The sequence below is a fragment of the Nannocystis sp. genome (assembly GCF_016714285.1).
Lineage (GTDB): Bacteria > Myxococcota_A > Polyangia > Nannocystales > Nannocystaceae > Nannocystis.
In genome coordinates this window covers 658,906-715,844 of sequence record NZ_JADJNN010000002.1, presented here as the reverse complement: position 1 = coordinate 715,844, position 56,939 = coordinate 658,906, and the positions used below count along the sequence as shown (strand labels likewise).

The following is a 56,939-nucleotide window of genomic DNA, read 5'->3' as shown; positions in this document are numbered from 1 at the left end:
GCCCTACATTTGCGAGGCCAACGACGACGGGTGGGTCCCCGAGCGCTGCCGGCCGTGGCCCCTGCCGGCGACCCAGCCCGAGCCCGCGAGCACCGGCTGCAGCGTCGGCGAACCGGGCGCCGGCCTCGGACTCCTCGCGCTCCTGCTCGTCGTGCGCCGCCGTCGCGGTTCGTCCAGATCGATCACCAGGTGAACACTGCAAGTCGAGCCCGCTTCACTCGAGGATCATCCCGACGACCGCGGAGGTCCACTCGCCGCTGTTGTACAAGTAGGTGCCGCGCATCCACACCAGCGCGGTCCGATCGTCGTCCCAGCGGGGGACTAGCGGCCGCAGGTTGTCGTCCCGCGAGTCGCGGGTGATCGGCTCCCACTCCCACGTCTCGCCGTCGTCCCCGGTGACGCCGCGGAACAGCTCGTGGTGCTGCTTGCCGTCGGTGGCGCTGATCAGTGGGTCGCCCGCGACCGGGTCGGCGTTGGTCGAGATGTAGACGACGCGGGTGTCGCGCGGGTCGAGCGTGGCCAGGCCAGTGTAGTCGTCCTCGCCCGCGTACAGGCGCTCGCCGGCGTAGGCGATCACGTGCCACTGCCAGGCTTTGCCGTCCCAGCGGGCGTGTTGGTAACGGATGTCGTGGCCGCCCTGATGCGATCCCGAATAGCGGCCGTCCTTCTGCACGCTGAACGCGACGACCGGGCGCTCCTCCTCGTCGAGCTCGATGTCGGTCATCCACGCGACGTTGTCGGGGTCGCCCTGGAAGATCCGCGTCAGCTGGGTGATATCGGCCGACGGCGCCGTGTTCGTGCTCAGCATGGCGATCATCGTGCCGTCGGACCCGAGGATGCGGTCGCCGTCGACGATGCCGTGATACAGGCTGTTGTCGTACTGGCGCGGGTGGTCCTCGGTCGCCACGAAGTGGATCGCCCCCTTGCTGTCCTGGCAGTACTTCACATAGGGGCTGTAGCCGTTTCGGCCGTGGACGAGCCGCCCGCCGTAGGTCCACGTGACCCCGTCGTCGTCCGAGTACATGTAATTGGGGTCCTGCTCGAACCCGCGGTAAAAATTCACGATCCGCCCAGACGGCAAACGAAAGGTGTTGCTGTAGGTCGCCTGGTGCGACCCGGTCGTCGCGCGTGGGCTCTCGAACACCGTCGGCGGGGTCCACTGAAGCGGGTCGCCGGGCATCGAGTATTGCAGGTAGACGTCCTGGTCCACGCGATGCTTGGTGTAGATCGCCAGGAGCCCGCCGTCCTCCCGCGGGAGGAAGCTCGGGTTGCTGTGGTCGTCCTGCTGCAGCTTCTCAAACAAGACGACCGTGTCAACCTCGTCCGTCTCGAGGTCCCACACCGCGACCTCGACGTTTCCCGCGGACCCGTAGATCGGTTCGTCCTCGCGGCCGCCGACCGCCCGCACGGAGCCGACGATCAGCTTGCCCTCGTGCACGATCACCCGCTCGTCCATGAACCACGACCACGCCCCGTTGTCGTTGAGCACCTTCAGCGAGCCCGCGACCCACGGCTTGGCGTCCGACTCAACCACCGGCTCGCCGCACGCTGCCCCGAGGACGGCGACCCCGGTGATCATCACCCATCCAAAGCGGCTCAATGAGCGTGCGCGGGACATGGTTCCTCAGCGGACGAGTGTATCCTCGCGCCGCCACTCGACATGCGTGATAAATATCACACAAATTGGCAGGCCGACACCCTCCGAAGGCCGCGTCACCCCCGACCTTGATGCCCACGCGCCCGCCGCCTACCATCTCGTCGTGCGGCACCTGCCCGTCGTATCGTGTGTCTGCGTCGCGCTCGCGGGATGCACCCCCCCGGAGGACTGGTCGGTCGAGGTCGTCGAGTCGACGATGGCCCGTTACGACGCCCGCGATCTGCCCGGTTGGCAGTACACGCTCGGCCTCTACCTCTACGCGCAATACCTCGTGTACCAGCGGACCCAGGACCCGCGCTACCTGAAGTACATCCGGACTTGGACCGATCGGTTCGTCGCAGAGGACGGCACGATCCACGACACCTTCGACTCCCTCGACTACATGATGCCCGGCCGCGTGCTGAACGTGCTGCACCGCGAGACGGGCGACGACCGCTACCGCATCGCCGCGAAGAAGATCCGCGACCGCCTCGACGACTACCCGCGGACCAGCGATGGCGGCCTGTGGCACGCGGTCAGGTTGGACCACCAATTGTGGGCCGACGGCGCCTTCATGGTCGCCCCGTTCGTCGCCGAGTACGGGCGCGAGTTCGACGACGCGGAGTACGCCAACGAGGAGGCCGCCAAGCAGCTCGTCGTCTACGCGAGCCATCTGCAGCAGCCGAACGGGCTGCTCAAGCACGCGTACGACGAGGCGCGCGTGCAGGTCTGGGCCGACCCGGACACCGGCCTCGCGCCGGAGCACTGGTGCCGCGCGGTCGGCTGGTTCGGCATGGCCATGATCCACGTGCTCGAGGTCCTCCCCGAGGACCACCCGCGTCGACCCGAGCTACTGCGGATCCTCGCGGACCTGGTCGCCGGCTACGCGGACTTCCAGGACCCGGAGTCCGGCCTGTGGTTCGAGGTCGTCGACAAGGGCGACATGCCCAATAACTGGACCGAGACGTCGTGCTCGTCGATGTACACGTTCACGATCTCCCGCGGCATCGAGCAGGGCTGGGTCGACGCCGACTACCAGGACGTCGCCGACCGCGGCTACGAGGGCGTCCTGAGCCGGATATCGCGCGACGAGGACGGCCTGACCCGCCTGACGGAGATCGTCGTCGGCACCAACATCGGCGACTATCGCTACTACATCGACCGCCCGCGTTCGGTCAACGACTTCCACGGCCTCGGCGCATTCCTCATCATGAATGAGCAGCTTCGCCGGACCCACGGCGGGTGAGCCTTCGCGCGCCGGCGACGAGCCGTCCCGCGGACAGAACGACGACGCCATTGTGGCGCGCCGGCGGCGAGCCGTCCCGCGGACAGAACGACGACGCCATTGTGAACGGCCCCGCCAGCGTGTAGACGCCGATCAGGATCCGCGACCCGCCGGGTACCTGACCTGGCAGCGACCCGCGGCAAGCTGTGCCTGCCGCCGCCCCCGGACTAACCACACTTGCCAGCGATGCACTTGCTGAGCACGCACTCGGCGGCGCTCATGCACGAAGTGTAGCATTGATCCCCGTTGCAAGCGTACAGGCCGCAGTCCGTGGTCCCCAGAGCCGTGCATTTACCCTTGCTGTTGCAGCTCTTGTGCTTGACCTGGGCGCCCAGCCCGTTGTTGACGCACTCGACGCCGCAATCTGCCGTCTCCTCATTGAGGTGACAGAACTCCGCGACGGTGAAGCCACCCAGGTCCGCGCCGGCCTGGCACGCGTGCTTGTCGAGCACGCATTGCGGGCAGCTGAACACCAGCGCGCCCTGGGCCTCGCACTGCTGGGGGACGCAGTCGCCCTGCGGGCCGCAGCTGCCCTGCGCCGCCGCGAATGCGAAGCACTCGCCATTCACAGCACCCCACGCGCGCCCGGAGCAGGGATCGACGGCGGGGCTGCAGGTGGCACCCTCCCGCTCCGGGGCGCAGCCCCCCTGGCCGTCGCACGCCTGGCACGGGCCGCAGGCGCTCGGGTCCGCCGCGCAGGTGCCGTTGACGCAGGCCAGACAGCCACCGCAGCAGCTCGCGCCCGGCCCCGTGCAATCGCCGCCACCGGCGACGCAGGCAGCCCCGGTCGTCGCGTCGGTGCCGACGGGGTCGGAGGCCCCGCTGGACGACGCCGACGACGTGAACGCCGGCCCACCGCTGGTGGTCACCGCGGTGCTCGTGACCTCGACGGCCGTCGTGCTGCCGGTGCCAGTCATGCCGCTCGCGCCCGTGACAGTGCCGGGATCGACGAAGCACGCAGACAACGCCAGCAGCACGGCGAAGGCCGGAGCAGCGGGCTGCACTTCGATGCCCATGGCCCGCGACCCTATCACGAAAGGGCAGACCGGTCGGTGGGCTCATCATGGGGGCGTTCGCCCCCCGCGGCCGATCATGCATAGGGCACGGTCTGGCCTCGGACGGCCTCAATGCGTGCCCTGCCTGGGTCCTTCGCGGGCCTGACACCCATACCCTCGCTGGGCGCACTCGCGCCGAAATTGCGGGTACCCTCCACCAATGTCAATCCGCGCCAAGATCCCCATGTTCGCCGCGCTCGGCCTGAGCTTCACGGGGTGCCACCGGCCCGACGACCCGATCGTCGGCCACTGGAGCTCGTTCGACGTGCAGGAAGAGGAACCAGGCTATTCCTATTCGGTCGCTGTCGATATGGTGATCCACGATGACTTTACGGGCCTGGTCGAGGTCACGTTGAGCTATGACTACCCGGGGACGGAATATGACTATTCGGAAGGGTATTCGCTCGAGATCGAGGCCGAGCGGGTCGACTCGGGGAAGTACAAGATGAAGGCCACCAACCCCAAGGACCCGGAGTTCGCCGCCACGGTGAACTGCGTCCTGACCGACGCCCTGCTGTGCACCGACGGCGATATCGTGTGGGCGGTGAAGAAGGAGGACTGAGCGCCCGGCAGCCATGGGCGCCGGGGCGGCTCATAACATCACACCTGAGGTCACCTCTGGCGTCACACCTGGCTTCACATGTGGCATCACATCCGGGCCACGCGCGCCGGCGCCTCGGGCCCGAGCAGCTCGTCGATCGTCACCGCCGGGGTGTAGCGATGGCGGCGGACGTGGGCCCCGGCGCAGCCGAGCACCGCCTCCCAGCGCTGGCCCCACGCGCTCGCGTCGATGCCGTCGCTGATCGTCTGCACGAGCACGATGTCGAGGCCGCCGAGCCCCTGCGGCAGCCAGACCGCCTCGGGGCAGGCGCCGCGGCGCTGGTGGTCCTTGTAGAATTGCTCGATCTTCCTGCGCTCCGGCGTGCGCGCCTCCTCGAGGTCGGAGAACACCACCACGGTGGTGCGCTCGGGCGTGCGGCGGACCACCGGCATATCGGCGACCTTGGCCCAGAAGCCGAGCAGCGAGGTCCCGGGCCGCGGCGTCCAGCTGCGCACCTCCTCGCGCCAGCGGCCGATCCGCTCGGCGCGGCCCTCCTGCAGGTCCGTGCGGCGCTGCTCGTCAGCCGCCGTCAACGCGGCGATCCGCCGCCCCTGCGCCGCCTCGATCTGCTCGAGGCACTTCTGCTTATATAAGCTGTCCGCGGCCTTGCATTCGTCTCCGCAGGGCAGCTCACCAGGCACGAAGCTGCGCCGCTGCGCCGCCGCCTCGAAGGGCATGTCCGGCGTCGACGAGCGCTCGCTGCGGTCGGAGATCAGCAGCACGCCGACCCCCGTCTCGGCCGGCAAGCTCGCCGCGTGGGCGACCACGGCGTCCATCTGCTGGTCGGCGATGGCGAGGTTCGAGGGGCTGCGGTCGACCCCGAAGATCAGCGTGCGCGGCGGGTCCTCGGCCACGTGTGCGACCGGCTCGAGCGCGGCGTAGTCGGCGCCCAGGCGCGCCGCGCAGGGCGGGCGCCACTCGCCGCGGGCCAAGGCGGCGCCGCGAGCCGCCGCGTCGGCGCCCGATTGCCACGACATCAGACCAGCGAGCGCCCCGGCGACCACGATGAGGCCGGCGAGGGCGGACAATGCGTGTACCTGGCTCATGGGACACCTCCGATCATCGTGCGCGGCAGGGCCAGCGGCGGGTCGCGGGGCGCATCGTCCCCGCGGGAGATCTGGCCCAGCGACACCGGCAGCGCCGGGGTGGCGTCATCCTCGTCGTGACCGAGGATCGTGGCGACCACGTCGTCGAGCGAACCCCAGACCAGCGCGAGCAGCCCGAGGCCCACGATCGCCGCGCCGATCGGCAGGCAGATCGCAACGATCGCCAGCCACAGCCCGAGCAGCAGCAACATGCGCGGCAGCGCGGCCAGCCAGCGCAGCAGGCCGAGGCGGGCGAGGAAGCCGTCCATCGCGGCCACCAGCAGGCCGCCGGTGTGCGCCGCGACCCACGGCACCGCCACACCGAAGCCAACGAACACGATGTTGGACACCGTCACCGCCGAGCCGCCCATGCCCTGCTCGGCGAGCAGCAGGCCGCGGGCGGCCGCCAGCGCGGCGTCGAAGGCCGAGGCGCCGCCGAGCACGAACCACCGCATCGCGCTCGGTCCGGCCGCGGCGCTGCGGATCTTGTCGAACACGCCGAACCACAGCTCGAGCAAGGTCTTGAACAGCGCGACGACCACGTAGAACGACCATTCGGCGGCCTCGGGCGAGAGCCAGCCCATCAGCTCGAAGCGGTAGGGCGGCTCGGGGAACACGTCGCGCAGCAGCAGGGTCGTCAGGGCGACGTCCAGCCCGCACAGCACCAGCCCGGCGATCAGCGCGATGCGATCGCCGGTGCCCATCGCCGGCCGCGCCTCGGCCTCGACCTCGCGCCGCGGCCAGACCCGGCCCGTCCAGGCCCACAGCGCCGCGCCCACCCGCGCCAGCAGCTCGCGCAGGTGCAGGTACCACAGCACCCGCACCCGCTGCAGCAGGCTGCCGAGCAGCAGCAGACCGAAGGCCGCGAGCACGAAGGTCGCGGCGTGCTCGGCGAAGCCGGGCGAGCCGCCGACCAGCAGCGAGCGCGCCAGCACGGCGAGCGCCGCGAGGCCGGTGGACAGGACGAGCAAGCGAACTCGCCGCGGCGAACGCGGCGGCCGTGCAGGCAAGGCAGGGGGTATCGACGACATGGCAGACCTCCGGGTGTGAAGGACGCCGCCGACGGGCCCCCGCGCGAGAGGGGCGTGCGCACGCACCGAGCCGGCGCAGCTGTCCCCGAGGACCTGTCCCCGGGGCCATACGCCAGCCCGCGCCGCGGGTCCGTTGCTGGCACGCACGACGCGACCTCGGCTATTCCGGGCCCGCCCGTGCGAGCGCCCACGCGAGCCGGGGCCGCCGCCCCCCGGTGCGCAGCCGTGATCCAGATGTCTCTCGGGACAGGTCCATCACGGCCGCCGGGGCCGCCGCACCCGGCGCGCACCCGCGAACCAGATGTCCCTCAGGACAGGTCCATCGCGGCCGCCGGAGCCCGCGCACCCGCTGCACGGCGGCCGCAGAAAGTGCACCCAGGCGCTCGCTGGACCGCCTTGCCCGCACCGCGGCCGACGCTGGCCCGTGGCATGAGCCTTGCTGACGGGCGGGGTTTACGGCGTACGAGCGCCGCCACGAGCCGGCGCGATCGATACAATGGGCGAGAGGAAAGTATGCGCAAGCCAAAGGTCATTGTCATCGGGGGCGGTCCTTCAGGCGGCGCCTGCGCCCTGGCGCTTAGCCAGTACGGCGGGTTCGAGGTCCACCTGCTCGACAAGTCGGTGTATCCGCGGGTCAAGGTGTGCGGCAGCGGACTGTCGCCGCACTCGCTGCGGATGCTCGAGCGCCTCGGCATCCGCGACCGCTTCGCGCTGCGCCACGGCATCATCGAGGTCCTGCGGGTGCGCGGCCCCGACGGCGGCGAGCTCGACTTCAAGGCGGGGATCGAGGCCTGGGTGGTGCCGCGGGCGACGCTCGACCACGGCGTCATCCAGGCCGGCGTGGAGCGCGGGGTGATCTTCCGCGAGGACACCAAGGTGCTGTCGCTGCTGCGCGACAGCGCCGGCGTGACCGTCGGCGTCAAGACCGAGAGCGAGGAGCTCGAGGCCGATCTGGTCGTCTGCGCCGACGGCTCGCCGTCCCGCTTCTCGATCGACACCCGACCGAAGACCACGATCCGCACCCTGATCGGCTGGTGGCGCGGGACCCCGTGGCAGGGCCGCACCGCGCACATGGTGTGGGACCGCCGCCTCGCCGGCTACTACGCGTGGATGTTCCCCGAGCCCGAGGGCGTCGTGAACATCGGCCTCACGATCCCCGAGCACGCCCCCGACGCCGAGCGGCTGAAGCCGCTGTTCCAGGACCTGCTCGACGAGCACTGGGGCGACGGCCTGCGCGACGCGGAGCTGGTCGGCAAGTGGATGGGACACCCCGCGGTCATCTCGACCTCCGTCGGCCCGGTCGCCGAGCAGCGCACCGTGTGGGTCGGCGAGGCCGCCCGCCTGGTCTCGCCCGGCACCGTCGAGGGCATCAGCTTCGCGCTCGAGAGCGGCATCAGGGCCGCCGGCTTCATCCACGGCCACTTCTCCGCGAACGCCGGCCTGTCGCGGCTCGCCTGCGCCGGCTACCGCGCGCGCACGGCCGCGAGCGTGCTGCCCAAGTTCTGGGCCGGCGAGGGCGTGGCGCGCGGGGCCCAGTCGGCCCTGACCCGCAACCTCGCCGGGCACGTGGTCCACGGCCGGGCCGGTCACTGGCTGAACCGCACCGTCTCGGCGATGCTCGGCGACCTGCGCCTGCACGACAAGCAGGGCGACCCGGGGGCCGACGCGGACGTCGAAGATCGCAGGCTCTAAAGTCGCAGGCTCGCCGCCCGACGCGGCGTCGACGGACCCGAAGCCCTCACTTGCGCGCCGGTACGCTGCGCGCGGTGGTCAGGGTCCAGTGGGTCTTCTCGAACGGGAAGCGGGTGCGAAACACCACCGTCTTGCTGTCGGCCGAGAACATCGGCGTGTGATCCTCGAGCCCGTTGCGGGTCAGCAGGCGCAGCGGGCTCTGGCCGTCGAGCGCGACCAGCCCGATCTCCCGCCGACTGTCGGCCTCCGCGACGCCGTTGTCGATGTCCCGGATCTGGAAGGTCGCCGCGCTGCCGTCGGGCGCCGCGACCATGTCCGAGACCCAGCCCTCGCTCGTCAGCCCGACCACCGTGAAGACCACGCTGTCGAGCGCGAGCACCCGCGGCTCGGTGCCGTCGACCACGCTCGCCGGCAGCGGCGTCTTGTCGGCCGCCAGCGCGTCGGTGAACAGCTCGGCCCACGGCTTGGGCGCGTCGACGCGGAACAGCCGCTGACCGCGGTCGCTCGAGGCGGTGATCAGCAGGCGCGGGCCGTTCGGGCCGTCTGGCGCCGGCGCGATCTGGTGGATCGCCGTCGAGGCGTCGAGCGCCATCGCGTCGAGGCGCAGCGCGTGGTCGGGGTGGCTCGGGCTCAGCAAGTAGAGGCCGCCGCTCGCGTCGGAGTCGGCGATGTAGCCCGGCGCCGCGATCCAGTCGTCGGCCACCCAGGCCGCCGGGTCGAAGCGGATCGACGGGCTGCGCGCGAGCTCGGTCGGCACCTCCTCGCCCGGCTTGACCACGTACACCACCGAGTCGGCGCCGTCGAAGCGACCGCGCACGACCCGGCCGCTGCGCTGCGGCTCGCCCGGGTCCTCGCCGCGGGCCAGCGGCAGGCCGATCTTGCCGAGCGCGACGAAGTTACACGCCGGCTTGCCCGCGCCATGGTCGAGCTGCCACACCTGCGAGACCCCGTCGCTGTGCACGAGCACCACGTCGCCCCGCGGCGAGAAGCGGAAGTTCGGGCGGCTCCCGGTCTCCTCGAGGCTGCCGCCGAGCAGGCTCGGACAGGCCGTGCGCTCGCCGCCCGGAGCAGCGCCCAGACCAGCGCCCGCGGGCAGGTACGAGAACTCCCAGTTGCGGTCGAGCTCGAGCTCAGCCTTGTAGCCCGTGCTCGAGAAGTGGACCTGACGCGCGAGCACCAGGGTGCTGCCGTCGGCCAGGGCGATCGCGTTGAGGCTCTCGTGGATGCCGCCCAGCATCGCCGGCTTCGGGTCGGCCTGCTCCTTGTCGACCAGCAGCGCGCGCGCCTGGTCGGCGATCTTCGCCACCGTGCTCTCCGCGTCCTTCACCGCCGTCAGGCGGTGCAGGCCCTCCTCGAGGGTGCCGCGCAGCAGCATCACCTCGGGCGGGTTCTTCGGGTCCTCGCGCAGCGTGCCCGCCAGCGGCTCCTGGGCGAACAGCGCGCTCAGCAGATCGAGGTCCGCCCCGCGCATCACCTCCGAGGGCTTGGCGTTCACCGTCAGCTTGTGCGGGAAGGCGTAGTCACCGGCGCTGATCACGGCGAAGCGGTGATAGGGCTCGAAGCTGGGGATCCCGCCCTCGACCTCGAGCCCGGCGAAGTCGACGTTCTTCGGGTTCTCGAACGCGACGTACGCGTAGCCGGCCCAGTCCGCCAGCTGCAAGATCGCCGGCACCCCCGCGATCGCGTCCTCGGGGAACTTCTCCTTCGCCTCCTCCTCCATCGTCTGCTGGCGGCCCTCCTGGGCCACGAAGCCCCACTGCTCGAGGTAGGGCTTGTAGCGGATGTGGCTCTGGGTCACGACCAGCACGTGACTCGGGTCCTCGCTGTTGCCGATCGGTCCGGTCCGGTTGAAAAACCACCACACGCCGCCCGCTGCGGCGAGCAACACGCCGAGGGTGACGAACTTGCCGCGATGGCTGCTGCGGAGCACCTCAAGGTCGGTCTGGGAGCGTTCGGGCCGGGACATGGCGCCTAGCTTGGCACAATCTGCGCGCGCCGGGACAGCCGCGGCGATGAAGGTTGCGAATGCCGCGGCGAGATGGGGGCGGCGAAACCCGGGCGGCCCTCGGGCTGGGCTACGGCGCACACACGTGGCACCATCCGGGCCGCCATGAAACACGCACGCAAAGATCTGAAGGTCGATGGCGCGGTCGAGCTGCCGCACGTCGTCGCCTACCTCGAACAGCTGGTCCAGGCCCTCAAGGCCGGCACCGTGCGCGTCCGCCAGGACGACGAGGAGATCGTGCTCGGCCCGCGCGGCGTCGTCGGCTTCAGCCTGTCCGCCCGCGACCGCGGCCGCCGGCAGACCCTCAACCTCGAGCTGACGTGGCGCAAGTTCAACGCCCCCGACCCCGCCCTCGACCTCCACATCGACGCCGCTCCCGCTGAACCAGCCGCACCGACCGAGCCCGCCACAGCGTCCGAGCCCGCCGCCGACGCCGAGGCCCACGAGCTGCCCGCCAGCCACGCCACGCCCGACGCCGTCGACGCCAGCGAGGCCAAGGGTGAGGCCCACGAGGGCGAGCTGCACACCGCCGACGTGTCCATGCATAACCCGCGCGGCAGCAACAACCGCGACAACCCGTGAGCAGCCCCGGCTTGCCGCAGGGCGACGGCGCCGCGGAGCCGTCGCACCACGAGCCATCGACCAGCGAGAGCGTCGCGGCGGTCGACCTCGGGTCGAACAGCTTTCACATGGTCGTCGCGCGCGTCGTCGACGACACCCACTTTCACATCCTCGACCGCCTGCGCGAGCGGGTCGCCCTGGCCGCGGGCCTCGACGACCAGCAGCGCCTCGGTGAGAAGGCCCAGGCGCGGGCGGTGGCCTGCCTCGAGCGCTTCGGTCAGCGCCTGCGCGAGCTCCCGCTCGAGCGCGTGCGCGCGGTCGGCACCAGCGCCCTGCGCCAGGCCGTGAACGCGCGCGACTTCCTGCCCGCCGCCCAGGCCGCGCTCGGCCACCCGATCGAGATCATCGCCGGCAGCGAGGAGGCGCGGCTGATCTACCTCGGCGTCTCGCACAGCCTCGCCGACGACAGCGGTCGCCGCCTGGTCGTCGACATCGGCGGCGGCAGCACCGAGTGCGTGCTCGGCGAGCACTTCTCACCGATCCGCACGGACAGCCTCAACATGGGCTGCGTCGTCTACAGCCTGCGCTTCTTCGCCGACGGCAAGGTCCGCGGCGAGGACTTCAAGCGGGCCGAGATCGCCGCTCGCCTCAAGCTCGAGCCGATCGAGCGCCGCTACCTCGAGGGCGGCTGGGACAGCTGCGTCGGCTCCTCCGGCACGATCCTCGCGATCGACGCCCTCCTGCGCCAGCACGGCTGGAGCGACCGCGGCATCACCCTCGCCGGCCTGCGCCAGCTCAAGAAGGCGCTGATCGCCGCCGGCAGCACCGCCAAGATCGCCGCGATCCCCGGCGTGCAGGCCGACCGCGCCGGCGTGCTGCCCGGCGGCGTGGCGATCCTCCTCGCCCTGTTCGAGAGCTTCGGCGTCGAGCAGATGGCGACCACCGGCGGCTCGATGCGCGAGGGTCTGCTCTACGACCTGCTCGGCCGCATCCGCCACGAGGACGCCCGCGACCAGACGATCCGCCAGTTCTGCTCGCGCTACCACGTCGACATGGGCCAGGCCTCCCGCGTCGAGCGCATCGCCCTGCACTGCCTGAACCAGGTCGCGGCCGCGTGGGGCATCGACCCCGGGGTCGGCCGCCAGCTGCTCACCTGGGCCGCCCGCCTGCACGAGATCGGCCTGTCGATCGCCTACTCCGGCTACCACCGCCACGGCGCCTATCTCGTCGCCAACTCCGAGATGCCCGGCTTCTCGCGCGCCGACCAGGACCTGCTCGCGACCCTCGTGCTCGGCCAGCGCAAGAAGCTCACCCGCGAGCTGTTCGCCGCCCTGCCCCCGCACGAGGCCGAGCTCGCCCTGCGCCTGTGCCTGCTGCTGCGCCTCGCCGTCCGCCTGGCCCGCAGCCGCAGCCCGCGGCCGCTCCCGCCCTTCACCGTCAGCCCGCGCAAGACCGGCCTCGAGCTGGCCTTCCCCGCCGACTGGATCGAGGGCCACCCGCTGACCCTCGCCGACCTCATCGAGGAGGCCAGCAAGATCCAGGGCGTCGGCTTCGAGCTGCGCGTGCGCTGATCGGGGCCTCGTGCCAGCGAGGCGCCTCGCTTCGAGCCGCGCGTGCCCCCTCGTGCCCGCGCCCCCGCTGGCCTACGATGCGGCGCCATGATGAAGTCCAGCGAAGTACACGCCCCGCGCCTGGTCCTCCGCAGCGATGGCCCCGCCTCGCTGGTCCTCCGCCCCGACCACATCCGCGTCGAGATCAGCGTGCAGGTGACCGAGCTCGAGGTCAGCCGCGCCGTCGCCCTCATCGAGTCCTCCGTCGACGCCGCCGCCCGCGAGCTCGCCGGCGTCCTGCCCGGCGCGCGCGTGCTGCTCGCCGGCCTCGACCTGCGCCGCAACATCGACAAGAGCAGCCGCGCCGGCCACGAGATCGCGGCCGTGGTCTGCAGCGGCCACGTCCACGTCCCGCTCGCCGTCGAGGCCAGCTACTGGCCGCGCGCCCGCAGCGTCGCCGCCCTCCACGCGGTCCTCGCCGCGACGGCCACCGCCGGCGGCAAGCTCAAGCACCCCGTGCAGCTCGGCTTCGGCCCCGCCGTCGCGCTGGTCGACGACCCCGAGCAGCACCGCCTCGCCCTCATCGAGCGCTGGCTGGCCCGCGCCCGCGAGCTCGCCACCAGGGCCCAGGCCCAGGGCCTGTGCGGCGCGCTCCACCTCCGCGAGTGCGCCGTACCCGGGGCCGTCAGCCAGCACCCGCGCAACCTCGACGAGGTCGAGCTCCGCCTCGCCCTCGACGGCCCGCTGATCGCCACGCCCGCCGGCGAGTGAGCGGCCGATCGATCCCACGTCGTCCTTCGCCAGGAACTTCTCAGGTCGCGCTACTCGAGCAGATCCTGGCGCACCAAAATATCGTCGAGCAGCAGCTGCGCGTGCGCGGCCACGCTGCTGGCCGAGAGCTGGCGCAGCAGCAGCTCCTGGGCCGTGCGCGGCTCCTCGGCGCCGGGCTGGCAGCGCACGTAGCTGCCGTCGGTCTGCATCTCCCACGCCTGCATGTTGTCGGCGAGGTAGCTGAGCAGGCCCTCATGGATCACGCGGGCGCGCAGCAGCGGGTCCTCGATCGGAAAAGCCGTCTCGACCCGGCGCATCAAGTTGCGCGACATCAGGTCGGCCGAGCCGCAGTAGACCTGCTCCTGGCCGTCGTTGAGGAAGTAGTAGACGCGGTGGTGCTCGAGGAAGCGGCCGACGATCGACCGCACGCGGATCTTGTCGGAGACCCCCGGCACGCCCGGCCGCAGGCAGCAGATCCCGCGGATGATCAGGTCGACGCTCACCCCCGCCTGCGAGGCCCGGTACAGCGCCTCGATCACCCTCGGCTCGGTGACCGCGTTGGCCTTCATGACGATGCGCGCCACCCGGCCCGCCCGGGCGTGCTCCGTCTCGCGGTCGATCATCGCCAGCAGGCGGTCCATCAGCGTGAACGGCGACATCAACAGCTTCGCCAGCGTCGCGCACTGCCCGAGCCCCGTCAGCTGCATGAACACGTTGTGCACGTCCACGCCGATCTGCGGGTCGCTGGTGAGGAAGCTGAAGTCGCAGTAGAACTGCGTCGTGATCGAGTGGTAGTTGCCGGTGCCGAGGTGCACGTAGCGGCGCAGGCCGCCGATGTCCTCGCGGCGGACGATGAGCAGCACCTTCGCGTGGGTCTTGTAGCCGACGATCCCGTAGACCACCGTCACCCCCGCCTGCTGCAGCCGCGTCGCCAGGCCGATGTTCGCCGCCTCGTCGAAGCGCGCGCGCAGCTCGACCACCGCCGTCACTTCCTTGCCGGCGCGCGCCGCCTCGAGCAGCGCCTCGGCCATCGGCGAGTCCACCCCCGTGCGGTACAGCGTCTGCTTGATCGCCAGCACCCGCGGGTCGGCCGCGGCCTGGCGGACCATCTCCAGCACCTGCGAGAAGCTCTCGTACGGGTGGTGCAGCAAGATGTCGCCGCGACGCAGCTCGGCGAAGATGTCGCTGCTCTCGGTCAGGCGCGCCCGCTTCGGCCCGGGGATGAAGGTCGGGAACTTGAGCTCGGGCCGCTTGATCACCTCATAGAGCGTGGCGAGCCGGTGCAGATTGACGGGGCCGTCGACCCGGTAGAGGTCGTCCTGGCCGAGCCCGAACTTCTGCAGCAGGAAGTCCGACATCTCCGGCGGGCAGTTCTCGGCCACCTCGAGGCGCACCGCGTCGCCGAAGTTGCGGGTCCGCAGCTCGCCCTTGAGCGCGTTCAGCAGGTCCTCGACGTCCTCCTCTTGCACCCACAGCTCGCTGTCACGGGTGACGCGGAACTGGAACGCGCCGGTCACGTTCATGCCCGGGAACAGCTTGCGCACGAAGGTCGTGACGATCGAGCCGAGCAACGCGAAGCCGTGCGGCCCCTCGGCGACCTCGGGCGGCAGGAACACCAGGCGCGGCAGGCTGCGGGGGATCTGCACGATCGCAATGCCGCTGTCGCGGCCGAACGCGTCGTCGCCCGCGAGCGCCACGATCAGGTTCAGGTTCTTGTTCTGGATGTTCGGGAACGGGTGCGAGGGGTCGAGGCCGATCGGCGTCAGCACCGGCAGCACCTCGCGGTCGAAGTAGGCCTCCAGCCAGTCCGACTGGTCCTTCGTCCAGGTGTAGATCTTGAGCAGGCGGATGCCCTCGAGCGCCAGCGCCGGCAGGATCTGCTCCTGAAGGATCTGGTACTGCTCCCGGACCAGCCGCTGGGCGACGCCCTTGATCTCCTGCAGCGTGTCCTGCGGGCCGCGCCCGTCGACGCTCAGCTGCGGCAGGCCGAAGCCGACCTGCTCCTTGATGCTCGCGACCCGGATCTCGTAGAACTCGTCGAGGTTGGTGCTGAAGATCGTCAGGAAGCGCAGCCGCTCGAGCAGCGGCAAGCCGCGGTCCTTGGCCTGCTCGAGCACGCGTCGGTTGAACTCGAGCTGGCTCAACTCCCGGTTGAGATAGAGGCTCGGGTGGCTCAGCTGGCTGGGATCGATCGGGGCGACGGGCGGCATCGCGGGTCTCACGGGGCGCCCATCCTACCGGGCCTCGAGCTTGCGAAGCACCTTTGGCGCATAAAACCCGACGAGGGTCATCGCGCCCGGCCGTGGCTCTCCTGTCACCTGCGCCACGCCGCCTTTTTTGAAGCAATAGCGCTCGCCGCGGCTCGCGTCGCCCGTCACCAGCCACGCCAGCAGCGCCCCGAGGTGCGGCTCGTGCCCCACCAGCGCCACCCGCGTGCCCTCGATGTGGGCCAGCATCTCCTCGTCGGGCGCCCGCGCGAGGTCGGGCAGCGCGACGCACGGACCCCTCAGCAGCGGCTGCAGCAGCTCCGCGGTCTCCACCGCTCGAACCAGCGGCGAGTGGTACAGCCGGTCGAAGCGCCAGCCGAGCGCCTTGCCCCCGCGAACCGCCCGGGCGAAGCGCTCACGGCCCTCCGCGGTGAGGGGACGGGCCGCATCGGGCCGCTCCGGGGCCGACGGGACGGCGATGGCGTGGCGGACGAGAAAGAGCTGCATACGCGGCCGTGAGTGTGCACCAGCTCGCGGCCTCCACCGCACGAGGGCGCATGAACTCCGTGTGCGCCAGCGGCTGTCGCCGGCCGCGAACACCGGCACCGGCGTGACCCATAAATTTGCGCAGCTCCGTGTGTGCCAGCGGCTGTCGGCAGGCCACGAACACCGGCGCAGGCGTGACGCACACGCTGCCGATCGCGGGCCGCCGGACCCCTGATGTCCGCCCGCCGGGCCGCAGCGGGCCGTCTCCTTGACGCCCCGGGGCGTGGACCTTAGCTTTGCCCGTCGCGGATCGCGTCCAGTTCAGGCGCCGTCCGCGGGTGCACCTCCATGAGCCAAAACAACATCATCTCCCGTCGCTCCCTCTCCTTCGTCGCCGCGCGTGGCCTCGCCCTCGCCCTCGCCGTCAGCGTCAGCGCCGCCGGCACCACCGCCTGCGGGGGCCCCCGGGGCAACGAGCGCTGGGTCGCCACCGAGAACACCAACGTCGAGATCGACTGGGACGCGATCAACCAGGCCTACAAGGACGCCGAGGGCCCCGAGGACTTCGAGCGCCGCGTCAACGAGATCTACGAGGGCGACGAGATCGTCAGCGTCTCGGTCCGCGACCTCGACGACAAGACCCAGGTCGTCACCGGCTTCTTCGACAAGGACGAGAACGGCGAGGTCGCCGACGGCGAGAAGATCTTCACGATCCAGCGCGACATCGTCGACCCAAGCAAGGCCCAGTACGCGATCAACGGCTACGGCGCCTACGGCCACTACCACTCGCCGATGTGGGACATCGCCTCCGGCATGATGATGGGCGCCATGCTCTCGAGCATGTTCATGCCCGGCTACCGCCCGATGTACACCACCCCGTACGCCACCAGCCCGGCCTCCCGCTCCGCCCTCGCCTCCCAGCGCGCCAACTACCGCGCCGCCAACCCCGGCAAGTTCGCCAAGTCCGGCTCCGGCCGCAGCTACGGCGGCCGCGGCGGCGCCTGGGGCTCCGGCGGCAGCCGCTCCAACAGTGGTGGTGGTGGCGGCGGCGGTCGCATGGGCGGCGGCCGCTTCGGCGTGCGGCGCCCCGCCGGCCGCAAGGTCGTGCACCTGTCTTAGGGGACATGTCGCCGGTCACCTCGCTCACGGCGCTCCCCTTCGTCGAGCGCGACCCCTGGGAGCTGCTCGGCCTCGACCCCGGCCGCCGCGAGCCTGACCACGACCACGACGCCGCCGGCTACACGCGGCTCCCCGAGCTCACCCTCGAGGACGCCGCCGGCCACCGCGAGGTCCTCCACGACGTCCTGGTGCTCGGCCTACACAGCCGCGACGACGCCGAGCCGCTGGCCGACGACATCGAGCTTGAGTTCGTGCTGCGCGACGACGGCGAGATCTACTCGGCGATCACCCGCCTGTCCGAGTTCCTGCGCACGCGCCTGGCCGGGCTCGTCGGCGACGCCGGGGTCGTGGTGCTCGCGCTGTGCAACCCGCAGGCCGCCGCCGTGGCCCGCCCCCCGGGCCTCGGCGAGCGCCCGCTCTACCGCGCCGACGGCGACGTGACGGCGTGGATGCAGCGCCGCCCCGGCGCGCCCGGCTGGACCCCCGGCGAGGTGGAGATCATCCTCGCCGCCGACCGCTGGCACCGCTGCTAACCAGCAACTACGAGCCACCGGAGGCCCGCATGTCCGTGACCCACGACCAGATCCTCAACTACGCCGGCATCCACGTGCTCAAGAAGATGGACCTCAAGCCGGCCGACGGCGGGATCCAGATGCCCGTCATCCTCGACGCAGCCCTCGCCCCCCTGGAAGATGTGCTCGAGCGCCTGGTCCTCCAGGGCCGCCTCGAGATCGACCGCAAGCGCCAGCGCTACGCCCTCACCAAGGCGGGCCTGCAGTACATCGGCGCCCTCATCGACGAGGCCGAGGCCGTCATCGACGAGTTCGATGAATGGGAGACCGCCGACATGGTCGCCGAGCTCCGCGCCCGCAACCTCGACCCGCTGCGCGCCCGCTTCCTGTGGGGCTGGTACCAGGGCGAGTTCGACGACCTCGTCCAGTTCCAGGAGCGCCGCGGCATCGAGCCCGTCGAGTACGCATGGGCCCACTTCATCACCAGCCCCGCGTTCTACGCCAACCTCGCGCTCGACCTCGAGGACCCGAACTGAACGCGACTGGCCTCAGGGCGTGACGCGTGACGAGCCCACGACTGGCCTCACGGCGGGGCCGGCGACTCGCACACGTAGGGCCCCGCCTTCGCGCAATCCTCGTCGTTCCAGTCGCCCGCGTCGTAGAGCACCGTGCAGTCCTCGTCGCCTGTGTTGCTCGGCTCGCCCGGGGCCCAGTTGGTGTAACCGGCGGGCAGCCCGTCGAGCCACACGAAGCTGCCCTCGACCGCGATGTCATTGAAGCCGCAGTACCACTTTCCGATCGTGCCCGCGACCGCCGCGCCGTGGTTAGCGAGCGCCTTGTCCTCGCCCACGTCGTCGATCACCAGCAGGTCACCGCCCCGCTTGCCGCACTCGAGGCGCGCGTCCTTGAAGACGCGGGGCAAGGTGCAGAACGCGTAGCTGCTGGCCCCATACGCAAACAGGTTGCAGTCCGCGCAGTTGCTGTTCATCTCCGAGTACTCGTCGACCAGCAGGTCACAGTCGTTGTCCCGACCATCACACTGCTCGATCAGATCGGGCGCACGCTTGCCGTCCTGGTCGTCGCAGTCGTCGCCCAGCGCCACATACCCGCCCGGCTGCTCGCACGCATCCAGGGTGTCGCCCGGGTCGCCGTGACCGTCCATGTCGTCGTCGCGGTACCACGTCACCGCCACGCAGCCGCTCGAGCTGCCGCCGCTGCTCTCGCTGCCACTGCCACTGCTCTCACCACCGCTCGACCCGCCAGTCGCACCCACCGCCGTCGTGCTGCCCGCGCCGCTGCTGGTCGGCGCCGTCGTCTCGCCGACTCCGCTGCTGCTCGTGCCGCCCGCGACCAGCCCATCGTCGTGGAAGCACGCCGACAGCAACCACAACGGCGCGAGACGGAGCAAGCGAACGATCGGCATCTTGGCGACCGCTCAGGGTATCGTGAAGCCCGGGGGCTTGACCACCGCCCGCGAGCCCCAGCGGCCGCTGGCGAGCGCCGGCGAGCCACAAGCACCCCTGCGGCTTGACCGTGCGCCCCCGCGGGTGTCTCTTGGGCGCCATGCAGCTTACGCGTCTCTCCTTGCACCCCCTCCGTCACACCCTGCTCGCCGCCCTCGGCCTGGTCGCCTGCGGACCGATCGACAAGACCACCGCTGGCGACGACAGCGGCACCAGCAGCGCTGGCACCACCGCCGCTACCGCCACCGACCCGGGCACCAGCAACCCGACCACCGCCGGTCCCGGCACCGACAGCGCCGGCACCGACAGCGCCGGCACCCACCCGACCACCGCCGCCACCGACAGCGACCCGACCGGCGAGCTCACCACCGCCAACCCCGAGACCGGCAGCGAGGGCACCACCGGCGGCGACGACACCGGCGCGCCCGCCTGCGACACCGTCGCCACGCCAGCCGACCAGGCCTTCACCGACCCGCCCGTGCCCTCGGGCTTCGAGCGCTGCAACGACGGCATCCTCCACCGCCTCGAGAAGCGCGCGTGCGAGACCCCGGCGACCCCCGACTCGTGCACCGACAACATGCTCGGCGGCTGCATGAGCGCCGCCGACTGCACCGACAAGCCGAACGGCTCCTGCCAGCAGGACATGATCTTCGGCGGCTTCACCGAGAGCACCTGCTCCTGCGTGTACGGCTGCGCCACCGACGAAGACTGCGGCCAGGGCCAGATCTGCCGCTGCGCCGGCGACGGCCTCGGCCTCTACACCGAGTGCATCGAGGCCGGCTGCACGCAGGACAGCGACTGCCCCGACGGCGAGCTCTGCGGCCTCTCCCCCGACATCTGCGCCCCCGGCGGCTTCCTCACCGCCTGCACCACCCCCGCCGATCTCTGCGACGGCGACGGCGCCTGCATGAACCCGCCCTGCATGTTCCAGAAGGACCACTGGGAGTGCGCCAACGCGGCCTGCGGCCGGCCCTTCGTCGTCGACTGCGAGGCCCTCGTCGCCCCGGTCACCGCCCGCGACGACTGGCGCGCCGTGCTGCTCACGCCCTCGCCGGTCGCCCCCGAGCTGGCCGCCGAGCTGGCCGCCCACTGGACCCACATCGGCCAGCTCGAGCACGCCTCGGTCGCCGCCTTCGCCCGCTTCGTGCTGCAGCTGCTCGGCGTCGGCGCCCCGCCCAGCCTGGTGCTCGCGGCCCAGCAGGCGCTCGCCGACGAGGTCGAGCACGCGCGCCTCGCCTTCGGCCTCGCCAGCCTCTACGCCGGCGTCGGCGTCGGCCCTGGCCCGCTGGCGATCCCCGCCGCCTCGACGACGACCACCACCGAGCTCGCCGCGCTCGTCGACGCCGTGATCCGCGAGGCCTGCGTCGGCGAGACGCTCGCCGCCTTCGAGGCCCGCGAGGCCGCGGCCCAGAGCGAGGTCCCGGCCGTCCGCGCCGCGCTCACCAAGATCGCCGACGACGAGATGCGCCACGCCGAGCTCGGCTGGCGCTTCGTCCAGTGGGCCCTCACCCGCGCCGATGTGGGCGCACAAGCGCGGGCCACCTTCGCCGCAGCCATCGCCGAGGCGCGCAGCGGCGTCGCCCGCGACGCCCTCGCTGGGGCCGCGCCGCAGCTGCGCGCCCACGGGGTCGTCGACGCCCCGCTGCGCGCGGAAATCTGGGCCCAGGGCCTGCGCGAGGTGATCGAGCCCTGCGCGGCCGCGCTGCTCACCGTGCCCCGCGCCGCCTGATCGCGGGCCGACAGCGACGCCTCGCCGAGGTTCCGAAAATCCACCGAAGCGGTCGCAGCTCGCACGCCACGCGAGCTGCGGCCGCTTCGCCAATTGTTCCCGCGAATTTCACCACGCGCGAACCCTCGCCGACAGCGTCCCAGCGCCGTAGTTCCGCGGTTCCTGGCGATCTCGAGAATTAACAATTCCTCGCGTCACGAGGAACCTCGCGGGTCAGTGCCTGTCTGTACCGCCGTAACAAAGCAACGTTGAGGAGCCCGCCGCCATGTCCCTCGTCACCACTCGCACCGCAGCCCAGACCAGCAACACCAACCCCGCGAGCGCCCAGCTCGACGCCCGCGAGTTCGAGGTCCAGAGCGGCGCCCGCGTCGCCCAGGTCACCGCGATGTTCAACAACACCGTGATCGACGTGCAGCACCTCGGCCAGACCAAGGACCGCCGCAAGACGGCCCCCGCGTGGCTGGCTCTCGGCGGCTGCGTCGCCCTCGCCGGCGCCGCGCTGTTCGGCATGGAGGCCGCGCAGGACTGGGACGGCCACAGCGAGCGCAAGCTCGCCGCGGCCGAGGCAGGCAAGCCCGCACCCGCCAAGCCCGGCAACGGCCTCGGCGGCCTCGGCTTCGGCCTGGCGATGCTCGGCCTGGTCCCGATCGGCGTCGGCTTCACCCGCATGAACGACCGCGCTCGCACGGCCTACACCCTCGGTGAGGGCCACGACGCCGCCATGCACGTGCCGGCCGCGACCCTCCCCAGCGGCGAGCTGTTCCCGCTGGTCCACGGCGACGGTAACTACGCGCTGCAGTTCACCGCCGAGATGCAGGGCGAGCTCACCGTCGACGACACCAGCGTCAGCCTCGCCGCGCTGATTGCCAGCGGCCGCGCCACCCAGGTCGGCGCCGCCTACAGCGTCCCGCTCGCCCCCGGGGCCCAGGCCCGCGTGCGTCACGGCGCCCTGACCTTCTTCATCCACTCCGTCGCCCCCGGCGTCGTGACCGCCCGCCAGAGCGAGATCGACAAGCCCTTCTGGGTCACCAACGGCGGCGCCTTCGCGGTGCTCGGCAGCCTGCTCACGCTCACTCACCTCATGCCGAACGACGCGGGCGCCCTCAGCGTCCAGGAGGACAGCGAGTCCAACCGCTTCGTCGGCTACCTCGCCCAGCCGAACCAGACCCCCGAGGAGGAGGTCGTGAACGACGAGGAGAAGCAGGAGGTCGGCGGCGTCGCCGGTGCGCGCCACGCTGGCGCCGAGGGCAAGGCCGGCAACCCGACCAGCCGCAAGCCCGCCGGTCGCTACGCCATGAAGGGCCCGGCCTCCGCGATCCCGACGATGGCCCGCGACTTCGACCCGGAGATGAAGGCCCGCAACGCCGGCATCCTCGGGCTGATGAAGGCCGACTCCAGCTCCTTCATGGCCTCGCCCGGCGGCACCTTCGCGCAGGGCAACGACGACGCCGACTTCTGGGGGCAGGTCGTGGGCAGCGAGGTGGGCGAGTCCTTCGGCAACGGCGGCCTCGGCCTGGTCGGCTCGGGTCGCGGCGGCGGCGGTGATGCGATCGGCACCATCGGCCTCGGCTCGGTCGGAACGATCGGCCACAACCGGCCCGGCGACGGCAGCGGCATCCTGCGCAGCACCGGGTTCGGCGACCGCACCAAGCGGGTGCCCCAGCCGCGCATCGGCGTGGCCCAGGTGGTCGGCGGCCTCGACAAGGACCTCATCCGTCGGGTGGTCCGCGCGCACATCAACGAGATCCGGTACTGCTACAACCAGGGCCTCGCCCGCGATCCGAACCTCAAGGGCCGCGTCGCCGTGCAGTTCCAGATCGGCGCCACCGGCAAGGTCCCGACCGCGATCGTCTCCGAGACCGACATGAAGGACAACAACGTCGGCAGCTGCATCGCCTCGGCCGTCCGTCGCTGGCAGTTCCCCAAGCCTCCCGGCGGCGGCAACGTGATCGTCACCTACCCCTTCGTCCTCGCGGCGGAGTAACCCACCGGGCCTGACAGCCCACCAGGCCGGACTGAGAACCCCCTCGGTCCGGCCCTTCGCATTTCCCCTGACGACCCACCAGGCCGGACCGAGCACCCCCTCGGTCCGGCCCTTCGCATTTCCCCTGACAACCCACCAGGCCGGACCGAGAAACCCCTCGGTCCGGCCCTTCGCATTTCCCCTGACAACCCACCAGGCCGGACCACGAACCCCTCGGTCCGGCCCTTCGCATTTCCCCGACAACCCCTTCGCTCGGACCTCGCCACGACACATTTCCCCGCCCACGGACCGCGCGCGCGCGCTTATGATGCGGGCGTGCCCGAGCACACCACCCGCCCGCGGCGCGGCGCCTTCGCGCTGGCGCTGCTCGCCCTGCTCGGCCTCCACCTCGCCTGCTTCCTCTACTTCCTCCCCACCGCCGTGTGGTGGACCGACCAGCCGATGACCGGCGTCGACTTCGAGACCCACATCGCCCAGGTGTGGCGCGCCCTCGAGGGCCTCGACGGCTGGGGTCGCACCTGGGTCTACGACGTCCGCCTCCTCGCCGGCTACCCCCACGGCGTCCTCTTCAACGCCGACAACAAGGGCTGGGAGATGTGGACCTACGCCCTGCGCGGCCTCGGCTGCTCGCAGGGCCTCGCCTTCAACCTGTTCGTCGTCGCCGCCCACTGGCTGGTCCTCCCCGTCGTGTTCGCCGCGGCCCGCCTGTTCGGCCTCGGCCGCTGGCCCGCCCTCACCGCCGCCGCGATGGCCTCGCTGCTGTGGTTCTTCGACTCCTTCGCGCACTGGTGCTGGTGGGTCGGCATGGTCGCCTACGCCCTCGCCAGCTACCTGTGCCTGCTCCCGCTCGCGCTGTTCTACCGCTGGCTGCACGACCGCTGCGCCTGGCAGGCGATCGCCGCCGGCGCGAGCCTCGGCCTCGTCCACCTCGTCCACCCCTACAGCTTCTTCATCCTCGCCGCGCCGATGCTCGCGCTGTGGCTGCAACACTGGCGCCGCCTCGGCCCCCGCGGCCACGCCACGGTCGTGGCCATCGCCGCCGCCGCCGTGGCGACCAACGCCTGGTGGCTCGTCGTCGACCTGCGCTTCTGGCACTACATCCTCGACTCCGGCTTCTTCGGTCAATCGGGCGCCGAGTTCCTGCTCGCCGATGTCTTCGGCCTGCTCCTCGACACCGCCACCTCCGGCATGATCGGCACGCGCACGGCCTTCCGCGTGCTCTTCATCGCCGCCGCGATCGCCGGCCTGGTGTGGTGGCGACGCGAGCGAGACCCGCGATTTGTCCCCTTCGCCGCCGCGATGCTCACCCTCGCCGCGCTCTCCTACCTCGGCGCCTACGCGTGGATCTTCCGCCAGATCCAGCCCTATCGTCACACCTTGCCGCTCGGCTTCATGGCGATCGTCCCCGCCGCCGCCGCGCTCGCGACCCTCACCCGCGGCCAGCTCCGCGAGCTCGCCCGCGGCCCCAAGCTCGCCCTCGCACTATTGACGATCCCCGCCGCCCAGCACCTGATCTCCGACGTTCTCTACTACACCCCGAGCTCGCTGCCGAAGGTCGCCCCGCTCTACAACAACGGGTGGATCCCCGTCACCACCCAGGGCTTCGGGCAACAGCCGGATTACCGCCACCACCCGGTCTCCGAGGATTATGACATCGTCGTCGACTGGGTCCGCGCCCACGACGACGGCCAGAGCCGCTTCCTCATCGAGGAGCCCGCCGTCGGCGAGCAGCTCAGCTGGCGCAGCGACGCCCAGATCCTCGGCGGCTTCACCTACCGCAACCTCGCCCACAGCAACGCCAACCTGTTTCGCCGGCGCAAGGAGGGCGTGGCCAGCGACGCCGAGCTGCGCGCCTACTTCGAGACCTACGCCGTCAGCCACGTGATCATCACCCGCCCGGTCAAGAGCTGGGACCGCCGCCCCGCCGTGCTCGAGCCCGTCGCCCAGCTCGGCCACCACCGCGTCTACCGCACCAAGATATCCCCACAGTTGATCGCCCGCGGCGGGGGCAGGGTCCAGGCCAGCACCAACCTCCTGCGCGTCACCGGCAGCGACCCCGCGCAGGACCTCGTGCTCCGCTACCACTGGCTCGAGACCCTGCGCTGCGCGCCGGACTGCACGATCGAGCGCGCCCCGATCGACAGCTTCGACACCGTCGGCTTCATCAAGATCCCCGCGCCGCACCCGGCGGACCTGGAGCTGCGCAATGCCCACCCGACCGACCGCCCCCCCCCATGCATATCGCTGACCGACCCCCCTGGCCCCCACCCACAGGACCCGTCGCCGACCCGGAGGTGCACCATGCTCATCGCTGACGCCGCGCGGATCGCCGCCGAGGTCGCCATCTATCGCCTGCGCCGGCTCGAGATGGCCAACATCGCCGGCGCCGCCGCGATCTGCCTGGCCCTCGCCCTCCCCGTCGGCGAGGTGGCGATCCGCCTCGCCTTCGCGTTCGGCCTGAACCTGCTCGTCTACCTCAACAACGACTACCTCGACCTCGCCGCCGACCTGCGCGCCCCCGGCCGCGACGACAGCAAGACCCGCTTCCTCCGCGACCACCGCGGCGCCGGCGTGACCGCCCAGCTCGGCCTGCTCGCGCTGCTCCTCGGCGTATGTGCGTACATGCCCGGCCTGCTGGTCCCGCTGGTGCTCGGCGGCGGCGTGTGCTGGGCCTACTCGGCGCGCCTCAAGGCCACCCCCTACGCCGACGTCGCCGCGATGATCGCCTGGGGCGTGGCGATGCCGCTGTGCGGCAGCCCGCCGGAGTCCGCCCTCGGCTGGGCCCTGGCCGGCTGGCTCGGCCTGTTCTCGGGCGTCTTCGAGGGCATCCAGGTGATCCGCGACCACGCGGACGACAGCGCCGCTGGCGTGCGCACCACCGCGGTCGCCCTCGGGGTCTCCCGCACGCTGGTGCTCGTGCGGGTGATGCTGGCCGCCTCCGCCGTCTACGGCGCGCTGGTCGTGTCGCCCTGGCTGGCCGTACTGCCAGCGGCCGCGATCGCGGTGCCCCTCGATCGCGGCAATGTCACCCGCACCTGGAACCAGCTGCGAATGATCCTCGGCGTCGCCTTCCTCGGCGCCGTCGGCTGGGTCTGGTGGACCGGCGCGACCAACGGCGTGCTCGTGCAGGTGTCGCGCAGCATGTCCCTCGGGACATGGTGATGGATCGCTCCTGAACTCCAGGCCCCTCACGGCTGCTCGAAACAATAGATCGCTGCCGACGCGCCGCATATGGCCTCCACGCCGCGGGTCCAGAAGGCATCGGTGGCGGTACCGTCGGCGAGCCAGCCGGTCTGGTCGGTGTCGTTGTAGGTCCAGTCCGAGCAATGCTGCGTGTTGGGGATCCGCATGCCCGTGATATCGGTACCCGTCCATACAGCGACATCCACCGTCTCGCTCTGCTCCGTGACGTTGATCGGGTGCTCGAGCGTGCCCGAGGTCAACGCATCCCAGTTCGCCGCCACCTGCTGGCCATTGACGAGCACGTAGGGGCCGCGCGCGTGGTACATGCGATCCGCCGGCTGGACCACGGAGGTGCTCACCCAGGCCATGTAGCGCTCGCCGTTCGGGAGGAACATGTTGGTGGCGCGGTGGCGGCACTCGTAGTCGGCGCCGGTGATCCCGTTGAACTTACCCTGCTTGAGCGGCTCGCTGGTGATGAACACGATCCAGCGCCGTGTGCAGTCGTTGCGACACGCGTCGCCGTCGAGCACGTTGCCGTCGTCGCACTCCTCGTCCTCGTTGACCACCCCGTCGCCACAGAAGAGCCCGGGGAGATCACCGCTCGTGGCGGTCGTATCGCTGCTACCAAGGGTCTCGCCCGCGCTCATCGAAGCGCTCGCGTCTCCGCCGGTCGAGGTATCCCCGGCCACCTCACCACCGGTCCCCGTGCTCGCTCCGGTGCTCGTCGAGGTGTCGCCCACGCCCCCTGATCCCGTCGTCGGGCAGTAGGTTACGCCATGCTCGGCGATGATCGCATCGATCGTCTCCACGGCGCAGCTTCCGCTGAGCGCAGCAAACGTGACGACGATAAAATATCGCAGGTATATGGTCAGTCTTCCAGACAATAGATGTGTGCCTCGGATTTGCATGGTTGTCCGCCATCGCTCGTCCACCTTCGAGCAGCTTTCCAGGCCGGCAACTCGGCGATACTCGCGGGCGAGACCTTTCCGACACGCGCCGTTGCGACCAGAGAAGCGCTGGTCCACTCATCGCAGTGCTTGACCGCGCTGAACGGCTCACCGTCCGCGCCGATGTTCGTCCAGACGAGCTCCAGCGGCTTCAGGGCAACGCCAGTCTCCGTGGTGTCGAGCGGGATCTTCGGGCCGTGCACGATCAGGTCATCCAGGTCGTCCGCGAGCAGCTGCCCGTCGAGGCGCACATACGGGTAGCCCGCGTCCGCCGCGGCCTTCTTCAGCCGCGTCTTCGGCGTCGCCACTCCGTCGCTGAGCCACGCCCGGAAGCTCCCCGACTGGTCGAAGCCCTGCCCGGCGGCAGCAGCCACGCAGACCGCGTCGGCCAGCGCGAGGCCGCCGAGCGCCCCCGAGAACTGTGCCGCCGTCACGAACGCGACGCGCGCGAGGTAACGACACGCCAGCGGGTCGCAAGGGGCCTGGCCCTCGACCGGCGGCGCGCTGGCGTCACACTCCTCATCGTCCGGCTGCAAGAGCCCGTCCCCGCAGCGCGCCCCATATGTACAGCTCTCGGTGCACGCGCCATAGGCGTTGTCGTTGTTGTTGGGGCCGTGATCGCATTCTTCCTGGCCGGCCCACAGCAGCCCGTCACCACATACGGCCACGGCGCAGGTCGAGGTGCATGCGGCGCTGTCGCTGTTGTTTTGAAACCCGTCGTCGCACGCCTCCCCGGGGCCGAGGACGCCGTCCCCACAGCCATCCGGGACCGGCGCCTCGGTGGTCCCGGACGACGTGCTGCCAGAGCCACCACCCGTGGTCTCAGAGGCGCCGATCGTCGAGCCCGGCTCACCGCTGCTCGTCCCAACACCCGTCGTCGGCTGCGTACTCGTGGGCGATGGTTGCGGCCCCGGCGGCTCCTCCCCTGTGTCATTGGGCCCCCCCTTGCTGGTCGCCTGTGCAGGAAGCTCGACATCCTCCTGGCATGCCCCCGCCACGGCCAGCAGGCCCGCAAGGCAGCGTCGCCCAAAATCGCGCATCCTGGCCACGCTATCAGCGCCTATCCCAGGGGTCAAGCCATGGCGCAGTGTGCCGGCCGGCCCCGATGGCGGATAGGCCGGGTATCTCGGGTAGGATGCATCTCGTGATCAGTACCCGAGTTGGCGTGCTCCTGCTGCTCACCGCGTGTTCACCGGGTGCGCGACCAGCCGATACGTTGACACAACCTCCGATCGCCAGCGCCGCGGCCGAGGTCCCGGATATCGCAGATCCCACGACGGTCGCCGCAGCCGAGGAAACACCCGAGATCCCGACCGAGGACCTCCGGGCGCCCCGGGACCTGCGCCAGATCGCATGCTTCGGCCCGGGGACGGTCGCCCACTTCCTGCCCTTGCCGCGAACGGCCACACCACGCGATGATCAACTCGCAGCCGCGAGCCGCCTCGACGCGAGGGCGCGGCGCCGGCTCACCCGCGCGGCGAATATCATGCGAGAATTCACGCAGCTGCGACTCGAGAGCCGCGGGCACGCCGACGACCAGGAGGGCCTCGACAACGCGGCCCGCCGGGCCAGCCGCCCCGCGCTTCCTGACCGAGCACCAACACATCGACCCCGCGCGGATCGACGTCATCGGGCTCGGAGACGACGAGCCGATCGACGCCCACGGCGCCGCCGCAAACCGCCGCGTCGAGCTACGCTGCCTCGACACGCCATGACGCCAAGGCGACTCATGGCATTTCTCTGCAGTATTGAGCGCTACGCGATGACGCCGAGCCGCCGTAGCTCTTGACGCGCCGACGCCAGCGAAGGGACTTGCGACGCCTCGTCCGTGACGGGCGGCGTCCAGGACTTCACTGCGAGGCGAGTCGAGTAGTCACGGCTCTTGATCTTGTGCGCGACGGCGGCGCCGTGGGGATCGCCGGGCTTGTAGCAGGTGCGTTCGTCAACCGGACGGTGCCCGCAGAGCCAGGCGATCCATGTCTCGATGTGCCAGCACGGGATGACGATGGCAAAGCGAGGGTCGTCGGCGTCGAGGGCCGATTCGCCGGCTGCGTGGATCAGCGCAGCGAACTCCTGTCGACGACGGAGAATGCCCTTCTCGTCGCCGTCGATGATGACGATCGCACCCACATTCCCATCGTGACGCAGGGACCGCCAGCGCCGCACAAAGTCGACGTAATTGTCGAGTACGAACTTGGCCCCTGAACCCTGTGCGGCTGGTGCGGTCAGGACCGTCCGCTGCCGCGGCCCGACCGCCCAGCGATCGGCGAGGCGCTCGATGAACTCCTGCTGCAGGCGGTCCTCGCAGAGGATGAGCAATCTAAGTCTCTGGCTCGACATGCTCATCCTCGTAGGCCCAGGACCGCGACAGCCACTCGGAGACGCGGACCCCACCGGTCGTCTCGAGGGTGATCTCGTCGATGCGGGTCGGGCCGCCGCGGGGCCGCGAGAAACGGAGCGTTCGCTCGGGGGCCAGGTAATCGACGACGGCCGGGTGATGCGAGATCACGAAGAGCTGGCCGTCGTGCTCGTCGAGGGCCGCGGTCGCCTGCGCGAGCCAAGGCTGCATCTCGTGCGGTGCGAGGCCAAGCTCGGGCTCGTCGAGGAAGGCCATACTGGCGCGATCGAAAGCGCCGACGAGCAGCCCATGCAGGAGCAGGAGGCTGCGTTGCCCGTCCGACAATTCGCTCGCGGAGACCGAGTAGTCCTGTCCCGCGCCGCGGAATTGCAGCATGAGCTCCCGGACCTTCTGGCTGATCTTCTCGAACGCGATCTTCTGCAAGCCGGGCATCGCGGGGCGCAGCGCCTCGTTCAGCAGGTTGCCGACCTCCGGCCTGTCTGCGAGCACGCCACGGAACCACGACGCGAAGTTTCGACCGTCGCGCTCCAGCCATGCGCCCTCCTCCGCGGTGGTCGGCTCGAGGCGGGCGGGGTTATGCTTGATGAGCCACAACTCGCCCATCGCCTCGCGGAAAGCGACGAGGTGTGTATTGACCGGGTGTGGCTCGATGTCAGACAGGAACGATCGCTTGCGGCCATAGGGAAAACTGGTACGTGGTTGCCCCGGCACGTCGGGGTATATACGTACCTCTCCGTGAATATTCTCGTAGCGCAACCTCCCCGCGAACATGAGCTGCTCGCCGAGAATGGACGCCGTGTGCTTCTTCGGGTCGTGCTCCAATTCGAGAATATACGTATAGCTGACGTTCGCTACCCGCAGGTCAATCTCGAAGTGCTGCACCGTCTCCGAGGGTAGCCACCTCGTGAGCGTACGCGTCGGGAACGCGTCCGTCACGTCCGCACCGCGGACGATCAGGTCTTGCAGGGCCACGAGCGCCTCCCACAGGCTGCTCTTGCCCGAGCCGTTGCTGCCGACGAGCAGCAGTCGGCGCGGGAGCTCGAGCTTGAAGCCGACGAGGCAGTTGAAGTTGTTGACAGAGATTCGGGTGAGCATGTCGACTTCTGAATCCTCGTTGCCTCACACCGCGCGGCTGAGCTCGCTGCGGCCGCCGCCGTAGCCCCATTGCAGCAGCTTGCGCACCGGCGGTCGCTGGTCCAGGTGGCGGTCGATGAGCACGCGCATGCCCTCCTGGATGCCGGCGCGCACCAGCGAGGGCCAGCTGACCGCGCGGGCGCAGGCGAGGCGGAATCTGCGGACCACCGCCGCATCGACGGGTCGGCCGGCGAGCAGCGCGGCGCCGGCGTATTCTGCGGCGAGCTGGCCGGTGCGCAGGGCCTGCCAGATGCCCTCGCCGCTCAGCGGATCGACGAAGCTGCCGGCGTCGCCGCACAGCAGCAGGCCCGGGGCGGCCGCCGGGGGGCCAGGTATGGAGGCACAAGGGCAGGGCCCAGCTGCGCACCGGGCCGACGGGCTCGGCGGCGGCGAATCTGTCGGGGTGGCGGGCCAGGAAGTCCCTCAGCAATGCTCGCAGTTGGCCGCCGCGGCGCTGATATCGATCGGCGCGCTGGTATACCCCGACGTTGGCGAGGCCCTCGACCGGCGGGAACAGCCAGCCGTAGCCGCACGGGAGGTCGCGCTCGAAGTAATGTTCGCTGACGCCGGGCTCCTGCGGCTGGGCATTGCGCAGATACACGGTGGCGGCGACGCCGAGCTGGGCGCCGCGCGGGTATTCGCGGCCCAGGGCGGCCCAGGCGACCGAGCCGGGGCCATCGGCCGCGAGCACGACGCGGGCCTGCCAGCGCAGCGCCGGGCCCTCGGCGCCGACGAAGTGGTCGCCGTCGCGGAGCAGCGTGCGCACGGCGACGCCCTCGTGGAGCGTGACCCCGGCGGCCTGCATGCGCTGGCGCAGCAGGTCATCGAGGGCGAGGCGCGGGACGATCGCCCCGGGGTGGGCGCCGTAGTGGCGGACGATGCGTTCGCCGTCCGGGAGGATCGCCGCGGCGGCGCGGACCGTCGCGTGCGGCAGCTGCGACAGCGCGGCTCCCATCGCGGCGGCGATCTCGAGGCCCGCGCTCGACACGGCGTCGCCGCAGGTCTTGTCGCGCGGGAAGCGGGCCCGGTCGACGCAGGTGACGCTGAGGCCCATGCGGGCCAGGAAGGTGCCCGCCGCGGCCCCTGCCGGCCCGGCGCCGACGATCAACACGTCGCTGCGACCCGTGAGCATGGCGCGCAGCATAGTGGAGGGGGATCTCCGGGCACAAGGGCCCGGGCGCCGCGTCGCGGGTCCGGGTTTGGCGTAGCATGCCGGCCGTGTCGCCCACCCTGCGCCGCTGCTGGCTCGCGCTCGTCGCCCTGCACCTGGTCATGCTGGTCTATGTGTTGCCGCCCACGGTGGTGTTCGGCGACTCGCCCTTCGGCGGGCCGGATTATCAGACCCACTATCAGCACACCACGACGCTGCTGAACGTGCACGCCGAGTTCGGGCACGCGTGGGCCTACGACCCCTTCCTGCTGGCGGGTCATCCGAGCGGGCTCATCTTCGACGTCGACAACAAGCTGCACTTCGCGTTCACGTCGGGGTTGTGGCGGCTCGGGGTGCCGCTGCCTGTCGCCTTCAACCTGTTCACGCTGCTGGCCGCCGCGCTCGCGCCGGTGCTGCTGTGGCTGACGGCCCGCCTGCTGCGCCAGCCTCCGGCCGCGCGCGCGGTGGTCTTCGGGCTCGGGGTGCTGGCGTGGAACTTCGACCCCACCGTCCGCTTCTGCTACGGCGGCGGCATGATCTCGTTCGCTACGGCGTCGTGCCTCTGCGTCGTCGTCGTCGCCGCCATGCACCGCCTGATGGACGAGCAGCGCCGCGGCTTCGGGGTCGCCCTGCTGTTGCTGCTGCCGCTCGCGCTGCGCACCCACGTGTGGAGCTTCGCCATCCTCGTGCTGCCGCTGACCGGCCTGTACTTACGGTCATGGTCCAAAGTACAGGTGCGCACCCACCTGTTCGTGTGGGGCGCGGCGCTGCTCGGCCTGCTCGCCAACCTCGACTGGCTGGTCCCGGCGCTGGCCCACCGCGCGCTCATCGTGCCGTCGGCGGGGCTCGGCCAGGCCACCCCGGACTACCTGCTGTGGGACTTCGTCGAGCTGCTGGTCGACCCCAAGCGCACCGGCTTCGTCATCCAGCGCACGGTCCTGCGGGCGCTGGTGGTGGCGGCCGCGTGCGGCACCCTGTGGGCCTGGCGGCGCGAGCCGGACGGGCGCAGCTTCGCGGGCGGGCTGACGCTCGCGTGGCTGCTGGGCCTCACCTACTTCGGCGCGCTGGTGCCGGTGATCCAGGCGACCGAGCCGTACCGCTTCGCCGTGCCGCTGACGCTGTGGGCCAGCGTGCTCGCGGGGCCGTGGCTGGTCGCGAGCGCGGGCCAGCTGCGGGCCCTGAGCCGCGGGCTGTTGCTGTTGCTCGCGGTGCTGCTGCTGCCGCGCCTGTATCAGCAGATCATGCCAGTCGTGCCGGAGCTGAGCCCGGTGGCGCCGCTGACCGGCCAGGCCGCGCGCAACCTGCCGAGCGCGCGCCTCGGCGGCGTGGTCGACGACTTCAAGGCGGTCGTGACCTGGCTGAAGGGCCAGCCGGACCGCGGCCGCGTGCTCGTGCAATACGCGTCGCTCGGCGAGTATCTGCGCTGGGCCACGGACCGCCAGATCCTCGGCGGATTCCACGATCGCCGGCAGATCTTCCAGGAGGCCGATATCTTCTACTTCCCGATCGAGGACCCGCGCTTCACCACCGGCCTCGCCGACTACCTCGAGCGCTACAACGTCTCCCACGTGGTGATGACCTATCCGTACCTCCCGGAGATCGAGCGCCGCAGCGACCTGCTGGCCGCCGGCGGCATCGTCGGCGGCATCCACCGCGTCTACACCGTCAAGCGCAGCGGCAGCTATTTCGCGGCCGGCAGCGGGCGGGTGGAGGCCGCGCTCAATCGCATCACCGTACACGACGCCAGCCCGGCGCCGGGGACCCAATCGCTGACCCTGCGCTTTCATCACATGCAGGAGCTGCAGTGCCGCGCCGCCCCGGGAGCGGCGGGGGCCTGCCGCGTCGAGAAGGCCGAGCTCGCGGAGGACGCGGCGGGCTTCGTCCGCGTCGTCGGCGAGCCTACGCTCCCGCGCGAGTTCACGGTCGAGCTGGTGTATTGACCAGGTCGGTCCGCGGCGGCGATCCGACCTCCGTTGCGCGTGCCGGGGCGGCGATCAACGCCCCGACGCGCGTGAGCCCGGCGCCGCTCAGCGGGCCGCGGGCGGGGCGTTCCCGCCGGCGTTGACGATCAGCGGCAGGCCATCCTTGCCCATCGGCACGAAGAAGTAGCTCGCGTTGCGCTGGTCGAAGGCCTTGAACTGCAGATAACGCGGGGTCAGCGTCTTGTTGATCGCCTCCTGCGCGTCGGCCTGGGCCTTGCCGCGCAGCACGATCGCCGCGGCCTCGCCCTCGGCCTGGATGCGGATCGCGTCGCTCACGCCCTGGGCGTTGGTGCGGGCGATCTCCGCGTTGCGCAGCGCCACCTCGACCTCGATCTTCTTCTGCTCGGCCTGCTGCTTGGTGGCGATCTTGCCGGAGATCGCGCGAGTGACAGTATCGTCGTAGTCGACGTGGTTGATCGCCACCTGGTCGATGCGGAGGTAGCGGTCCTTGAACAGCTCCTGCAGGCGACGCATGACCTCGGACTCGATCACCGGGCCCTCGCTCGAGAGGTCGTTGTGCAGGTGCTGCGAGAACTCGCGGCGCACGAGGGTGATGAAGGCCGGGCCGATCAGCTCCTCATAATAGTTGGGGCCGATCTGCGTGTGCAGCTCGTAGAGCTTGGTGCGCTCGGGGTGGTAGGTCACCGTCACGGTCGTCGGCACGTGCAGGTTGTCCTTGGTCAGGACATCAATCTGCGTGGTCTGGCTCTGGGTGGTGGTGTCATAGATGATCATCCGATTCCACGCCCACAGCGGATAGTAACCCTCGTGGTAGATCGTCGTGCTGAGCGCAGGGCTGCGCAGGGCGCGGTACTTGAGGCCCGCGCTGCCGGGGCGGATCGAGGCGCCACAGCCGATCACCAGCAACGCGCTGCACAGGACGAGAAGACGCTGGAACGTGAGCATCACCGAACCTCCGCGCTCAGCCTGGCCCGAAGCAAGACAGATTGCACGAAGTATCCATCCTGCCTCGAGGGCCCTGCGCCGGCCGGGCCAAACCAAGCCAGGGCGTAGCCAGAGCGTAGCCAGAGGTAGCCAGACACCTCCGGACCTCAGGCGTCGTCGTCCTCGAGGCGCTCGATGGCCCAGGCGAGGCGGTCGCGGGTGATGTCATCGGTCTCGACGGTGAGCGCTGCGTTCAGCGCCGGGAGGTCGTCGGCGCGGCCGAGCTTTCCGAGGCCCTCGGCGGCGAGCAAGCGCACGCGCGCGTCGGCATGGCCGAGGGTGGTGACGAAGAGGTCGTGCAACGCGGAGCTGGCGGTCCACGAGCGCAGCGCCCGGCGGGCGATCGACCGCACCTGGTCGTCGTCGTCGCGCAGACCGAGGCCGATCAGCGGGGCGTGCTCCGGGTCGTGGGCGGTGAGCGCGTGGGCGGCGACGCGGCGCGACGCGACGTCGCCAGCGAGCCAGCGCTGCAGCAGCGGCACGCTGGCGAGGCTCCGCACGGCCTGGCGGTAGCGGACCACGTCCTGGCCCTCCATCGTGTCGGACATCGCCTTGACCAGGGCGGGCAGCGCCCGCTCGTCGCCGGTGTGCGCGAGCGCGAGGGCGGCGTCGGGCGTGGGTCGCTGCGCGAAGGCGGCGATGCGGGCGAGGAGGGAGGCTTCGTCGAGCTTGGGCATGGTGTCCTCTCAGGTATGGCCGGGCTCGGCGACGTGGCTGGGGCCGGTCTCGCCGTCGCTGCCGTCGCTGGGGTTGACCGCGGCGAGGCGGTCGATCAGCTGCTTGAAGTTGTCGCGGGCGACGACGCCGTCGACCAGGCCGAGCAGGCTGTCGGGGATCGCGCTCCAGTAGATGACGCGGCGGGTGCCGATGAGGTCGAGGCCGCCGAGGTTGGCCTGCGGGTTCAGCTTGCGCAGGTTGTAGAAGTAATCGTTGGTGCGGCAGCCGTTGAACATCCACATGCGATACTTGCGATCGAAGCGCTGCTTCGACATGCGCCGCACATTGGCGTCGGTCTTGAGCTGGTCGACCATGAGATACGCGCCGAACTCGGAGGCGTGGTAATTGCGGAGATTGATCACCAGATTGCCGCTGTTGACCCGGCGGATCACCAGCAGGCGCCTGGCGGTGAGGTGGCGGTATTCGCCCAGCACGCTGCGCCCGTGGGTCTTGCCGCTGATCGTCAGGGCCTCCTCGAGGTCGCGATACTCGCTGTAGCTGGAGACGACCTGGCCGCTAGCGTCGAGCAGGTCGGCGGTGAAGTTGTAGTCGAAGTCGGGGCCGGTGCCGTAGCGGCCGTGGCCGCCGTAGCCCGCGATGTCGCAGCGACCGAGGCCCTCGAGGTAGGCCGAGGCCACGTCGCCGCCGCCGCTGCCGTCGCCGGCGCGGAGGAGGGTGAGGACGACGTCGACCGGGCGGCCCTGGCCGTCCTTCGCCAGGCCGCGGCCGATGAAGTGGTCGCCGGCGCGCTGCGGCAGCGGGCGACCGGCGGCGCTGAGGCGGTCGAGCGCGGCGCTGCGGTCGGCGACGAAGCCACGCCCGAGCAGCCCAGCCTCGACCTCGGCGTCGACCGATCGGTTGGCGCCGTACTCGTCGAAGCCGACCGCGAGCATGATCGTGACCAGCTGGTCGGCGAACAGCTGCTCGTAGCGCGGCGAGCCGGACGGCGTGAGGGTCCCGTTGAGGCGCGGCAGGGGCATCGGTGTCTCCGCTCGCGGGGCGCGGCCCCGCGGCCCGAGGGTAGCCCAGGTCGCGGCCGCGGCGATAGGCGCCGATGCGCGCCCTGGGCGACCGCTCAGGCAGGGCCTCAAGGCCAGGCACCACGCGGCATCGCGTCAGGTCGGCGGCATCGCGTCAGAGCATCGCGTTACAGCGGGGGCAGGCGCTCGGCGAGCCAGGCGGCGATCGTCTGGATCTCCGGCAGCGACACCTCGTGAGCGATCGGGAAGTCGTACCAGCGGACCTCGCGGCCGCTGCGGCGCGCCGACTCGCAGGCGGCCTGGCCGGCGAACATCGGCACCATCGGGTCGTGACGGCCGTGGCAAAACAGCGCCGGGGTGCTGGCGTTGGCCTCGTGCTCGCCGCCGCTGCCGATCATCAGCTCGTAGGCGCTGAGCACCATGAAGCCGGCGAGGCGCTGGGCGTGGCGCTGGGCGACGTAGTTGGCGAGCGCTCCGCCCTGGCTGAAGCCGGCGAGGACGATGCGCTCGGCCGGCACGCCGCGCCCGACCTCGCGGGCGAGCAGGGCCTCGATCGCGGCGGCCGAGCGGCGGATCTGGGCCGGGTCCTCGCGGTCCTTCACGTGCGGGCTTAGCTCGAGGTTGCGGATGTCGTACCAGCCCGGCATCACGAAGCCGCCGTTGATCGTGATCGGGATCGCCGGCGCGTTGGGGAACACGAAGCGCGCGTACGGCAGCTTGAGGTGGGGGACCAGCGGCTCGAAGTCGTGGCCGTCGGCGCCGAGGCCGTGCAGCCAGATCACGCTGGCCGTGGCGGGTACGCGGGCCTGGGCCTCGACGCAGGGGAGCAGGTGGGTCATGACGGCGCGCACCTTAGCAGCCCGCGGCGAAAGTCGACACAGCGCCGCTGCTGGCTTCGTTGGCAAGACTCGCAGGATGCCCTCGGCAGCGGCGACGATTCCTGCGCGAGGCGCCGCGCCGAGGTCCGCCACGGCTGTTCGCACAGGCTCCGCGGCGGGTGCCTCACTCGGCGCCGGCGCCGATGAAGATCTCGCTGACCTTGTCGGCCACCATGGTGAAGAACACGCCGCCGTAGATCGATCCGGCGATGAACACGTCGGCCTGGTCGCCGGACGGGTCCTCGGGGTCGCGCAGCTTGCCGTAGGCGGCCAGCACGTCCTTGCGAGGCGAGCCGATGCCGACGCCCTTGCGGGTCTTGAAGGTGGAGGGGGCCGTGACCGTGATCATGTAGATCGTCTGCGAACCCTTGCGCGTGCCGGCGGCCATCACGAGCTCGAGGCCCTGATCCTTGTATGTCCAGCTCTGGACGTACGAGCCGGTGGCCTCCTCCATCTCGATGCTACCGCGGCTGCTCGGCTGCCCGACCAGCTTGACCGCCACGCTGGCCGGCATGCCGTAATGCAGCTCGCCGAGCGCCTCCTCGCCCATCACGTTGGGCCCGCTCTCGGCCTGCACGAGCTCGCCCTCGCCGGGCAGCTGACAGGTCCCGGGGCTGCGCCAGGCGCCGGCCTTGTTCGACGCCTGCCACGCCGTGCGCCCGCCGTGCACGTCGCCCGGGTGGGCGGCCTTCAGCTCCTCGCACGGATGCGTCAGCGAGCGCGCCACCATGCCGCGGTGCCCGGCGGCGACCGCCTTCTCGAGGCTGTGACACGCGGCCTCGGTCGCGCGACAGGCGGTCAGCGGCTCGCCGCCGACCGCCGTGGTCCGCGAGTAACAGACGCACCACCAGCTGACGATCGGCTCGCTGGGCGCGACCGGAGAGACGGCCGCGGTCACGGGCGCTGCCGGTGTTGCGGGCGCTGCGGGCACTGCGGGCACTGCGGGCACTGCGGGCGCTGCGGGGGTCGCCGGGTTCGGGGGCGGAGCAGTGCAGGCGGTGAGCAGCAGGACGAGCGAGGCGAGGCGGCGCGACATCGTCTGCGAGTCTAACAGCGGGCTGGCATGGACGAGGCGCGCGCATGCACGGGGACGCGGCCTCGATCGCGCGTGGGAGTCAGCAGCGGCGCGTTGACAGGGGTCCGGTGAGGCGCCTAGCGTGGCGTGCGATGGATGGCAGCAGCGCTGACACGATCGCTTGCACGAGCACCGGCTATCACCCGTTGACGCGGCGGCAGGTCGGGCTCGCGGTCGCGGGCGGCGTGCTGTCGCTGAGCGAGGGCGGACGCAGCAGCGTCATCTCGCGGGCGGAGTGCCGGCCGATCGCGTGGGTCGGGCAGGGTCGTATGCGGCCGCTGGCGCCGCTCGCCGGGCTCGTGCTGGACAGCGAGCGCGGCCCGTGGATCGTCGCGAGCATGGACCTGACGATCGAGCTGGACGGCGCGGGCGAGCAGGCGACGCCGGCCCCGCACGTGTGGGTCAGCGCCGACGACCTCGCGCGCATGGCCGCCGCCTGCGGGATCGCCAGCACGCGCAGGCCGATCCCCGAGGCCGCGAAGGTCAGCCCGGGCAACCCGATGAAGTGGGTGATCGGGCTGGTGGTGGTCGGCGCGCTGGGCAACGTGGCGGTGATGCTGAGCATGCGCGGCGGGGCGCAGGCGCCGGAGGACTGCGCGCGGCAGCGGCAGCCGGCCCGGGAGCTGTACCCGCGGCTGTCGTGCGCGCAGGCGCGGGCCGAGCTCGACCGCGTGGCCCGCGGTGAGGCTGCGCCGCGACCGATCGTGCTGCGACCGCTGAGCTTCGCGATCGAGGCGAAGGACGTCACGGGGCCGGCCAAGATCACCTGCGACGGGCTCGAGTTCGCGGTGGAGGATGCCAACCAGGCCGACCCGGGCGGGCCGATCGTGTACGCCAACGGACCGCACGCGCTGCTGGCGGAGGTGCTGCCGGACGGGCGCCTGCGGCGGCCGCAGTACGTGATCTGCGGCAACGTCGTGGCCGGCGAGCGGCGCGGCGAGCTGCCGCCCTGAGGCCGGGCCCTCGCAGCGGAGCCCGCGGTACAGACCGCATCCGTCGCGCTTCGGCGCACAGAGCTCGCGGCCCTTCGGCCCCTGGCTCAGGCCCGACGCAGACGCGCGAGGTGAGCGTCGCCGGCTGGCAGCTCAGGACAGGCGCAGACGCGCGAGGTAGAAGCCGTCGGTGGCCTCTTGCTCGGGGGTCCAGGCCTGCTCGAGCTCGACGTGCAGGCCGTGCTCGGCGGCGACGGCCTTGACCAGCTCGGGGCCCTCCTCGGGCTCGAGGCTGCACACGGCGTAGACCAGTCGACCACCGGGGCGCAGGCGGCCGATGCAGCGGACCAACAGGCTGCGCTGCAGCGCGGCGCAGGCGGCGATGTCCTCGTAGCGGCAGGTCCAGCGCAGCTCGGGGTGGCGGCCGAGGTTGCCGAGCCCGGTGCACGGCGCGTCGAGCAAGATCGCGTCGTAGCGCAGCTCGTCGACGCCGGGGAGCTCGGCCTGGCTGAGGTCGGCCTGCAGCGAGCGCAGCTCGAGGCCCGGGACGTCCAGGCCGCCGCGCTGGCGCAGCTCCAGCTGGGCGTCGAGGCGCTCGGCGCTGAGGTCGACGGCCACCAGCACGCCGCGCCGATCCATCAGCTCGGCGAGCTGCAGGGTCTTGGTGCCCATGCCGCAGCAGGCGTCGAGGACATGTTCTCCGGGACATGGCCCAAGAGCCAGGGCGGCCTGCTGCGCGCCGAGGCCCTGCACGGCGAAGTGACCGGCGTGGTAGAGCGGGTGCTGGTGGAGCTCGCCGCCGCCGCGGACGCGCAGGGCCTGGGGCTGACCGGGGACGGTCTCGACGCTGGCGCGGGGGTCGGCGGCGCGGATGGCCTCGGCGACGGCCTCGGCGGTGGTGCGCGAGAGGTCGACGCGGAGGTCGACGGGCGGCGGGACGGCGAGGGCCTGGGCGCGGGCGAGGGCGCGTTCGGGGCCGAGCTGCTTGAGCATGCGCCCGGCGAGCCAGCGAGGGATCGACCAGCGCAGGGCGAGGGCGTCGAGTGGTTTACCCACTGCGAAGTTGGCAGCGAACTTGGCGTCGAGCTCGGCGCCGCCGCGCTCGATGCCGGCGAGCACGGCCTGGACCAGCCCGCGCAGGGCGCCGCTGGGGTCGAAGGTCTCACGCTGGGCCTGGGCCTGGGAGATCGCCACGTGCGCGGGTCGGCCGAGCTCACGCAGCTCGAAGGCAGCGACGCGCAGGAGCTCGCGCAGGCGGGCGCTCAGGCGCTGCGGCCGATCGGCGAAGGTGTCGATCAGGGCGTCGAGGCGGGCCCGGTGGCGCAGCACGCCGTAGACCAGCAGCGTCACCAGGCCGCGGTCGCGGCGGGCCAGGTCGGCGCTCCACGCCAGCAGGTGCCCGGCGAGCACGCGGTTGGAGAAGCCCTCGCGCTGGTCGAGTTGCCGCAAGATCTGGATCGCGAGGCCGCGGGCGGTCGGTGCTTGCACCGGGCGCTTCTTAGCACCGTGGCGCTCCGCCGCACACCTTTGATACGCTGCCGGCGATGCTCACCGCACCGCGACGCCTGGCGCTGCTCGTCGCCCTCGCGCTCTGCCTGCCGATGTTAGCGACGGCGTGCGACGGGGACAGCGCGCCGCAGGCCGGCCCGGCCACCGCCGCGGACGCGCTGCTGCGTGAGGTGCAGAAGCGGGGCTATCGCGACTGGGAGCGGCCGCCCAAGCATGAGGCCCGGGTCGCTACCAACGCGCCGCACGGTCGCGGGGTCGAGGTGTTCGTCGACGAGCACATGGCCGAGGCGCTGGCGAACGCCGACGGCCTCGGGCGCACGGCCTGGCCCGAGGGCGCCACGATCGTGCTCGAGGGCTACGCGGCGGCCGTGCTCGCGGAGGACGCCCCGCCCGACGAGCCGGTGCAGCTGGCGATCTTGCAGAAGCGCGGGGGCAGCTGGCACTGGGAGCAGTACCAGGCCGAGGACCTCGGGCACCCGCGCTTCGCGGGGCGCCCTGACGTGTGCGTCGGCTGCCACCTGGGCAGCCAGGACTTCGTGCGCGGCTTCTCGCTGCCGAAGCCGGTCGTGGAGGAGTAGCCGCCCGTGCGGCGCGGGCTCAGCCGCCGCAGCCGCCACCGCCGCCGCCGCCCATGACGCAGACCGCGGTGTTGAGGAACTGCGACTCGCAGCACTGCGCGTCCACGCAGCCGTCGCAGGGGCACTGGTCGCAGCCGCCGAGGGTGAAGCGGCGGCAGTTGCCGCCCAGGCACACCTCGTCGGCGTCGCAGGTGTTGCCGCACTCGCCGCAGTTGAGCGGGTCGATCTCGCGGTCGGTGCAGGTGTCGCCGCACTGATCCGGGAAGTTGTCGCAGTTGTTCACGCACTGGCCGCCGCCACAGGCCTGGTCGCAGCCGTTCCCGCAGCTCCCGCAGTTGTCGGGGTTGTTGTCCGTATTGACGCACTGACCGTTGCAGTCGCTGAGACCGGGACGACAGGTGCACACGCCGGCGCCGCAGCTCTCGAGCGTGTTGTCGCAGGCGTTCCCGCAGCTGCCGCAATTGTTGTTGTTGGTCTGGATGTCGACGCACTCGCCGTTGCAGCGCTCCTGGCCCTCGGCGCAAGCGCACTCGCCAGCGACACACACGCCGTTGTCGCCGCAATCGTTGCCGCAGCTGCCGCAATGGTTGGCGTCGGTCTGGAGGTCCGCACAATCGTTGCCGCAGGCGTTGAAGCCCTCCTGACAGGTGCACACGCCGGAGGCGCAGGCCTGGCCGGCGCTGCACTGATTGTTGCAACCGCCGCAGTGGAGCGGGTCGACGGCCGCGTCGGCGCAGGCCTGGCCGCACTGGATCGCCCCCATCGGGCAAGTCGCCAGGCAGGCCCCGCCGGCGCACACCTGGGCGTCGTCGCAGGCGTTGGTGCAGCTGCCGCAATGGTCGGGGTCGGAGTCTTGGCTGACGCACTCGACCCCGCACAGGACGGCGCCCTGCGGACAGCCGGCGATGCAGCTGCCGAGCGTGCACGACTCGCCGCTTCGACACGCGTGGTCACACGACCCGCAGTGCAGCGGGTCGGCCGAGAGGTCGACGCACTCGTTGCCACACAGCACCTGCAGACAATCGCCGCCGCCCTCGGTCGGGGCGGTGGCTTCGGTCGGTCCAGAGCCGCCGGTCGCAGAGTCCGTCCCGCTGGCAGAGTCACTGCCAGCTTTGGAGTCCCCGCAGGCGGAGAGGAGGGTGACGAGAGCGATGCCAAGCCAATCAGATGCGCGCATAATGGAGCCTTTCAGGGCGCAACGCCCCGGCTCATTCGTCCCCGCTCGCATCGCTGCGTTACAACTCGCCGACGAGGTTTTTTGTCGGGGTCACGGCGCCACAGCGCAGCGATCGCAGACGGTCCGGCGATCGAGCGCACACAGGTCCGCGAGCTGACGGCGCAGGTGCTCGACCTCGGCCCGCAACTCGAGTGGCTGCCGCTCCGGCGCGAGCAGCTCGCACAGCTCCTCGCGGACGCGCTCCGGCAACGGCGACCACAGAGCGTCCGGGAGGGTCAGCAGCAGCAGGGTCGCAACTTCGGCCGACAGCGAGGCCGGGACCAGCTCGCTGACGCGGCGATACACCGGCGCCTCGTGCAGCGCCACGAGCAGGGTCTGCGCGGCCGCACCGTGCTCCGCGAGGGCGAGCTCGCGGCGGGCGAAGGTCAGCGGTAGACCCTCGGCGGCGGCGAAGCTGGTGCGCAACGCGGTCGGGAGATCTCCGACGGGCCCGCGGACCAGGGCAGCCCGCCATTGTTCGAGCCCGGCGAGCACCGACTCGAGGCCGCCCGGGCCGACGCAGTGCGCGGTGAACAGGAGACTCGCGGGCCGCGAGCTGCGGCGCAGCGCGACCCACCCGCGCGGCCGCCCGGTGCTGTCGTCGATCGGCAGCATCGCCGCGTGCAGCAGGGGCACCGGGACCCAGTGCGGCGGGTACTTGAAGCGGGCCACGTCGAGCACGAGGGCGTGGTCGCTGGCGGGGTCGTAGCCGCCGATCGGTGAGAAGTGGCCCGCACCGGTCTGGCCGAGCGCGCCGCGGTGGTAGCTGACGACCAGCGCTGGCGCGAGCGCCGAGCTGGCCGCGTCGCGGAGCTGCGCGCGCAGGGCCGCGACGTCGTGCGCGTCGGGACGAAATAGCTCGGCGCTGGCGCCGTTGCAGCGGGCCAGGCAGGCGAACTCGTCGAGCGTGATGCCGCGGGCCCGCACCCGCTCGAGCGGGCTGCAGCAGTCGAGCAGCTCCTCGCTGAACCACCGCCACGGTCCTTTCCACAACCGACCCGGGTCGACCCCCAGGGCGTTGAGCGTGACCACCAGGGTGCCGAGCCCGCAGAAGGCCGGCTCGGCCTGGGTGTGGAACTGTTCGATCAGCGGGAAGAAGGCCTCCATGCCCCCGGCCGCCCGCGCCGCGTCGAACAGCGCGCGGCCCTCGGGCGAGGCGAAGGCGACCAGCTGCGCGGGTAACGGGCGCCGGTAGAGGCTCTCCATCGCCGCGAGCATAACCGAGGCCGCAGCCCCGGGCGCGTGGCGATCACACGCTCACCCACATTGGCGTGAGCTCACCGGCGCCGCTTCTTGGGCCGCTTCTTCTTGGTCTTGAACTTGTCGGGGAAGGCCGCGGCGTAGGCGGTGCGCACGTTGGCGAGCAGCGGGTCGACGTCGCGGCAGGCGGTCTTCTCGGCCTCGCGTAACAGCGGCTCGACCGAGCTCGCGGCGGCGCCGACCGGCATCAGCGGCGGCGCCGCGGCCTTGAGCGCGTCGACGTTGTCGACGTGAGGGGCGGCCTGGACGGCCTGCAGGGCGCCCTGCAGCGTGAGGCAGGGGGTCGGCGACTGGGCGTACTGCCACAGGTCGCGGCGGACGTTGAGCGCCTGGTCGACCTCGGCGGCGGCCGCTGGATCTCGGGCCAGCGCGTCGCGCATCTTCCGTCGCTGCGGGTACGTGGCCCAGCCCTTGGGGTCGTTGATGTAGCTGAGGAGCACGCTGTTGCCCTGGGGCCCGAGGGCGATCGCCAGGTCGATCGCGGCGTCGCTGACCGGGCGCTGGCGCAGCAGCGCGTCGACCTGGGCGTGGAAGCCGAGGTCGCGCGCCAGCTCCGGGTCGAGCGCCAGCGCCTCGCCGTAGAGCGGGAGCGCTGCCGCGGCGCCGTCCGGCTTGCGCGCCTGCAGGCCCGCCTCGCGCCAGCGCACCTGCGCGTCCTCCGGGTGGCTGCTGCGCAGCGCCTGCAGCCGGGTCGCCGCCTCTTCGGTCTTGCCCTGCGTCAACAGGTCGTCGATGTCGTGCAGCTCCTGCGCAGGTGCACCTGTATTTTTGGGCATGTCCGTGGGGACAGGCGGCGGATCGGCCTTGGTCGGCGTTGTGACCGGCGGCGGAGTGACTACCGGCGAAGGCGCGTCGACGGTGCGGGCGCCCTTGATCTCGGGCGGGCTCGGCGTGCTCGGGGCCGAGTCGCGCAGCACGAACCACCACAGGGCCACGCCGCCGCCGACCAGCGCGAGGACAACGACGGCGATCGCCTTGCGAAACCACGGGCGCCGACGCAGCGAGCCGCTGTCCATCATCGACTCGACGAGGGTGAGCGGGCGCGGGCGCAGGGCGTCGGGCAGCGGGCGGTTGATGGCGACCAGGCCCGAGATGTCGGGGCCGCCGGTGGTGATGACGTCGACCAGCGCCTCCTCGCCCCTGCCCTTGCCGCCGCCGAGCGACTCGCGGTAGCGCTCGAGGGCGATGCGGACGGTGCGGGCGTCCGGGTAGCGCTGCTCCTTCGCCTTGGCGAGCAGGCGAAAGATGATGCCAGCGAGCTCCTGCGGCACCGAGGGCGGCAGCTGCGGCGGATCGGTGCTGACCTGCATGCGGATCAGCGCGACCGGGTCGTCGCTGTTGAAGGGCAGCCTGCCGGTGACGATCTGGTAGAGCAGCACGCCGGCGGCGTAGAGGTCGGCGCGGGCGTCGATGTCGAGGCCGAGCGCCTGCTCCGGGCTCATGTACTGCGGCGTGCCGAACACCATGCCGGCGCGGGTCATCTGCTCGAGCGCACCGTCGCCGCCGATGATCTTGGCGATGCCGAAGTCGACCAGCTTGAGCACCTCGCGGCCCTCGTGGTCGCGGGTGACGAAGATGTTCTGCGGCTTCAGGTCGCGGTGGACCACGCCCTGGCCGTGCGCGTGCTCGAGGCCGCGGAGCACCTGCAAGATGAGGCCGACCGCGCGCTCGGGCGGCGTGGGCCCGTCGAGCACGTTCTGCAGCTCGGTGCCCTCGAGCAGCTGCATCACGAGGTACTTCATGCCCTCGTCGGTGGAGCCGAACTCGGTGACCTGGATGCAGTTGGGGTGGTTGAGGCGGGCGGCGCTCTGGGCCTCGCGGTCGAAGCGTTTGACCAGCTCGGGGTCGCGACTGAAGTCGGGGTGGAGGACCTTGATCGCGACGTCGCGGCGCAGGAGCACGTGGCGGCCGCGATAGACGGCGCCCATGCCACCCTCGCCGATGAGCGCGTCGAGGCGGTAGGTGCCCGCGAGGACGGTGCCGACCATCCCGGTCAGATCGTTATGGACCTGCTGCTCGTCGCTCATGGCGGCACATCACGGATCTGGTGAAAGATAGCCGGTTTCACCGGAGCTCTTTGGTGCGCACGGTCTCTTCGTCGGGGGAGGCGTTGGTCGACTCGGGCTCCTCTGGGGTCTCGATGAACGAGGTGCCGCGGTCGCGCTCGATGCGGCTCAGGGCCTCCTGGGCCCACTGCGCGAGCGACAGCTCGCTGCTCGACTGGAAGTCGGCGAGCATCTCCTCCAGCTCACGTCGGGCGCGCGGGCTCTGGCCGACCATGTGCGCGACCTCGGCGTCGAGGAGGCGCAGCTGATGCTGGCCGAACTGTTCGTTTTGGACCTGCATGAAGCCGCGGCGGGCGTCAGCGAGCATCGCCGCGCCCTCCTCGACCTTGCCGAGGCGGGCCAGGGTGTAGCCGAGGAAGCCGGCGTTGAGGTGGATCTGATAGGTGAAGCCGTGCAGGCCGGCGAGGCGCAGCGCCTCGCGGAAGGCCTCGGCGGCGGCCTCGAGGTCGCCGCTGCGCAGCTGCAGGTCGCCGAGGTTGTGCAGCGGACCGATGAGCATGCGGGTGATGTTGGCGGCGCGCAGCTGCTCGATGGCCTGGCGGGTCTCGGGGATGGCGCGCTCGGGCTCGTTGCCGAGGACGGACAGGTAGGCGATGCCGGAGATGTAGCTCTGGCGCTGCAGCACGGACACGCGGGCGGCGATCGGCTTGGCGACCTCGTGCAGGCGGCGCGCCTCGGTGAGCTGGCCGGCGAGCGAGAGGCCGCGCAGGCGGGTGCCGATGATGTGACAGGTGTACGTGTCGTCGGCCTCGGGGATCTCGAGGATCTCCATCGCCTCCTTCGAGCAGCGGACCGACTGTTCGATCTCACCGGCGCCGAGCAGGACCTCGGCGCGGCGGTTGGCGATGCGCAGCTCGAGGATGCGGTCGCGGGCCTGCTTGGCGGCCTGGGCGGCCTGCTGCAGGCGGTGCAGCGCGACCTCGACGTCGACGTTGCCCTCGACGGTGTAGCGGTCGACCAGGCCGAGCCAGAACAGCGCCTGGGCGCGGTGGTCGGCGAGCAGCTCGGCGACCAGGATGCCGGCCTCCAGGTGGGCGGTCTCGCGGCGCGGGTCGTTGAGGGCGCCGGCCGCCCGCTCGACCAGGTTGAGCTGGGCCTTGAGCAGGCGCGGGAGGCCGGCGACGCGGCCCTGGCGGCGCAAGCGGAGGATGATGCGCTCGAGCACGTGGGCGGCCAGCTGCGGCTGACCGGCGGCGAACAGCGCGTCGGCGGCCTTCTCGAGCTCGGCGATCGCCTCGAGCGACTCGGCGGCGTCGTCGAGCAGGCGGGCGCGCAGGTAGACGAGGCTCGGCTCCTTGCTGTCGAGCTCGGCGATGCGCTCGGCGAGGTCGAGGCGGGTCTCGCTGAGGGAGTCGTCGTAGCGGATGCGGACGGCCTCGCGGACCGAGGCGTGGGCGAGCGCGACCTGGCCCTTGCCGGAGATCGCGCTGCACAGGATCAGGCCCTCGCCCTCGAGGCGGTCGAGGGTGCGGCGGAAGCGTTCGCGGCGGAGGTCGGTGAGGGCGGCGAGCTGCTCCTCGTCGATCGGCGCCTCGATGAGGTAGAGGATGCTGACGATCTCCCAGGCCGAGACGCCGAGCGTGTCGAGGCGGGCCTCGCTGCGCTGGGCGAGGGTCTTGTGCAGCTGCTCCGCGGCGATCGAGGCCGAGCGCAGGACCCAGGTGTCGTTGTCGCGGACCAGGATCGACTCCTCGATCAGCACGCGCAGGGTCTCGCGGAAGCTCAGCGGGTGGCCGCCGGTGAGCTTGTCGAGCATGGCCACGAGGTCCTTCAGGGCCGGCGCCTCGCCGAGGATGCCGCGCAGGACCTCGAGCATCTCCTTGGGCTGGAACGGCCTCAGGTTGAACAGCTCAGCGATCTGGTCGCGGCGCAGGGCGTCGAGCGCGGGCCGCAGCTTGGGCTGCGGCTCGGTGCTGACGCACAGCAGGACGCGGGCCTCGTTGTGGTCGATCGCGCGGGCCAGCTGATCGACCAGGGTGCGCGTCAGCTCGGAGCCGCGGGCGAGGTCCGAGAGGTGCAGCACGTAGGAGTGCTCGCCGCTGCAGCGGATCAGGAACTCGAGCAGCTGGGCGGCGGCGGCGGTCTCGTGGTTGCGCTCGCGGGCGGCGCGGACCAGGTCGCCGTACTGCTTGACGGTGGGCGAGCGCTCGCCGAGCGCGGTCGCCAGCTGCAGCACCACCGGGGCGAAGGGGCCGAGGCCGTCGCCGTCGCTGGTCCAGCAGTTGCCCTCGACGAACAGGCCGTCGCCGAGCTGGACCTCGCGGCGCATCTCCGACAGCAGGCGGGCCTTGCCCATGCCCTCGGGGGCCTCGACGAGGATCGTGCGGATGAGGTGGCCGCGCTGGCCGGCGCGGCTGGTCTCGGAGTGCAGCACCTCGTAGGCGCGGACCAGCAGGATGTCGAGGTAGTCGGCGCGGTCGACGAAGGGGAGGTGCTCGACGAGCACGCGGGCGAACTCGCGGCGGTCCTGGGCGGTCTTCTGGCGGTCGCGGATGTGGACCGACTCGCGGCGGAGCAGCTCGAGGACGATGCTGCGGGCGCTCTGGGGCCGCAGGTTGGGGTCCGGCGAGAGCATGCGTCCGACCAGCTCGGCGACGACGGGGCCGCAGCTCTGCAGCAGCGCGCCGGCCAGCTCGGGGCGCCAGTCGAGCTGGTTGCGCAGCGCCTCCTTGAAGGTGCGCGAGGGGAAGGGCCGGCCGCCGCGGACGGCGGTGTAGATCGTGGCGGCGAGCGAGTAGATGTCGCTGCGCGAGTCGGTGGGCTCGCCCTTGACCTTCTCCGGGGCGGAGAAGCCGGGCGTGCCGAGGACCTTGTACTCCTCGGGGTCGTCGATCTCGCTGGCGGCGATCTTGCCGCGGCGGAACAGGCGGGCCAGGCCGAAGTCGATCAGCTTGGCCTGCGGCTGGCCGCCCTCGCTCTCGGGCTGGCACACGATGACGTTGCTCGGCTTGATGTCCTCGTGGACGAAGCCCAGCGCGTGGATGTAGTCGAGGGCGCGCGCCAGCTGCACGAAGATCTCGACGATGGTCTCGCGCGAGGCGCCGCGCAGGAAATCCGCCAGCGACTGACCCGACAGCAGCTCCTGCGTGAAGTAGACGACGTCGCCGTCGCAGCGCCCGAAGTCGTAGACCGCCGCCAGGTTCGGGTGGTGCAGCTGCGTCAGCAGGCGAAACTCGGCCTTGAAGTTGTCCATCACCGTGTCGACGGCGAGGCCCTGGGTGTTGCCGAAGCTGCGGGTGACCTGGGTCTTGCGCAGGCCCTCGAGCGCGCGGCCGCTGCTGGCCGCGTGGGAGACCGGGGCGATGGTCGCCGACGGCATCTCGCTGGAGCGCGAGCCGGGCGGGTCCATGCTGGCGTCGCGGCGGATCACCTTCAGCGCGACCGGCCGCTCCTCGAGCTCGTCGTAGGCCTCGTAGACCGCCCCGAAGCCGCCGCGCCCGAGCAGCCCGCGGATGTTGTAGCGACCCGCGATGCGCTCCGGCATCGGCGGTAGCGCGTCGTCCCCCGGCGTGGACTTGTTATGCGCGTCGGGTAGGTTCATGAGGGCTCGGACGAGGTCTGGCCCGGAGGCGGCCGGACTGTAACGGCGAACGCACACGGCGACAACGGGCCGCGCCTGGCCTCGTTTTGCGCGAGGGGCGAGTATTCCACAGGGCTCCTCGAGGCTGTGCGAAAAACTGCCTCGGCCAGTGCGCGTGCTCCTGGCGGCGATGGGAGCGGGGGCGTGCGATCGTTGCAGGTCGCGAAGCGCGGCGAATCTCGCGTGCACGCCCGGGGTTCATGCGCTGAGGCGCGCCGAAACGGGCCGCGTTCGGCCGCGTTCGGCCGCGTTGGGCAGTGCGCTATCGGGGGGTTTCGAGGCGACGGGCGCCCCAGGGTGGGGGCACGGGCGATTCGCCTGGCGCGCGCCTTGCGCTGAAGGCAGCCCGACCGATCGCGGCCTCGCCGGTGTCGACGCAGAGCTCGTAGGCATCGCGTTCGATCGCCAGGCGCTGCGCCTCGGGTTGGCCGAGGGCGGCGAGCAGGCCGCGCTTGTAAGCGGCGACGGCGGTGGGCGAGCGCGAGGCGAGGCGCAGCGCGAGCTGTTCGACGCGGACGAGGCCCGCCTCGAGGTCGGCGACGAGCTCGTGGACGAGGCCGATCTGTCGCGCGGCGTCGGCGTCGAGCTCCTCGCCGGTGCAGCCGAGGCGCAGGGCCTGGGCCGGGCCGACCTGCAGCGCCAGCTCGGCGGTGCCGCGGGCTCCCGGAACGATCCCCAGGCCGGTCTCGGGGAGGGCGAAGCGGGCCGTCGGCGTGGCGATGCAGTAGTCGGCGGTGAGCAGGAACTCGGCGCCCCAGCCGAAGGTCACCCCGTGGGTGAGCGCCACCGTGAACAGCGGCGCGTGTCGCAGGCGGCGCATCAGCTCGCGCTGGCGGAGCACGTGCTGCTTGACCCGCTCGTCGCTCCAGCCGACGCGCTCGCTGACGTTGGCGCCGGAGATGAAGATCTTGGTGCCCTTGGCGCTCTCGCGCCGGCTCGTCGTGCACAGGCAGCGGACCTCGTCGTGCTGCTCGAGCAGCTCGCACAGTGCCTCGAGGGCGCCGAGCTCCTCGCTGCCGATCTCGTTGGCCTTGCCGTGCTCGAGCTCGAGGCGGAGCAGGCCGAGCGCGGGGTCGAAGTGCGGGTGGAGGGGCGCGACGCGCTGGAGGTCCATCGGTCGCGCAGCCTAACCGATGTCAGCGCAGGCGGGCGAGGTCCTCGGGGTGGTCGAGGTTGTCGAGGGTCGCCGGGTCGTCGACCGCGAGGCCGCGACGCAGCGCGGCGTGCTCGCGCAGCAGCGGGCGCGGGTCGCCGCTGGCCGGCAGGGCGGCCAGCGCGGGCAGCAGCGCGGCCGGGTAGATCAGCGGGTGGCCGCGGCGGCCGGCGTGCTCGGGCTGCCACAGGTACGCGGGCGCCTCGCGGAAGGCGGCGACCATGGCGTTGACCGTGCTGACGCGCAGGTGCGGTCGGTCGACGGTGAGCACCAGCACGCCGCTCGGCTCGCCGAGCTCGAGCACCGCCGCGAGCCCGCGCTGCAGGCTGCTCAGCTGTCCCATCGGCCAGGCCGGGTTGTGCACGAGCGTGGCCGCCAGCGGCTCGGAGATCGCCTGTGCCCCGGTTACGACGACGATCGGCGCGCAGCCGGCCGCCGCCGCCAGCTCGACCGCGCAGGCGACGAAGCTGCGCTCGCCGTGGCGCAGCAGCGCCTTCGGGCGGCCCATCCGCGTCGAGGCGCCGGCCGCGAGCACCACCGCGGCGGGCGCGGCGGTCACTGCTTACCTGGCTCACGGGACATGTCCGTGAGGACTGGTCTACCTGGCTTCCGGGACATGTCTGCGAGGACTGGTCTACCTGGCCCCCGCGACATGTCCGCGAGGACCGGTCGTTTACCTGGCCCCCGCGACGTGTCCGCCGGGCCAGACCTCACCGCAGCAGCCCCTTGGGGCCGCTGAGCGGCTTGTCCTCGGGCATCGGGGCCGGGGCGACGCTCTCCCACAGCTTGCCGACCTGGGCGGCGTCGGCCGGCGAGAGCACGAGCAGGCTCTTGCTCAGGCCGGCCGCGAGGGCGCCCTGCTTGGGGTCGAGGCGGATGCCGACGCCGAGCGCGCCGCCCAGGCGGGTGACCACGGCGGCGGCGTCGTCGAGGTCCTTGAGGCGCTTCTTGTCGGCGCGCATCTTCTGGTCGGCGAACAGGGCGACGCGGGCGAACGCGACGGGGTCGATGCCGACGCAGAAGTGGCAGCCCTGGCTGGCGGTGCGGGCGAGCGCGAGGCCGCCGTCGCTGGCAAGGCTGGTCTTTCGCGCGCCCGGCTTGAGGCCGCCGGCGACCTCGGTGGCGAGCTTGCGGGCGTCGTGGCCGAGGGTGAGCACCGCGCTGCCGCCAGCGGTGACCGCCGCGATCTCGATCTGCTGCTTGTCGTTGAGCAGCGGGAGGGCGCCCTCGAGGTCGTTGTTCATGTTCTTGGGCATGCCGAGCGTGAACAGCTCGCCCTCGACGCCGCCGGCCTTGATGCCGTTGGCCTTGAGGCTGACGCTGAAGCTGGCGTCCTTCTTGTCGCCGCCGAGGGTGTTGAAGGTGGTCACGGCCGTGTTGGCGGTGGCGAGGATGTCGTGCACCGCCCTGCGCGCGGCGACCTCGTCCTTCACGTCGGCGGCGATCAGCACGGTGAGCTCGCCGCGCGGGCCGGGGTAGACCGCGATCACGACGTCGTGCTGGACCTGATCGAGGATCGTGTGCGCGGCCTGCATCACCGTCTTCACCGGCGCCTCGAAGCCGGCCGCGCTCTGGCTGACGCCCTTCTCGATGTTGGTGAGCAGCTTGTGCAGCAGCTCCGGGCTGCCCCACGGCAGCGCGACCACCAGCGCCGCCGACGCGGGCAGCCGGCCCTCGAGCGCGCTGGCCTGGCTGCGCGGGGCGCCCAGCGGGCTGAGGCCCAGGCGATCGAAGGGCGCCTCGGCCGAGAGCGCCAGCACGAGGTCACGGTCGGTGCCGGCGTCGAGCTCGAGCGAGGCGCGGGTCGTCTCGCGCAAGATCTCCGAGAGCTGCTTGCGCAGCCCGCTCGGCAGCCCGAAGTAGTTGTCGGCCGACAACAGCCCCGGCGGCAAGTCGCTCGCGTGCACCTCGAGGCGACGACCACCCGCGGCGGCCTTCGCCACCGACGCCGCGCGCTCGAGGTCGGCCGGCGAGAGCGCGAACTCGAGGGCCCGCGGCTGCTCGCGCAGCAGCACCCGCAGGTCGCCCTGCACGAGCTCCCACAGACCGTTGCCGAGCGGCTGCGGGCGCCGCCCAGACGGCATGCCGTCCATGATGCCCTTGGCGCTCAACGCCGCCAGGCTGCCCGTGAGCCGCAGCCCGTTGGCTGGGTCGTCCGGGAAGAAGGTGCTGTCGGCCGCCATCACGCCGCTGAGATCGAGGCTGCTCCACATGCCCGGCCCGTAGCCGAACTGCAGCAGCGCGGCCTGGATCCACGCGTTGGCGTCGATCGGGTTCTTCGGGGTCCACGCGGTGGTCGCCTGCTTGACCAGCTGCAGCAGGTCGCCCAGACCCTCGACGCTGGCCCGCAGCTGCACCGGCTTGCCCTGCGGCAGCGGTCGAGCCTTCGCCGGCTCGGCGATCACGCCGCTGTCGACCGGGCCGCCGCCGCCGCCGGGCTGGTCCTCCACCACCGTGACCGCCGGCGGCGGGGTCTTCTTGGCGCAGGCCGGAGCGGCGAGCAGCAGGGCCATGGCGGCCACGATCTTCGCGGGGAGCAGACGAGACATCGGCCGCGAGTGTAGTCGACCGGGCGCGACCCTGTCGCCGAAGAAGGGGGCGAGGCAGGCCATCAACCCGGGTCATCGGCCGCCGACCGCCTGCGAGCCCTTCCACGCAGGCCGCGCACGCCGACGCGCCTCACTCCGCGGCGGCGTCGGGCGCCCCGCTGCCGCCGTAGCGATCGGCCAGCGCCTGCGAGGCGACGTTCATCGGCGCCCCGCTGCCGCCGTGGCGATCGGCCAGCAACTCGGCGACGATCGACACCGCGATCTCGGCCGGCGTGCGCCCGCCGAGCGCGAGGCCCACGGGGGCGTGCAGGCGCGCAAGGTCGGGCGCCGGCCGCCCGAGCGCCTGCTCGCGGCGGACGATGCGGGCCAGGATCGCGTGCACCTTCCGGCGGCTACCGATCATCCCGATGTAGCGATGCGGCCGGGTCAACAGCTGCGCGAGCGCCTGTTCGTCGCGGGCGTGGTCGCGGGTCGCGATCACCAGATAGTCGCGCTCGTCGAGGTCGCGCAGCAGCACCTCGAGCTCGTCGACGTCGCCCTGCTCGCGCTGGTCGGGGACGAAGGCCGGGTGGGCCAGGACCTCCTCGCGGTCGTCGATCACGACCACCCGAAAGCCGACCCCGCGGGCCACCGGAGCGAGCGCCTGGGCGACGTGTCCACCGCCGATCAAAATGAGCCGCGCCTGCGCGTCGAGATACTCCACGAACACCTCCATCGCACCGCCGCAGCACATCCCGAGGTCGCGCACGAGGTGGGCCTTGACCACCTGCGGGCTGCCGTCGCGCAAGGTGGCCCGGCAGGCCGCCAGCACCTGCTGCTCGATCGCCCCGCCGCCGACCGTGCCCACCATGGTGCCGTCGGCCCGCAGCAACAGCCGCGCCCCGACCACCTGCGGCGCCGAGCCGGTGCGGGCGATCACCGTCGCCAGCGCGGCCGGCCCCCCGCTGCCCGCGAGCACCAATGCAGCGGCGCGCAGGACCTCGAGCGTGGCGGCGGCGCTGGACATCGCGGCGCGCAGTGTAGCAGCCAGCCCCGCCTCGCCGATCGCCCCGTCCCACTCAGCGCCCGCGGGGCCTTGCCGCACGCCGTCAGCCACCGTACAACCGCCGTCGCAGCGAGCCATGCGTCGACCCGCGACCCCCCTCGCCCTGTCCGCCTCGACATCGGCCTCAACATTGGCCGTGACTCTGGCCGCGACCCTGGCCGCGACAACGCTGCTCATCGGCTGCGCCGAGCCGGCCGCCCCCCCGTCGCGCCCACAACCACTCCGCAGCGAACCACCCGCGCCGCCGCCGATGACCCCCGAGGAGCTCGCCGAGGCCCGCCGCAAGGCCGGCTTCCGCGACGACGACCTCGCCGCCGAGAAGGCCCTCGCCCGCGAGCAGGGCGGCCGCCAGTACGTGCGCGAGCACCTCGCCGCCTACCGCGGCCTGGTCAAGGCCCTGCGCCGCAGCGTCGACGACATCGACCGCTCGGCCCGCCGCTGGGCCCGGGCCCGCGACCCTCAACGCGCCTACCGACGCTGGCGCGACGCCCGGGACCACATCGTCGCCGACCTGACCCAGCGCTACCGCGAGCTGCGGCGCGAGGGCGTCGACGCCGGCAGCACCCAGGCGCTGGTCGAACGCATCTACCGGCAATGGGAGGACGTGCACAACGACCTCGGCGGCGACGCGGCCGAGCAGGAGCGCTTCGCCGCCCTGATCTCGGAGCTGAGCGAGGGCCTCGACGCCGCCGAGCTGGCCCTCGACGAGATCGAGCGCGACGAAGACCTTGCGCCGCGCTAGTCCGCCTCGGAGGGGTCCCTCACCCCCACGGACCCAGCAACAGGCCGGTCCGAGGCCCCAGTTTCACGCCGGTCGCAGGCGGTCCCTGCGCACCATTCACGCGGCTCTGGCAATTGCCGCGAAACTGCGGTACTTGGCTGATCCCGCTTCGTCGCGGCCCCTCTTGCGGGGCGCAAATTCCCGAAGGGGTGTCCAGGAGATCGTTCATGAAGAAGGCCACCATCGCGTTTGTGTTCGCTGCGCTCTCCATCGGCACCATGGGCTGCAACAAGTCCAAGGCCGACACCGCCAATCCCGAGGAGGTCAAGCCGGCTGAGCCCACTCCGCCCCCCGCCGACGGTGAGGCGCCCGCCGAGGGCGAGGGCGACAAGGCAGCTCCCGAGGGTGACGCGCCCGCCGAGGCGCCCGCTCCCTGAGCCCACTCGTCTGAGTCCCTGACAAGGGCAGTACAACTGAAGTCACTGGGCCAGACCGGCACGCGCCGGCTGGCCCATTCTTATTGGTCCAGACGATCGCAGCGCCTGTCCGCCCGGCGTCGGCCTGCTGTATGTTCTGCGCCCCCGCCCCGTGAAGCTCGTCCTGCGATTCTTCAAGCGCTACGTCCGGCGCAACATCCCCCAGTACGCGCTCGGGTTGGCGATGCTGGTCGCCACCAACTACGCGGTGGTCCGCGTCCCGACGCTCATCGGTCGGGCCCTCGACGCCCTCGGACCCGCGGGCGCCGGCCTGGCCGCCGGCCAGTCGATCGCGCTCGAGCTGATGCTGTGGGCCCTCGCCGTGGTGGTGGTCCGCACCCTCTCGCGCGTGCTGTTCTTCAACCCCGGCCGCGACGTCGAGTTTCGCCTCGGCGTCGACCTGTTTCGCCACCTGCTGGCGATGCAGCGGCCCTTCTTCCTGCGCCGCCGCATCGGCGAGCTGGTCAGCATGGCCACCAACGACACCATGTCGGTGCGCCTGCTGGTCGGCTTCGCCGGGCTGCAGGTGTTCAACGTGGCCGTGGCGATCCCCATGCACCTGGTCCAGATGTGGACCACCGACCGCGTCCTGACCCTGTGGTCGATCGTCCCGATCGCCCTCGGCACCGCCTACACGGTCCACATCGTCCGCAGCTTCTACGCCATGATCCGCGTCTCCTTCGAGATGCTCGCGCGCCTGTCCGACCGCGTGCTCGAGAGCTACGCCGGCATCGGCACCGCCCGCGCCCACGCGGCCGAGGAGGCGCTGATGCGCCGCTTCGACGAGCGCAACCAACCCTACCTCGACCTCCAGCTCCGCCTCTCCTCGCAGCGCGCCTTCGCCATGCCCGTCCTCGGCCTCTCGGGCCTCGTCGGCACCGCCCTGGTCCTGTGGATCGGCGGCGACCGGGTCATCGCCGGGGACATGCAGGTCGGCGCCATCGCCACCTTCACCACCCTGCTCGGCAGCCTGGTCGCCCTCCTCATGGCCCTCGCCTGGGTCCTCGCCTCCATCTCCCGCGGCCTCATCGCCATCTCCCGCATCGACGAGGTCATCGCCACCCCCGACGACCTCCCCGTCCCCACGGCCTCGATCGCGCTGCGCCAGCCGCCCTCGCTCGAGCTCCGCAGGCTGTCCTTCACCTACCCCGGCGCCGACACCCCCGCCCTCCGCGACCTCGACCTGTCTCTCCGGCCAGGTCAAACTCTCGGCATCTTCGGCCGCACCGGCGCCGGCAAGAGCACCCTCATCAACCTCCTCGCCCGCGTCTACACCCCGCCCCCGGGCACCATCCTCGTCGACGGCAAGGACATCACCACCGTGCCCCTCGCCGAGCTCCGCGCCGGCCTCGCCGTGGTCCCCCAGGACCCCTTCCTGTTCTCGACCACCCTGCGCGACAACATCCGCCTGCAAGGCGAACGCAGCGGCCACGTCCGCGGCGACGACGGCGAGCCCGCTCCGCGCGCCGGCACCAGCGCTGCCCGCCTACAACCCGACCGCCCACAGGCCGAAGCCGACGACCCCCAGCTGCGCGCCGTGCTGACCGCCGCCTGCCTCGACGACGACCTCCGCGCCCTCCCCGAGGGCCTCGACACCGTGGTCGGCGAGCGCGGCGTCACCCTCTCGGGCGGCCAGCGCCAGCGCACCGCCCTCGCCCGCGCCCTCTACCGCAAGCCCGCCCTGCTGCTGCTCGACGACATCCTGTCGGCGGTCGACCAGGGCACCGAGGTC

46 protein-coding genes and 1 pseudogene (2 of these 47 only partly in view) are annotated in these 56,939 nt (G+C 71.6%); 19 read left to right on the top strand and 28 right to left on the bottom strand.

The features are described from left to right. A protein-coding gene (locus IPJ59_RS07175) for a hypothetical protein (protein WP_293270401.1) crosses the window boundary here: on the top strand, window positions 1-193 show its end. It extends 911 nt beyond the left edge of the window; 193 of the gene's 1,104 nt are visible here — the last part of the coding sequence; the start codon falls outside the window, past its left edge; the stop codon is at window positions 191-193. A 21-nt stretch (window positions 194-214) separates the two neighbouring features. Here the strand turns inward: IPJ59_RS07175 and IPJ59_RS07170 are convergent, their stop codons facing one another. Next, window positions 215-1,618, bottom strand: coding sequence for a BNR-4 repeat-containing protein (locus IPJ59_RS07170; RefSeq protein ID WP_293270399.1), 1,404 nt, complete (start codon window positions 1,616-1,618; stop codon window positions 215-217). Window positions 1,619-1,760: 142 nt separating this feature from the next. Between IPJ59_RS07170 and IPJ59_RS07165 the strand changes: the two genes are divergently transcribed. Next, window positions 1,761-2,882, top strand: a complete 1,122-nt coding sequence (locus IPJ59_RS07165) for a glycoside hydrolase family 88/105 protein (RefSeq protein WP_293270397.1) — start codon at window positions 1,761-1,763, stop codon at window positions 2,880-2,882. A gap of 206 nt (window positions 2,883-3,088) precedes the next feature. Here the strand turns inward: IPJ59_RS07165 and IPJ59_RS07160 are convergent, their stop codons facing one another. Then, complete coding sequence (locus tag IPJ59_RS07160; protein WP_293270395.1) at window positions 3,089-3,937, bottom strand: hypothetical protein; 849 nt, start codon at window positions 3,935-3,937, stop codon at window positions 3,089-3,091. Between the two features lie 199 nt (window positions 3,938-4,136). On the opposite strand from IPJ59_RS07160, the gene IPJ59_RS07155 reads away from it, so the two are divergent. Further along, a complete protein-coding gene (locus IPJ59_RS07155; RefSeq protein WP_293270393.1) occupies window positions 4,137-4,538 on the top strand; it encodes a hypothetical protein in 402 nt (133 codons plus the stop codon). A gap of 86 nt (window positions 4,539-4,624) precedes the next feature. On the opposite strand, the gene IPJ59_RS07150 is transcribed toward IPJ59_RS07155, so the two are convergent. Continuing rightward, entirely contained in the window at window positions 4,625-5,623 is a 999-nt protein-coding gene (locus tag IPJ59_RS07150) for a hypothetical protein (protein ID WP_293270391.1), read from the bottom strand. Beyond that, window positions 5,620-6,633: a hypothetical protein gene (locus tag IPJ59_RS07145; protein ID WP_293270390.1), complete on the bottom strand. Its 1,014-nt coding sequence runs from the start codon at window positions 6,631-6,633 to the stop codon at window positions 5,620-5,622. Before IPJ59_RS07145 ends, IPJ59_RS07150 begins: the two co-directional genes overlap by 4 nt. A gap of 573 nt (window positions 6,634-7,206) precedes the next feature. On the opposite strand from IPJ59_RS07145, the gene IPJ59_RS07140 reads away from it, so the two are divergent. Further along, the gene (locus tag IPJ59_RS07140) at window positions 7,207-8,385 is read left to right on the top strand and encodes an NAD(P)/FAD-dependent oxidoreductase (RefSeq protein WP_293270388.1); all 1,179 of its coding nucleotides are present in this window, start codon (window positions 7,207-7,209) and stop codon (window positions 8,383-8,385) included. A gap of 46 nt (window positions 8,386-8,431) precedes the next feature. Here the strand turns inward: IPJ59_RS07140 and IPJ59_RS07135 are convergent, their stop codons facing one another. Continuing rightward, complete coding sequence (locus IPJ59_RS07135) at window positions 8,432-10,351, bottom strand: hypothetical protein (protein ID WP_293248451.1); 1,920 nt, start codon at window positions 10,349-10,351, stop codon at window positions 8,432-8,434. 144 nt (window positions 10,352-10,495) lie between these two features. Between IPJ59_RS07135 and IPJ59_RS07130 the strand changes: the two genes are divergently transcribed. From IPJ59_RS07130 to IPJ59_RS07120, 3 genes are all read left to right on the top strand, one after another. After that, window positions 10,496-10,972, top strand: a complete 477-nt coding sequence (locus IPJ59_RS07130) for an amphi-Trp domain-containing protein (RefSeq protein ID WP_293270386.1) — start codon at window positions 10,496-10,498, stop codon at window positions 10,970-10,972. Next, on the top strand, window positions 10,969-12,522 hold the full coding sequence (locus tag IPJ59_RS07125; RefSeq protein WP_293248455.1) for a Ppx/GppA phosphatase family protein: 1,554 nt from the start codon (window positions 10,969-10,971) through the stop codon (window positions 12,520-12,522). Before IPJ59_RS07130 ends, IPJ59_RS07125 begins: the two co-directional genes overlap by 4 nt. 87 nt (window positions 12,523-12,609) lie before the next feature. Next, window positions 12,610-13,272: a hypothetical protein gene (locus IPJ59_RS07120; protein ID WP_293270385.1), complete on the top strand. Its 663-nt coding sequence runs from the start codon at window positions 12,610-12,612 to the stop codon at window positions 13,270-13,272. A gap of 50 nt (window positions 13,273-13,322) precedes the next feature. Here IPJ59_RS07120 and ppk1 read toward each other — a convergent pair whose 3' ends face one another. After that, window positions 13,323-15,482 (bottom strand): polyphosphate kinase 1, encoded by a 2,160-nt coding sequence (ppk1, locus tag IPJ59_RS07115; RefSeq protein WP_366524562.1) that lies wholly within the window; start codon window positions 15,480-15,482, stop codon window positions 13,323-13,325. Between the two features lie 24 nt (window positions 15,483-15,506). Continuing rightward, the gene (locus tag IPJ59_RS07110; RefSeq protein WP_293248462.1) at window positions 15,507-15,986 is read right to left on the bottom strand and encodes a SixA phosphatase family protein; all 480 of its coding nucleotides are present in this window, start codon (window positions 15,984-15,986) and stop codon (window positions 15,507-15,509) included. A 327-nt stretch (window positions 15,987-16,313) separates the two neighbouring features. Between IPJ59_RS07110 and IPJ59_RS07105 the strand changes: the two genes are divergently transcribed. From IPJ59_RS07105 to IPJ59_RS07095, 3 genes are read left to right on the top strand one after another with little or no spacing between them, the layout of a single operon-like run. Continuing rightward, window positions 16,314-17,084, top strand: coding sequence for a hypothetical protein (locus tag IPJ59_RS07105; protein WP_293270381.1), 771 nt, complete (start codon window positions 16,314-16,316; stop codon window positions 17,082-17,084). Window positions 17,085-17,089: 5 nt separating this feature from the next. After that, a complete protein-coding gene (locus IPJ59_RS07100; protein WP_293248469.1) occupies window positions 17,090-17,617 on the top strand; it encodes a hypothetical protein in 528 nt (175 codons plus the stop codon). A 29-nt stretch (window positions 17,618-17,646) separates the two neighbouring features. Next, window positions 17,647-18,132 carry a hypothetical protein gene (locus IPJ59_RS07095; protein WP_293270379.1) on the top strand — a complete coding sequence of 162 codons (486 nt, stop codon included), beginning with the start codon at window positions 17,647-17,649 and terminating at the stop codon, window positions 18,130-18,132. Window positions 18,133-18,179: 47 nt separating this feature from the next. Here the strand turns inward: IPJ59_RS07095 and IPJ59_RS07090 are convergent, their stop codons facing one another. Beyond that, window positions 18,180-19,019 (bottom strand): lectin-like protein, encoded by an 840-nt coding sequence (locus IPJ59_RS07090; protein ID WP_293270377.1) that lies wholly within the window; start codon window positions 19,017-19,019, stop codon window positions 18,180-18,182. A 140-nt stretch (window positions 19,020-19,159) separates the two neighbouring features. Between IPJ59_RS07090 and IPJ59_RS07085 the strand changes: the two genes are divergently transcribed. The 3 genes from IPJ59_RS07085 to IPJ59_RS07075 all read left to right on the top strand — a co-directional run bounded on the left by IPJ59_RS07085 (window position 19,160) and on the right by IPJ59_RS07075 (window position 25,934). Beyond that, entirely contained in the window at window positions 19,160-20,788 is a 1,629-nt protein-coding gene (locus IPJ59_RS07085; protein ID WP_293270375.1) for a hypothetical protein, read from the top strand. A 265-nt stretch (window positions 20,789-21,053) separates the two neighbouring features. Beyond that, entirely contained in the window at window positions 21,054-22,772 is a 1,719-nt protein-coding gene (locus tag IPJ59_RS07080) for an AgmX/PglI C-terminal domain-containing protein (protein ID WP_293270373.1), read from the top strand. A gap of 315 nt (window positions 22,773-23,087) precedes the next feature. Next, window positions 23,088-25,934, top strand: coding sequence for a UbiA family prenyltransferase (locus IPJ59_RS07075; protein ID WP_293270371.1), 2,847 nt, complete (start codon window positions 23,088-23,090; stop codon window positions 25,932-25,934). A 26-nt stretch (window positions 25,935-25,960) separates the two neighbouring features. On the opposite strand, the gene IPJ59_RS07070 is transcribed toward IPJ59_RS07075, so the two are convergent. From IPJ59_RS07070 to IPJ59_RS37585, 6 genes and pseudogenes are all read right to left on the bottom strand, one after another. Then, window positions 25,961-26,602 (bottom strand): hypothetical protein, encoded by a 642-nt coding sequence (locus IPJ59_RS07070; protein ID WP_293270369.1) that lies wholly within the window; start codon window positions 26,600-26,602, stop codon window positions 25,961-25,963. Between the two features lie 221 nt (window positions 26,603-26,823). Then, window positions 26,824-27,942 carry a hypothetical protein gene (locus tag IPJ59_RS07065; RefSeq protein ID WP_293270367.1) on the bottom strand — a complete coding sequence of 373 codons (1,119 nt, stop codon included), beginning with the start codon at window positions 27,940-27,942 and terminating at the stop codon, window positions 26,824-26,826. Between the two features lie 715 nt (window positions 27,943-28,657). After that, window positions 28,658-29,242 carry a hypothetical protein gene (locus tag IPJ59_RS07060; RefSeq protein ID WP_293270365.1) on the bottom strand — a complete coding sequence of 195 codons (585 nt, stop codon included), beginning with the start codon at window positions 29,240-29,242 and terminating at the stop codon, window positions 28,658-28,660. Further along, on the bottom strand, window positions 29,223-30,356 hold the full coding sequence (locus tag IPJ59_RS07055; RefSeq protein ID WP_293270364.1) for an AAA family ATPase: 1,134 nt from the start codon (window positions 30,354-30,356) through the stop codon (window positions 29,223-29,225). Before IPJ59_RS07055 ends, IPJ59_RS07060 begins: the two co-directional genes overlap by 20 nt. Window positions 30,357-30,380: 24 nt before the next feature. Beyond that, the gene (locus IPJ59_RS07050) at window positions 30,381-30,563 is read right to left on the bottom strand and encodes a hypothetical protein (protein ID WP_293270362.1); all 183 of its coding nucleotides are present in this window, start codon (window positions 30,561-30,563) and stop codon (window positions 30,381-30,383) included. A gap of 460 nt (window positions 30,564-31,023) precedes the next feature. Next, window positions 31,024-31,527 (bottom strand): annotated as a pseudogene (locus IPJ59_RS37585) (NAD(P)/FAD-dependent oxidoreductase); the annotation flags it as partial. Between the two features lie 86 nt (window positions 31,528-31,613). Here IPJ59_RS37585 and IPJ59_RS07045 point away from each other — a divergent pair. Continuing rightward, window positions 31,614-33,485, top strand: coding sequence for a hypothetical protein (locus IPJ59_RS07045; protein ID WP_293270361.1), 1,872 nt, complete (start codon window positions 31,614-31,616; stop codon window positions 33,483-33,485). 87 nt (window positions 33,486-33,572) lie between these two features. Here the strand turns inward: IPJ59_RS07045 and IPJ59_RS07040 are convergent, their stop codons facing one another. From IPJ59_RS07040 to IPJ59_RS07020, 5 genes are all read right to left on the bottom strand, one after another. Continuing rightward, window positions 33,573-34,433: an SPFH domain-containing protein gene (locus IPJ59_RS07040; protein WP_293248499.1), complete on the bottom strand. Its 861-nt coding sequence runs from the start codon at window positions 34,431-34,433 to the stop codon at window positions 33,573-33,575. A gap of 146 nt (window positions 34,434-34,579) precedes the next feature. Beyond that, window positions 34,580-35,149 carry a HEAT repeat domain-containing protein gene (locus tag IPJ59_RS07035; protein WP_293248501.1) on the bottom strand — a complete coding sequence of 190 codons (570 nt, stop codon included), beginning with the start codon at window positions 35,147-35,149 and terminating at the stop codon, window positions 34,580-34,582. A gap of 9 nt (window positions 35,150-35,158) precedes the next feature. Then, complete coding sequence (locus IPJ59_RS07030; protein ID WP_293248503.1) at window positions 35,159-36,169, bottom strand: hypothetical protein; 1,011 nt, start codon at window positions 36,167-36,169, stop codon at window positions 35,159-35,161. 167 nt (window positions 36,170-36,336) lie between these two features. After that, the gene (locus tag IPJ59_RS07025) at window positions 36,337-37,008 is read right to left on the bottom strand and encodes an alpha/beta hydrolase (protein ID WP_293248505.1); all 672 of its coding nucleotides are present in this window, start codon (window positions 37,006-37,008) and stop codon (window positions 36,337-36,339) included. Between the two features lie 163 nt (window positions 37,009-37,171). Next, window positions 37,172-38,083, bottom strand: coding sequence for a hypothetical protein (locus IPJ59_RS07020; RefSeq protein ID WP_293248507.1), 912 nt, complete (start codon window positions 38,081-38,083; stop codon window positions 37,172-37,174). Between the two features lie 131 nt (window positions 38,084-38,214). On the opposite strand from IPJ59_RS07020, the gene IPJ59_RS07015 reads away from it, so the two are divergent. Continuing rightward, a complete protein-coding gene (locus tag IPJ59_RS07015) occupies window positions 38,215-39,075 on the top strand; it encodes a hypothetical protein (RefSeq protein ID WP_293270359.1) in 861 nt (286 codons plus the stop codon). Window positions 39,076-39,207: 132 nt separating this feature from the next. Here the strand turns inward: IPJ59_RS07015 and IPJ59_RS07010 are convergent, their stop codons facing one another. Beyond that, the gene (locus tag IPJ59_RS07010) at window positions 39,208-40,542 is read right to left on the bottom strand and encodes an RsmB/NOP family class I SAM-dependent RNA methyltransferase (RefSeq protein ID WP_293270357.1); all 1,335 of its coding nucleotides are present in this window, start codon (window positions 40,540-40,542) and stop codon (window positions 39,208-39,210) included. Window positions 40,543-40,598: 56 nt separating this feature from the next. Between IPJ59_RS07010 and IPJ59_RS07005 the strand changes: the two genes are divergently transcribed. Next, a complete protein-coding gene (locus tag IPJ59_RS07005; protein WP_293248516.1) occupies window positions 40,599-41,141 on the top strand; it encodes a cytochrome P460 family protein in 543 nt (180 codons plus the stop codon). 19 nt (window positions 41,142-41,160) lie between these two features. Here IPJ59_RS07005 and IPJ59_RS07000 read toward each other — a convergent pair whose 3' ends face one another. From IPJ59_RS07000 to IPJ59_RS06965, 8 genes are all read right to left on the bottom strand, one after another. Continuing rightward, window positions 41,161-42,318, bottom strand: coding sequence for an MXAN_6577-like cysteine-rich protein (locus IPJ59_RS07000; protein WP_293270355.1), 1,158 nt, complete (start codon window positions 42,316-42,318; stop codon window positions 41,161-41,163). 90 nt (window positions 42,319-42,408) lie between these two features. Next, a complete protein-coding gene (locus tag IPJ59_RS06995; protein WP_293248522.1) occupies window positions 42,409-43,563 on the bottom strand; it encodes a phytochelatin synthase family protein in 1,155 nt (384 codons plus the stop codon). Window positions 43,564-43,634: 71 nt separating this feature from the next. Beyond that, window positions 43,635-45,644: a serine/threonine-protein kinase gene (locus IPJ59_RS06990; RefSeq protein WP_293270353.1), complete on the bottom strand. Its 2,010-nt coding sequence runs from the start codon at window positions 45,642-45,644 to the stop codon at window positions 43,635-43,637. A 37-nt stretch (window positions 45,645-45,681) separates the two neighbouring features. Next, entirely contained in the window at window positions 45,682-49,224 is a 3,543-nt protein-coding gene (locus tag IPJ59_RS06985) for a serine/threonine-protein kinase (RefSeq protein WP_293248528.1), read from the bottom strand. Between the two features lie 301 nt (window positions 49,225-49,525). After that, window positions 49,526-50,377 carry an enoyl-CoA hydratase/isomerase family protein gene (locus IPJ59_RS06980; RefSeq protein WP_293270351.1) on the bottom strand — a complete coding sequence of 284 codons (852 nt, stop codon included), beginning with the start codon at window positions 50,375-50,377 and terminating at the stop codon, window positions 49,526-49,528. A 22-nt stretch (window positions 50,378-50,399) separates the two neighbouring features. Then, window positions 50,400-50,975 carry a nucleotidyltransferase family protein gene (locus IPJ59_RS06975; protein ID WP_293248534.1) on the bottom strand — a complete coding sequence of 192 codons (576 nt, stop codon included), beginning with the start codon at window positions 50,973-50,975 and terminating at the stop codon, window positions 50,400-50,402. 151 nt (window positions 50,976-51,126) lie between these two features. Beyond that, window positions 51,127-52,965, bottom strand: coding sequence for a hypothetical protein (locus IPJ59_RS06970; protein ID WP_293270349.1), 1,839 nt, complete (start codon window positions 52,963-52,965; stop codon window positions 51,127-51,129). Between the two features lie 130 nt (window positions 52,966-53,095). Next, window positions 53,096-53,971, bottom strand: coding sequence for an XdhC family protein (locus IPJ59_RS06965; protein ID WP_293248538.1), 876 nt, complete (start codon window positions 53,969-53,971; stop codon window positions 53,096-53,098). 175 nt (window positions 53,972-54,146) lie between these two features. Between IPJ59_RS06965 and IPJ59_RS06960 the strand changes: the two genes are divergently transcribed. The 3 genes from IPJ59_RS06960 to IPJ59_RS06950 form a co-directional block, all read left to right on the top strand. Next, entirely contained in the window at window positions 54,147-54,752 is a 606-nt protein-coding gene (locus tag IPJ59_RS06960) for a hypothetical protein (protein ID WP_293270347.1), read from the top strand. A gap of 206 nt (window positions 54,753-54,958) precedes the next feature. After that, a complete protein-coding gene (locus IPJ59_RS06955) occupies window positions 54,959-55,168 on the top strand; it encodes a hypothetical protein (RefSeq protein WP_293270345.1) in 210 nt (69 codons plus the stop codon). A 151-nt stretch (window positions 55,169-55,319) separates the two neighbouring features. Next, a protein-coding gene (locus IPJ59_RS06950; RefSeq protein ID WP_293270344.1) for an ABC transporter ATP-binding protein crosses the window boundary here: on the top strand, window positions 55,320-56,939 show its 5' portion. It continues 276 nt past the right edge of the window; the window shows 1,620 of its 1,896 coding nt (coding positions 1-1,620); its start codon is at window positions 55,320-55,322; its stop codon lies off the right edge, out of view.

Coding starts and splice junctions, on each gene's coding strand:
- IPJ59_RS07040 (WP_293248499.1), bottom strand. CDS start 34,433: ATGCTCACGTTCCAGCGTCTTCTCGTCCTGTGCAGCGCGTTGCTGGTG.
- IPJ59_RS07105 (WP_293270381.1), top strand. CDS start 16,314: ATGAGCCAAAACAACATCATCTCCCGTCGCTCCCTCTCCTTCGTCGCC.
- ppk1 (WP_366524562.1), bottom strand. CDS start 15,482: ATGCCGCCCGTCGCCCCGATCGATCCCAGCCAGCTGAGCCACCCGAGC.
- IPJ59_RS07065 (WP_293270367.1), bottom strand. CDS start 27,942: ATGCGCGATTTTGGGCGACGCTGCCTTGCGGGCCTGCTGGCCGTGGCG.
- IPJ59_RS07090 (WP_293270377.1), bottom strand. CDS start 19,019: ATGCCGATCGTTCGCTTGCTCCGTCTCGCGCCGTTGTGGTTGCTGTCG.
- IPJ59_RS06990 (WP_293270353.1), bottom strand. CDS start 45,644: ATGAGCGACGAGCAGCAGGTCCATAACGATCTGACCGGGATGGTCGGC.
- IPJ59_RS07015 (WP_293270359.1), top strand. CDS start 38,215: ATGGATGGCAGCAGCGCTGACACGATCGCTTGCACGAGCACCGGCTAT.
- IPJ59_RS06985 (WP_293248528.1), bottom strand. CDS start 49,224: ATGAACCTACCCGACGCGCATAACAAGTCCACGCCGGGGGACGACGCG.
- IPJ59_RS07000 (WP_293270355.1), bottom strand. CDS start 42,318: ATGCGCGCATCTGATTGGCTTGGCATCGCTCTCGTCACCCTCCTCTCC.
- IPJ59_RS07160 (WP_293270395.1), bottom strand. CDS start 3,937: ATGGGCATCGAAGTGCAGCCCGCTGCTCCGGCCTTCGCCGTGCTGCTG.
- IPJ59_RS06980 (WP_293270351.1), bottom strand. CDS start 50,377: ATGGACCTCCAGCGCGTCGCGCCCCTCCACCCGCACTTCGACCCCGCG.
- IPJ59_RS07095 (WP_293270379.1), top strand. CDS start 17,647: ATGTCCGTGACCCACGACCAGATCCTCAACTACGCCGGCATCCACGTG.
- IPJ59_RS07170 (WP_293270399.1), bottom strand. CDS start 1,618: ATGTCCCGCGCACGCTCATTGAGCCGCTTTGGATGGGTGATGATCACC.
- IPJ59_RS07055 (WP_293270364.1), bottom strand. CDS start 30,356: ATGCTCACCCGAATCTCTGTCAACAACTTCAACTGCCTCGTCGGCTTC.
- IPJ59_RS07035 (WP_293248501.1), bottom strand. CDS start 35,149: ATGCCCAAGCTCGACGAAGCCTCCCTCCTCGCCCGCATCGCCGCCTTC.
- IPJ59_RS07155 (WP_293270393.1), top strand. CDS start 4,137: ATGTCAATCCGCGCCAAGATCCCCATGTTCGCCGCGCTCGGCCTGAGC.
- IPJ59_RS07085 (WP_293270375.1), top strand. CDS start 19,160: ATGCAGCTTACGCGTCTCTCCTTGCACCCCCTCCGTCACACCCTGCTC.
- IPJ59_RS07080 (WP_293270373.1), top strand. CDS start 21,054: ATGTCCCTCGTCACCACTCGCACCGCAGCCCAGACCAGCAACACCAAC.
- IPJ59_RS07020 (WP_293248507.1), bottom strand. CDS start 38,083: ATGTCGCGCCGCCTCGCCTCGCTCGTCCTGCTGCTCACCGCCTGCACT.
- IPJ59_RS07140 (WP_293270388.1), top strand. CDS start 7,207: ATGCGCAAGCCAAAGGTCATTGTCATCGGGGGCGGTCCTTCAGGCGGC.
- IPJ59_RS07120 (WP_293270385.1), top strand. CDS start 12,610: ATGATGAAGTCCAGCGAAGTACACGCCCCGCGCCTGGTCCTCCGCAGC.
- IPJ59_RS06970 (WP_293270349.1), bottom strand. CDS start 52,965: ATGTCTCGTCTGCTCCCCGCGAAGATCGTGGCCGCCATGGCCCTGCTG.
- IPJ59_RS06955 (WP_293270345.1), top strand. CDS start 54,959: ATGAAGAAGGCCACCATCGCGTTTGTGTTCGCTGCGCTCTCCATCGGC.
- IPJ59_RS07005 (WP_293248516.1), top strand. CDS start 40,599: ATGCTCACCGCACCGCGACGCCTGGCGCTGCTCGTCGCCCTCGCGCTC.
- IPJ59_RS07070 (WP_293270369.1), bottom strand. CDS start 26,602: ATGAGCGCGGGCGAGACCCTTGGTAGCAGCGATACGACCGCCACGAGC.
- IPJ59_RS07130 (WP_293270386.1), top strand. CDS start 10,496: ATGAAACACGCACGCAAAGATCTGAAGGTCGATGGCGCGGTCGAGCTG.
- IPJ59_RS07110 (WP_293248462.1), bottom strand. CDS start 15,986: ATGCAGCTCTTTCTCGTCCGCCACGCCATCGCCGTCCCGTCGGCCCCG.
- IPJ59_RS07100 (WP_293248469.1), top strand. CDS start 17,090: ATGTCGCCGGTCACCTCGCTCACGGCGCTCCCCTTCGTCGAGCGCGAC.
- IPJ59_RS07060 (WP_293270365.1), bottom strand. CDS start 29,242: ATGTCGAGCCAGAGACTTAGATTGCTCATCCTCTGCGAGGACCGCCTG.
- IPJ59_RS07150 (WP_293270391.1), bottom strand. CDS start 5,623: ATGAGCCAGGTACACGCATTGTCCGCCCTCGCCGGCCTCATCGTGGTC.
- IPJ59_RS07135 (WP_293248451.1), bottom strand. CDS start 10,351: ATGTCCCGGCCCGAACGCTCCCAGACCGACCTTGAGGTGCTCCGCAGC.
- IPJ59_RS07030 (WP_293248503.1), bottom strand. CDS start 36,169: ATGCCCCTGCCGCGCCTCAACGGGACCCTCACGCCGTCCGGCTCGCCG.
- IPJ59_RS06965 (WP_293248538.1), bottom strand. CDS start 53,971: ATGTCCAGCGCCGCCGCCACGCTCGAGGTCCTGCGCGCCGCTGCATTG.
- IPJ59_RS07025 (WP_293248505.1), bottom strand. CDS start 37,008: ATGACCCACCTGCTCCCCTGCGTCGAGGCCCAGGCCCGCGTACCCGCC.
- IPJ59_RS06995 (WP_293248522.1), bottom strand. CDS start 43,563: ATGGAGAGCCTCTACCGGCGCCCGTTACCCGCGCAGCTGGTCGCCTTC.